This window comes from Vibrio sp. 1580, assembly GCF_033340055.1.
Window position 1 is genome coordinate 1 of sequence record NZ_JAWOVT010000011.1, and the last position, 57,671, is coordinate 57,671.

Sequence of the window (57,671 nt, forward strand, 5' to 3'; positions counted from 1 at the left end):
GTACGGATTTCTCCATAAGCCTTAAGGAATAATGGTGGCCCCTCGCAGACTTGAACTGCGGACCAATCGATTATGAGTCGACTGCTCTAACCACTGAGCTAAGGGGCCTTAATAGGACAACGATTATAGGGGAAGCGTTGCAAGGTGTCTAGATACCAACTAGGGCAATTGCGCTTAGTTTTTATCCACTTAGAACAGTAGATAATAAAAAAGGTGACCTAAAGTCACCTTTTTTGATTTCTAAAAGCTTGTATGCGCTGCGATTATTCGTCTAGGAAGCTGCGCAGAGTCTCTGAGCGGCTTGGGTGACGAAGTTTACGTAGTGCTTTTGCTTCGATCTGACGGATACGCTCACGAGTAACGTCGAACTGCTTACCAACTTCTTCTAGAGTATGGTCAGTGTTCATGTCAATACCAAAACGCATACGAAGTACTTTCGCTTCACGTGGCGTTAGACCTGCAAGCACGTCTTTTGTTGCCACCTTAAGGCTAGTTGCAGTTGCAGAATCTAGCGGAAGTTCTAGCGTTGTATCTTCGATAAAATCACCTAGATGCGAATCTTCGTCGTCACCGATTGGTGTCTCCATTGAGATAGGCTCTTTAGCGATTTTTAGAACTTTACGAATCTTGTCTTCTGGCATTTGCATGCGCTCTGCCAGTTCTTCCGGTAGTGGCTCGCGACCCATCTCTTGCAACATTTGACGAGAAATACGGTTTAGCTTGTTGATCGTTTCGATCATGTGTACCGGGATACGAATCGTACGTGCTTGGTCCGCGATTGAACGAGTGATTGCCTGACGGATCCACCACGTTGCGTAAGTCGAGAACTTGTAACCACGACGATATTCGAACTTATCTACCGCTTTCATCAGACCGATGTTACCTTCCTGGATCAGATCCAAGAACTGTAGGCCACGGTTGGTGTATTTCTTCGCGATAGAAATTACAAGACGCAAGTTCGCTTCAACCATCTCTTTCTTCGCACGGCGAGCTTTTGCTTCACCGATAGACATACGACGGCTGATGTCTTTAATGTTCTGTACGTTTAGAGAAGTCTCTTCTTCAATCATTTTTAGTTTAGCGATTGAACGACGGATTTCTTCTTCGTTACGTTTGATCTTTTCAGCGTATGGCTTGTCTGAAGCAAGAACTTCATCCAGCCAAGCTTCACTTGATTCATTACCAGTGAACAGCGCGATGAATGATTTCTTCGGCATTTTGCCGTATTCAACCACAGACTTCATGATCAGACGCTCTTGAGTACGAACGCGATCCATAGCAGTACGCAGTTCATTCACTAGGTGATCAAACTGTTTAGGCGTTAGACGAAACTCGCGGAATACGTCTAGCATCATTTCATTAGCAACGGTTGCTTTCGGGCTGTTATAGCCGTACTCGTTGATTGCTAATTGAAGATTTTGATAGGTGCTGCGTAGTTGGTTGAATTTCTCTAGCGCTAATTCAGGATCGATACCTACATCTTCTTCAGAATCATCTGAATCGTCATCGCTATCTTCGTCGTCATCAACGTCTTCATCGTCTTCTTCTTCTAACTGAGATTCAGTCAGTTCAGAACCGATGTGTGTTGCCGTTGGTGCAGCGGTGTCGTCAGCATCTGGATCTACAAAACCTGAAATTAGGTCTGTAAGACGTAGTTCTTCAGCTTGAACTTTGTCAAATTGCTCAAGAATGTACGGAATTGTGCCTGGGTATTCAGCAACAGACGATTGAACTTGGTTAATACCTTCTTCAATACGTTTTGCGATGTCGATTTCGCCTTCGCGAGTTAGAAGTTCGACAGTACCCATCTCACGCATGTACATACGTACTGGGTCTGTTGTACGACCAATCTCACTCTCTACGCTAGAAAGTGCAGCGGCTGCAGCTTCGGCTGCATCTTCATCGGTAATATTTGTGTCATCGTTCAGTGCTAAATCATCAGCATCAGGAGCAGTTTCTACTACCTTAATGCCCATGTCGTTGATCATCTGAATGATGTCTTCTACCTGTTCTGAATCTACGATTTCAGCAGGTAGGTGGTCATTTACTTCGGCGTAGGTCAGATAGCCTTGTTCCTTGCCTTTAATAACAAGTGACTTTAGCTGTGACTGCGGATTGTGATCCATAGACGGTATCCAACTTCGTAATCTGGTGAAGGAATCAGTATGCGAAATGCAAACCACTTACTATAACAAATTAAATCGTTGCTGACTAATTAAACAGGGTTACGCTTTTAAATCTAGCATAAGTGCTAGCAGCTCCCTTTTCTCTTCGGCTGATAAACCGACACTTCTTGCTTTGGCCTGCAGGTTTTCAATTTGTTTTTCTACGCACTGGGCAATAATTTTATCCAGTGAGTCTAAAAAGATTTCTTCTTGGTTGTCCTCATCGAGTGGAATGTCCCAACTCGCGAGACGAGACAGAAGGGTCTCATTTTGGCTGTTTCGCCAGTGCTCTAATAATTGGCCTGTGTTGATATGGGGATGCGCTTGGCATTTATCAAGTACATCAACAAATAAACTTAGACCAGGAATGGGCAAATCTCTAACGCTAGTTAGATCTGGCACCATACTTACGTATTGTGGGTTTTGAATCAGTAACGCGATCACTTCTCGCATCGGCGTTCGCTTGATTTCTTTATGAGGTTGAGGCCTTTTATCCTCTTTACCTTGTTTTGAAATTAGCTGCTGTAGTTGGCGTTCATCAACCAAACCCAAACGGCGGCCAAGCAATTCTCTCAAGTATAGTCTTAAAGTGCCGCCAGGGACTTTATCAATGAGAGGAACCGCAAGAGTACTCAGTTTTGCCATGCCTTCTTTCGTGCTCATATCGACCTGCTGAGTCAATGAGCTGAACATGAATTCAGACAAGGGCATCGCATTAGACACTTGCTGCTCAAATGCTTGTTTTCCGTTTTGTCGGATATAAGAGTCGGGATCTTCTCCATCCGGCAAAAACATGAATTTTAACTGGCGACCATCCGTTAGGTAAGGCAATGCATTTTCCATGGCACGCCACGCGGCTTCACGGCCTGCGCGGTCACCGTCATAACAACACACGACGGTGCTTGTTTGCCTGAATAACACTTGCAAGTGATCGCCCGTTGTCGAGGTTCCCAATGAGGCAACGGAATAATCTACGCCATATTGAGCAAGCGCGACAACATCCATATAGCCTTCAACCACTAAAATTTGTGGTGGCTCACGGTACGCTTGTAGTACTTCATATAGGCCATACAACTCTTTACCTTTATGAAATATCGGGGTTTCGGGTGAGTTGAGATATTTTGGTGTCCCATCACCTAATACTCGACCACCAAAGCCTATTACTCGACCGCGTCTGTCTCGAATAGGAAACATCACTCGACCACGGAATCGGTCGTAGCGGTTGCCTTTATCGTTTTCAATCAACATGCCGCCTGTGACGAGCATGTCTTGGTTTTCTTTATTCTGGCCAAAGTTCTTACGAACTAAATCCCATTCATCAGCCACATAGCCGATGCCAAACTTCTGGACGATTTCACCAGACAGGCCACGATCTTTTAGATACTCAATCGCCACCTTACTTGCTGGCTGTTTGAGTTGGTTACGATAAAATTGAGCAATGCTGCCCATTAAGTCGTATAGGTTACGTTTTTCACTGCTGCTTGCTTGTGGGCCTGACTGAAACGAACCATTACCGCCGCTACGTTGTTCTCGAGGAACATCTAAACCCAAGTATGAAGCGAGTTCTTCAATGGCTTCGACGAATTCTAGTCGGTCGAATTCCATCAAAAAATCGATGGCATTTCCGTGCGCGCCACAACCAAAACAATGGTAGAACTGCTTTTCTTGACTGACACTGAATGAGGGTGTCTTTTCGTTGTGGAAAGGGCAGCATGCGCCGTAGTTTTTGCCTTTTTTCTTAAGTTTCACACGTGCGTCGATGATATCGACAATATCAAGTCGAGCTAGAAGGTCATCGATAAAACTGCGAGGGATGTGTCCAGCCATAAAACCTAACAAAAAAAGAAGATGATGAGTGGAGTGAATGCCTTAAAAGAATGAGCGTATTGCCCATTGATTTCATTCCATCCATCCAGATACAAACAAGCCGTGCGCTCCAAAGGATAGCACGGCTTGCTGCAATTGGGTGGGGTACCTTAAGCCAATTTAGCGCGAACTAAACCGCTTACTTTACCCATATCTGCACGCCCTTGAATTTGCGGTTTCAGAACGCCCATTACTTTGCCCATGTCTTGCATGCCAGCTGCGCCAGATTCAGCAATCGCGTTCTCGATGAGAGCCGCTACTTCTTCGTCTGTCAGTGGTTGAGGCATAAAGTCCTCAAGAACGGTAATTTCTGCTTGTTCCGCATCAGCAAGATCTTGACGACCCGCTGCTTCAAATTGCGCTACAGAATCGCGACGTTGTTTAACCATCTTGGTCAATACTGCAAGAATGTCGTCATCGTTCAGAGTAATCTGTTCGTCAACTTCACGTTGCTTGATTGCTGATAGGGCTAAACGAATAGTACCAAGGCGCAATTTGTCCTTGGCTTTCATCGCTAATTTTTGCTCTTCTTTGAGTTGATCAATCAGAGCCATAACTAAATTCCTTTTGGAGCTCAGTTATTAGTACAGGCGAACGCGACGAGCGTTTTCGCGAGCTAGCTTCTTAGCGTGACGCTTTTGAGCTGCTGCTTTAGCGCGTTTGCGAACTGTAGTTGGTTTTTCGTAGTGCTCACGACGACGCACTTCAGAAAGGATACCTGCTTTTTCGCAAGAGCGCTTAAAACGACGTAGAGCAACGTCGAACGGTTCGTTTTCACGTACTTTAACTACTGGCATATGCCTTTCACCTCAGGGGTTATTCGTTAACGCTGGTATTCAACAGACCAAATCACAATTGTTAGGTCTCTTACCAGCTTGATCAAAAATGGTGCGGAATTTTAATCCGATCACAACTACTTTGTAAAGCCTTTTGTCGATTATTGTCTGTACAAAATTTGTTTGCAGCACCAAGGCGAGGTAATATGACGCCCAAATTTCCTCTATACAGAAAGCATACTGAGAAAACCATGCGCATTATTGGTATTGAAACCTCTTGTGACGAGACTGGCATCGCAATTTATGACGATGAAAACGGTCTCTTGTCACACAAGCTATACAGCCAAGTAAAACTGCACGCAGATTACGGCGGTGTGGTGCCTGAGTTGGCTTCACGTGACCACGTAAAGAAAACCATTCCTCTTATTAAAGAGGCACTAAAAGAAGCGAACTTAACTTCAAAAGACATCGATGGTGTCGCGTATACCGCGGGGCCTGGTCTTGTTGGGGCGCTATTAGTGGGTGCGACTATCGGTCGCAGTATTGCTTATGCTTGGGGAGTGCCAGCGGTACCTGTTCATCATATGGAAGGTCACCTATTGGCCCCAATGTTGGAAGATAACCCTCCACCGTTCCCGTTTGTGGCGGTATTAGTATCGGGCGGTCACTCTATGATGGTGGAGGTGAGAGGCATCGGTGAGTACAAAATTCTAGGTGAGTCGATTGATGATGCGGCGGGCGAAGCGTTTGATAAAACAGCGAAGCTAATGGGTTTGGATTACCCAGGCGGTCCACTATTATCTAAACTGGCGGAAAAAGGTACACCGGGCCGCTTTAAGTTCCCGCGCCCAATGACGAATGTGCCAGGTTTGGACATGAGTTTCTCTGGTCTAAAAACCTTTACGGCTAACACGATTGCTGCAAACGGTGATGACGAGCAAACTCGCGCGGACATCGCATTGGCATTTGAAGAGGCTGTGTGTGCTACGTTGGCTATTAAATGTAAGCGCGCGCTTGAGCAAACAGGCATGAAACGCATTGTTATTGCTGGTGGTGTGAGTGCTAACCGTCGTTTGCGAGCTGAGTTAGAGAAGTTAGCGAAGAAAGTTGGCGGCGAAGTTTACTACCCACGTACTGAGTTCTGTACAGATAACGGTGCGATGATCGCTTACGCAGGCATGCAGCGCTTGAAGAATGGCGAAGTGGCTGATATGTCAGTAGAGGCTCGTCCACGTTGGCCAATTGATCAACTAACACCTGTTGCTTAATCAAATTTATGCGGTAGGTTTGAAACCGGTTCTGTGTAATAAAGGTCTCTGCTCCTCAGAGGCCTTTATTTTTAATTATTCAATGAACCGCCTCGTTTTACATTCTGACTGATGCGATCAGTTCGTGATTGTTTCAGTGCTAGGATGACGTGGAAGAATAAGAAATGGATATAACAATGAATAAGTTTGAAATTGAAGGTCAGCAACTTGCTTATCTAGATAAAGGTGAGGGCCCTGTGCTTCTATTTGGTCATAGTTACCTTTGGGATAGCCAAATGTGGGCGCCACAAGTTGAGGTTTTAAGCCAGTCATTCCGTTGTATTGTGCCAGATCTTTGGGCACATGGTGAATCGGACGCTGCACCTGCATCGACACAGTCATTGGCCGACTATGCACAACATATGTTGGCATTGATGGATCATTTAGATATCGAAGAGCTCTCGATAGTGGGCTTATCTGTTGGCGGCATGTGGGGAGCAGAGCTAACGGCTCAAGCGCCGCAACGTGTTAAGTCACTGGTATTGATGGATACCTTCATTGGCTGGGAGCCAGAAGTTACGTATAAGAAGTATTTTGCAATGCTTGATACCATCAGCCAAGTCCAAGCAGTGCCTGCGCTAATTATTGAAGCCGTTGTGCCGCTGTTCTTTGCCAACAACGTCAATCAGGATAACCCTGAACTTGTCGCTTCATTCAAACGCAGTTTAGAAGAGCTGAACGGTGAGCGTGCGGTGGAAGTAGCTCGCATAGGGCGTATGGTGTTTGGTCGCCGGGATGTGATTGAGGATTCGGAAAAATTTGCTCTGCCGACGTTAATTGCAGTGGGCTGTGAAGATAAACCACGTCCAGTTTTTGAATCTTATTTAATGAAAGACTGCATCACAGGCAGTGAGTTGGTGGAGATTCCCCAAGCGGGACATATCAGTTGTTTAGAACAACCTGAGTTCGTCAACCAGATGTTGTTGAACTTCCTGAATCGAGTTCATGCGTAACCAATGCATCCTTCTTTAAACGAAAAGCTCGGCATTAAGCCGAGTTTTTTTGTGTCAGTTTTTTCTCGCCGATTTTTGGCTCGTCGCCAGACAAAAGCCGCCGAATATTTTGATGATGCTTAAATACGATTAAGCAGCACAGCATAGCAACAGGTAACGTGTATTGCGGTTTAAACATCCAAGTATAAAACGGAGTGACCAAAACCGTGACGAGAGCCGCTAAGGATGAATAGCGGAATAGCGCGGCTACTGACAGCCAAGTTAACATTACCAATCCTGTTAAGTCCAAACCAATCGGAGCGATAGCGCCAAGCGCGGTTGCGACACCTTTTCCGCCTTTAAAGTGGAAAAAAATGGGGTACATGTGGCCAAGACAGGCAGCAATGGCGATGACGCCAAGAATGATAGGGTCGATACCAAGAAAGTATCCGCCCCACACGGGGATAGTGCCTTTGAGCATATCGCACAACAAGACTGAAACAGCGGCTCCTCGTCCGCCAATACGCAATACGTTCGTTGCTCCAGGATTGTTAGATCCCACACTGCGTGGGTCTGGCAGTTTTAAGAGTCGACAGATCAAAACCGCACTGGAAACCGAACCTAATAAATAGGCGGCCATTGTCATTATCAGTGCCAGTGCGTCCATAGAAGTCCTTGATGGATTGGAATTTAATGCTCGGTTCCCGCGTAGTTGCTATCATACCCCGAATTTACATAATGCAGAAATCCTCACTGTGATAGAGCTTGCATTATGTGATTTCTTGTATATAAAGATGCTTTCGCAGTTTATACCTAAGTAACATTGTGATGACCAAAGTAAATGTTACTTAGGTATAGAATACTACGATCAAATTACCCCTCACGGGTATCCGACCTCTGTAATAGAAGGACATAAGATGGCTCTGGATAAAGTTTTTATTGAACAGTTAGAAGTTATCACCACCATTGGCGTGTACGACTGGGAACAACAAATCAAACAAAAGTTGGTTCTAGATATTGAAATGGCGCACGATAATAAGCCTGCGGGCAAAAGTGATGATGTGCAAGATGCACTGGATTATTCGCAGGTGAGTGAGGCGGTACTTAACCACATTGAAAATGGTCGTTTCTTATTGGTCGAGCGCGTGGCTGAAGAAGTAGCAGAGCTTATCATGCAGCGTTTCTCTGTGCCTTGGGTGAAAATCCGCCTAGCGAAGCCTGGCGCCGTGCCGCAAGCACGTGCTGTTGGTGTGGTGATTGAGCGAGGCCGAGCATGATCACCACTTATATCGGTGTTGGGACGAACGTAGAAAGAGAGCAACATGTGCTTGCTGCGTATCAGGAGCTGCAACGGCTTGGAGAAAATCTCCTCGTATCACCGATATATGAATGCGAACCTATTGGTTTTAGCAGCAAGAATTTCTACAACTTTGTCGTTGCAATGCGTACCGAGTTGTCATTAGAAGAGTTGAGCCATCAACTACGCGAGATTGAATTTAAGTGGGGACGCGAAGAAAACGCGCAAAAGTATCAGGATCGAACACTGGATCTCGATATAGTGTTGTTCGGTGAGCGCGTCTCCAAGAAAAAACCTGAGCTACCTCGCAGTGATATCTACAAATATCCTTTTGTCACAAAGCCGCTGTATGATCTCGAACCGCAATTAGTGATCCCAGGCGATGGACGCACAGTCGCAGACATTTGGCATGCTATGCAGCCAGTCGATTCGCTCAAACCCGTTTCCTTTCATTTTTAATTTGAGTTGTTTACATGAGTTATTTTGAAGCCTTTATTTTGGCTCTGATTCAGGGGCTGACAGAGTTTTTGCCTATCTCAAGCTCTGCCCATTTGATCCTGCCTTCCGCTATTTTAGGATGGGAAGATCAAGGTCTGGCCTTTGATGTTGCTGTTCACGTCGGTACATTAATGGCTGTCGTGATCTATTTTCGTCATGAAGTAATCACTTTGTTTCAAGCGTTATTTGCTTCGATCTTTAAAGGAGATCGCAGTAAAGAAGCTAAATTGGCTTGGATGATCGTGATTGCGACGATTCCAGCTTGTGTGTTCGGCTTATTGATGAAAGACATCATTGAAGTGTATCTACGTAGCGCTTACGTTATCGCGACTACTACGATCGTATTTGGCCTGTTGCTATGGTGGGTAGACAAAAACGCTAAACTCGTTGCCGATGAATACCAAACGGGTTGGAAGAAAGCTGTATTTATCGGTATTGCTCAAGCCTTAGCGATGATTCCTGGAACTTCACGTTCAGGGGCGACCATCACAGCAGCGCTTTACCTTGGCTTTACTCGAGAAGCGGCTGCGCGCTTTTCATTTTTAATGTCGATCCCAATCATTACATTAGCTGGTAGCTACTTAGGCATGAAGTTAGTGACCAGTGGTGAACCTGTCCATGTTGGTTTCTTAATGACTGGCATTATCACATCGTTTATCAGTGCGTACATCTGTATCCACTTCTTCTTGAAGATGATTTCACGCATGGGCATGACACCGTTTGTGATTTACCGTCTGATTTTGGGCATCGGTTTGTTCGCTTTTCTATTAAGTTCATAATTGATGTTAACGAAAAACGCCCGCGAAATCCGCGGGCGTTTTTGTTTGTTCGTTACTTCTTAAGTGCTGCTTTCACTGCTTCAATACGTCGTTTTTCTTGCTCGTCACGAATCGCAGGGCCTTTAAAGCCCTCTTTGATTATGATTTGAACGTCAACTGCCGCTGCTGCTTGGTAGGCTTGCCTAAAAATATCCGCCTGTGGATATGGTTGCGTTTCCAGTCCTTTACGACCAGCGTGATCCGCTTGGCAGCAAAGCAAGATATCTTGCAGACGTTCGGACTTACGCCACACATCGAGCTTATTGAGTATTTTAATTATGGTTTGTGGTTTAAGTTCAGCCGCGCGATGAATATTGGAGTGCTGTTCGCACACCATCAAGGCTAAATCACGAAACTCATTTGGTACCCGGACACGTTCGCACAGCTTTTTGATCAGTTTTAATCCTGTATGGCAATGCATTTTGTGGCTTGGCCATTCGCTCTCTGGCGTCACGCCCTTACCCAAGTCATGCACTTGGGCGGCAAACCTGACGGGGAGTGAGTTACTCAATTTTGCGGCTTGCTCTGCCACCATCAAAGTATGGATGCCAGTATCAATTTCTGGATGCCACTTCTCAGGTTGAGGTACGCCAAATAGTGCATCAATTTCAGGTAACACCACGGTTAATGCACCACAGTCTCGTAGAACCGATAAGAAAATATCAGGGCGAGGAGTAGAGAGAGATTTATGCCATTCTTGCCAAACACGCTCGGGAGTCAGTGTGCTCAGCTCTCCGGACTCTGCCATGTGACGCATTAACCGCATGGTTTCGTCGGCAACCGTAAAGTTTAGATCAGCAAGCTTCGCTGCGAAGCGAGCGACACGTAAAACGCGTAGAGGGTCTTCAATAAAGGCGTCTGATACATGGCGTAGCAGTTTATCGTTGAGATCTTGCTGGCCACCATATGGGTCATGGATCGTGCCATCACTCTCCATTGCCATCGCGTTAATGGTTAAATCACGACGTATCAAATCTTCTTCTAAGGTGACGTTTTGATCGAAGAAACATTCAAAACCAGTGTAACCAGAACCTGACTTTCTCTCTGTTCGTGCAAGGGCATATTCTTCTTTACTTTTGGGATGCAGAAATACAGGAAAGTCTTTACCAACGGCGGTGTATCCTTGGGACAGCATCATCTCGGGCGTCGCGCCTACGACCACCCAGTCGTTGTCATAACTATCAATTCCGAGCAATTTATCTCGAACTGCGCCACCTACTAAATAAACTTGCACGAATTACCTCTTAATTTATGGATATGCCGTTGGACATTGTAGCAAGCAATGGTACTTTTCTTTACTCCTAAGAATAGAAGAAGAGCGTTTATACCATGTCTGACTATTCCCAGGTGGTTTTTTAGCTGGAGAGCCTAATGTATAAGGACTTTTTTGGGTTTGTCGAACAACCATTTTCGATTGTTCCAAACTCACGTTATTTGTATTTAAGCCAACGTCACAAAGAGGCAATCACACATCTCCAAGCTGGGCTAGGCGATGGCGGTGGCTTTGCTATGCTTACTGGCGAAGTAGGTACAGGCAAAACGACCGTCGCAAAAGCGATGCTGGCGAATTTGGGTGATAACACCAAAGCGGGTCTTATTCTCAATCCCACGTTTTCGAGTAGAGACTTGCTCGAAGCCATTTGCGATGAGTTCAAAATCACCTATCCGCCAGATGCAAACCTCAAACAGCTAAACCAGGTTATCCATCAATATTTGCTGCGTAATTATCGTTCAGGCTGGCAGACATTGCTGGTCATTGATGAGGCTCAACACCTTGCTGCCGACGTTCTAGAGCAGTTGCGCTTGTTGACCAACTTGGAAACCGATACCAGAAAATTGCTCAAAGTGTTGTTGGTCGGGCAGCCTGAATTGCAGCGGTTATTACAAACAACACAACTACGCCAACTTGCCCAGCGTATTACCGGGCGTTATCACCTGTTGCCGTTGGATGAAAAAGAGACAGAAGATTACATCGCATTTCGACTACATACAGCAGGTGGCGACCAGCAACTGTTTAATCGTGCTTCTTGTAAACTTATAGCCAAATACAGTCACGGTATACCGCGGCTCATCAACCTTATCTGTGACAAATCCCTCAACATTAGTTATCACCAGGGTAATGTGGTGGTGGATAAGCAAACCGTTCAGCAGGCCTGTGAAGAGGTGATGCAGTTTCAGGCAGATATTTATCAGCAAGATAAAAAAGAGCGCCGGACTTTCCGTTGGCCTGCTTGGGGCTCTGTCACGGTAGGCCTTATTGCTGCATTAAGTACGGGGTGGGCGGTCGTGAATTATATGCCAGCTCAAGCGACGTCAGTGTTGACACAAGTGACGGAGCCAAGAGTAGAGCCAACACCAACCGTCGTAAGCCAACAGTTAACGGATGAGCAGCGTGATTTATTGTTAACACAAAAACAGTCGAACCTCGCTGTAAATGATTTGTATCGTTTGTGGGGGTATCAAGCATCGGTTCGCGATAATCTTTGTTTGTCAGAACCGCAGTCGACTATGCGTTGTGAGCGTAAAATGGCGACTTGGCCGCTGTTGATGCAACAAAATCGCCCTGTGATCTTGGAGTTGAATTATCAAGGTGATGTTGGGTATGTCATTCTATATGCCGTCGGTAATGACCAAGCTGAAGTGCTCAATGGCAAGCAGCGTCTGCGTCTGCCAGTTTCGTGGCTAAAGCCGTTGTGGCAGGGCAATATTATCGAACTGCGGCATGCTCCGCTGAATGAAACATTACGTTTAGACATGGAAGGCCCTGCGATTGAAGTATTAGACCGATTATTAGCAGAAGCGGTGAGTGAGCCACTGCTTGAAACGTCTATTTTTGATGGTGCGATGAAAGAGCGAGTCGAGTTATTTCAACGTTGGCAAGGAATTGGTGTCGATGGTATTGCAGGTAAGCGAACGCTAGACCGACTTCAGCAAAATGTTCAGCCAGATGCGCCTCAACTGGCGAGAATAGAGAAGGAGGACGCATAATGTCAGCTGTGAAACATATAGGTCTCTTCTTGCTGCCAATCACTGCTTCTGCTATCGGAGTCGCTTGGTACTTAGATCTCTTTGCACCGAGTGTTGAAGTAGATACAACGTCCCCGATAGAAAAGGTCGAAGTGGTATCACCTTTCAAAGTATTAGACTATCCAGAGAACACCCAGTTGGCCCAATTGCCAAGAGAGTGGCCAAGTGCAGAGCTATCGCGTGATTTTGGTACATTTACCACCCCCGATGAATACACGAGCCATACACCAAGCAGAGATGAAACACGCGACTCAGCATCAAACCAAACGACTTCTGCTGCTGAAGAGGACCTCGGGTTGTCTTTGGATGATCTGGATTTATCCTCATTATCTCCTGATTTAGCTAGGAAGGTCGAAAATGCCTTATCCCGAGATGATGACAATTCTTCATCACAAACGGCACGCGTGAACGATTTAGAGCGCAACGCTCACCAGTGGCAAGGGCGTCTACCTGCGCTTAATTTGCAAACCCATATGTACGCTAGTGATGAAAATCGCCGTTGGGTGAAAATTAACAATATTGAATATCATCAAGGGGATGTCGTTGATGATCAGGTCACTCTAAGAGAAATACAACCGCAAGCGGTGATTGTTGAGTTCCAAGGTGAGCAAATTCGTATACCAGCGTTGTATGAGTGGAAAGGGTAACTCTTGTAGAAACACATCAAGCCAGCGAAATCATATCGCTGGCTTTTTATTTTTCAGAGCATCTTTTGCATCTATTCTGGTGATGATTTTTAGATACTCAAACAAGCAAAATATAGCTTTTCTCAGTCGTTTAAATAGCACCAATATCATTCATCTATTGATAGCGCGATTCCAGTCAACGTTGTGTAAAAAGACACCATCTTCACGAACTTCGGAGTAATGACTTGGTCCACGTTAGACCCCATCACATAATAGGAGTCTAAACAGAGACACATGCGTATTCTGATTTTTTCTTTAAGTATTGTTGCATCGACAAGCTATGCAGCAAAGCCAGACCCATTCCCAGTTACACCAGATGGTCGCGGGCAAGATTTCATGGTCAGTGCGACGAACCCTTACGTAAGCAGTACCGGTTACTCAATATTGAAAGAAGGCGGTAACGCTGTTGATGCTATGGTCGCGATGCAGATGGTGATGTCTGTCGTTGAGCCAGATATGACCGGAATTGGCGGCGGGACTTTCGCGCTGTTTTATCAACATGACGAGAAAAAATTTCTGGCCCTTGATGGTCGAGATGAAGCGCCCTCTAGCGCGAACCCTGAAATGTTTGTTGAGAATGGGGAAGTACTCAGTCGCAACGAAATATTAGGCCCTCGTTCTGTTGCGGTTCCGGGCACGTTGCGGTTGCTTTACACCACTCATGAACAATACGGCAAGTTGCCATGGGCAGAGCTGATTAAGCCGGCAATTACATTGGCGAGCAATGGGTACGCGATGAACAGCTACACCTACGACATCGTAGTAAGAGAGCAAAGCCGACTTGAGCAAGATCCGGAAGTGAAAGCCTTGTATTGGCAAGGGGACGATATTAAACCGACGGGAACCTTGATGAAGAACCCTAAGATGGCTGAGACGCTGAGGAAGATCGCGCAACAAGGCGATAGTTACCTTTATGGTGGTGAGCTTGGTCAGCACATCGTAGAGACGGTTAATAGTCGTATTGACGACCAACACGAGAAGTTGTCTTTAGAAGATTTTAAACATTACCAAGTGAAGCAGCGTGACATCATTGAGAGCGACTACCGTGGGAATAAAATCGTCTCTTTTGGTTACCCAGCTTCGGGCGGTGTGATGGTCGCTCAGAGTCTTGAACTGCTTGCACCCTATGGCATTGCCCATATGGCGAAAACGGATGTGGAACCTTGGCGTCTCATGACTGAAGCGATGCGAATTGCAAAAGCCGATCGTATTGCGTATGCCGGAGATCCGGATTATGTGGAAGCGCCAGTTGAACAGTTGCTGTCTAAAGCCTATCTAGATCAGAGACGTGATTTAATCCCTGATAATGGCACTTCAAAAGAGGATCCACAAGCAGGACAGATAACGCAAACTCAGTATGCGCAATATCAAGGCTTCGAGAGCAAAGATACAGGGCATATTTCTATCGTCGATAGAGATGGAAATGCAATTGCGATGACCAGCACCGTTGGCACGGGAATGGGATCTGGTGTCATGGTTGATGGCGTTATCTTGAATGCACAAATGGCGAACTTCTCACCTCAGCCAACGGTTAACGGCAAGCCTACGCAAAACTCAATTGAAGCGGGCAAGCGTCCACGTTCGGCTATTACGCCATTAATGGTGATGGACAGTGATGATAACTTGCGTTTGGTGGTTGGGTCACCAGGTAGTTCACAAATCCCGGGGTATGTACTCAAAACCGTGGTTGGGGTGCTGGATTGGAATTTATCAGCGCAAGAGGCTATTGACTTACCAAACATCCAGTATGGCACTAAGATAGACCGCACCAAGTCTTATGACCCGACTGGTTTGCTGGTGGAAAAGAAAACGTTCGCAGAAATGTTGGTGCCTGAGTTTATGGAGCTTGGCTACCCAGTGCACGTTATTCCAGTGGTAAGCGGTTTGAATGCAATTGAGCTAAAAGATGGCAAGCTTTATGGCGCAACGGATCGTCGTCGAGCCTCTAGTTCAATGGGGGAGTAGTACTCACTTCTGTCAAACGAAGCAAACTAAAAAGCCAGTCAATATCGACTGGCTTTTGCGTTCTTTTTAAAGATAAAAGCGTAAGGGTTTATGCCCAACCCGCAGGAGAGCGCTTTCTACGAGGCATGACATGCGGAAGAATCAAACCAAATAGTAAACCTAAACCTGCAACACCGCCGCCATAAGTGAAGTACTTAAGCAGCATGTCATCTTTTTGTGTATCCAGTTTTGCGCGTAGCTCGCGGTTTTCTGTTTCAACAGAAGTAAGCTGATCGCTGATCTCAGAGTATTTATTTTCTAGATCTGAAATTTGTTGGTTACGTGTTTCGAGAGAGGTAACAAGACCGGCTTTCTCTGCATCAGAAGTTTGACGAGCATTAGCAAGCTGCTCTTTTACTTCGGCTAGCTCTTTCTCAATACGAGGAAGGCGAATTGCCATGCTCTCTTGGTTTGTCACAAACTTGCTTTGTACCCAACCAGTGCGACCACGGTCATCACGAACTTGCGTATAGCCAGTATCTCGGTTGGTTTTAATCAGTTGTACTTTAGAACCGGCGTTAACACTACCAATAATACGGTAGGTGTTATTTGGACCTGAGTGCATAAAAGTGAAGAGGTCATCAGAAATATAACGGTCTGCTGCTAGGGCCGCTGGCGCTGCTAGCAAAGTAAACAAAACCGTGATGATTAGTTTTTTCACAGTAAATCCCTTAACGATTTTTCTTGGAGACAGCGTTGGCACCGAATGATTGGGGCCGGAAATAGACGAATAGTATGCAGTTTCAAACCTCGGTGCAACAAAGAAGGGAGGCAAAGCCTCCCTTTCTGTGCGTTTGAGTCAATAATGACAAAGCGCTTACATTCTATTGACGAGTGTCTTAAGCGAACATCGCTTGAAGTCCGTAGAAGAATACTACGGCCAATAACGCACCCGCTGGTAGTGTAACGATCCATGATGCCACGATGTTACGAACTACGCCTAGGTTCAGTGCTGCGATACCACGAGCAAAGCCAACACCGAGAACCGCACCAACCAATGTTTGAGTGGTTGAAATTGGCAGGCCTGTACCAGACGCTAGAACTACCGTACATGCTGTTGCTAGCTGTGCTGCAAAACCGCGGCTAGGCGTTAGCTCAGTGATGCCAGTACCAACGGTTGCCATTACTTTGTGACCCAGTGTTGCAAGACCGACCACGATACCAATACCGCCAAGAGGTAGAATCCACCAAGCGATGGTGCTTTTCGTGCTGATTTCGCCCATGTGTTCAACAGTCGATACGACAGCAGACAGTGGACCAATGGCGTTTGCAACGTCGTTTGAACCGTGTGCAAATGCCATCGCACAAGCGGTGATAACCATCAGAACGCTGAAGATACCTTCCACGCCAGAAAAGCTGCGGTCTTCTTCGCGATTAGCGAATTTTTTCTGGATGTATACGTAGCCGCCAATCATCACAAGTGCTGAAACTGCTGCTGCCCACATCCAAGCTTCACCATTGGTCAGGTGAAGACCAACGTGTTTTAGACCTTTTTTGATGGTTACAAGAGCAATCACCATTGTTGTGATGAACATGTAAACAGGTACAAAACGTTTCGCGTTAAACAGAGGGTTCTCTGTATCAAAAATCAGGCGTTGTGCGCTGACAAAGATAACGTAAGCAAAGAAACCTGAAATCACTGGCGTAATAATCCAGCTACCAACAATGCCTTGAACGCTGCCCCAGTCAACCGCTTCAGTACCTACTGATACGCATGCAAAACCAATGATTGCACCGATGATTGAGTGAGTCGTTGATACTGGCCAGCCCATGTAAGAAGCAAGAAGCAGCCAAGTACCTGCTGCTAAAAGCGCAGACATCATGCCGTAGACAAGAACATCTGGTTGACTGGCAAATAAAGAAGTTTCGATTACACCTTTACGGATAGTGTCGGTTACTTCACCGCCTGCAAGGTAAGCACCTGCAAATTCGAAGATCATCGCAATGATGATAGCTTGTTTTACAGTTAGCGCTTTTGAACCTACAGATGTACCCATCGCATTAGCAACGTCGTTCGCGCCAATACCAATCGCCATCATGAAACCAAAAATCGCTGCAACAATAATCAGGACAGTGCCGTAGTTCGCAAGGATATCCATCGTAATACCTAGTTGTTTTATAACAAGCGGAACAAAATTTTACGCGCGCCAAACCATAAGACGATGAAAATAGTCATCGTCCCTATGACACGTGTTAATTATGCTCTTCGTTATGTCGTTAACTTTATGTTTTAAGATCGAGATAGCATGACTTCCAAACGAGCACCTACGCGCTGCGCTTGGTCGGCAATACCACCTACCCATTCAAGAATCTTGTATAGGAACATGACATCGATAGGGTTCATGTCAGCTTCAATCACCATCAACTGTTGGCGAAGTTCAATCTGCATGGCATCGGTATCATCTTCGATAACGTCTAATTGATGAATCATTTCAGCGACGAGCGTCACTTCACGGCCTTTGAAGCCGGTTTCTAGCAATTCATCAAGTTCATTGATTACCTTTTGCGCCTGATCGGCAGCATCAAGACAACGTTGAACGTAAGCGAGGAAGTTTGGTTGGAGAGCCTCAGGGATGACAAGTTGACGACCATATACACGGCCAGCAATGTCTTTTGCCAGGTTTGCAAGTTTGTCCTGTTGAGTCAAAAGCTCAAGCATGTCAGTACGGTCGACTGGCATGAACAAACCGCGAGGCAGTTTTAGACGGATTTCACGTTTCAGCACATCCGCTTCTTTCTCTAGGTGAGAAATTTGTGCACGGATTTCTGCTGCTTTTTCCCAATCACCCTTTGAAGATACTTCAAAGAATTTCACCAAGTGTGAACAACATTCGTTGACACACACAACGTGGCGTTGCAAAGGCTTAATTGGGGACTTTGCAAATAACCCCATAATTGTATTTACTGGCATGGTCATTCAACCTAATAACTATAACCTTAAAAAAACATACACCATTTCTGAGTGCTTGGCGAAATGTTGAGCGATGGCTATAAAGGCGCGCATGGTAACGCATTAAATCGCTCATTAAAACTGTTTTAGATCATCATTCCGGCGATATTTCTCTCTTGCCGTGTGAGAAATTACGCAATATCCTGTTTCTATCTGCTTTGAAAGGTATAGCTATGGAAACCGAAATAGAACTGAAGTTTTTTGTTTCTCCTGAATTTTCAGAAACTTTAAAAGAAAAAATTTCTGAGACAAAAGTACTTCAGCATAGTTGTCGTGACTTGGGTAACACCTATTTTGATACTGCCGATAAATGGCTCAGAAAGCACGACATTGGTTTAAGAATTCGCCGTTTTGATGATGTATTCGTCCAAACCGTAAAGACAGCAGGACGCGTCGTCGCAGGCTTACATCAAAGACCAGAATACAATGCTGAGCACACTAGCGACGAGCCTAATCTGTCGCTTCATCCTCTAGATATTTGGCCTCCAGGTAAAGATGCAGAAACGCTGCAATCCGAGCTTATGCCATTATTCTCGACCAACTTCACACGTGAACAATGGCTGATTGGCATGCCCGATGGCAGTCAGATTGAAGTTGCTTTTGACCAAGGCTTAGTTGTAGCCAAAGGTGAAGACGAAGAAGAGAAGCAAGAGCCAATTTGCGAAGTTGAACTGGAACTTAAGTCTGGCCAAACCGAAGCTTTATTCACACTGGCACGCAGCTTTTGCGAGCAAGGTGGTATGCGCTTGGGTAACTTGAGCAAAGCGGCGAAAGGTTATCGACTTGCAAGCGGTTATGCGGGTGATGAAGTAAAATCATTGGCACTTGTGGACAGTAGTCCGACGGATACCGTTGAATTTTGCTTGATCAACTCTTTAGAGCACGCTTTGTCTCATTGGCATTATCACGAGCAAATTTATGCTGAGCGTGACAGCGTGGAAGCACTGCGTGAAATCAGTAATGCCATTCGTTTCATTCGTCAAACATTGACCATTTTTGGCGGGATTGTCCCTCGTCGCGCGAGTGCGATTCTGCGCCAAGAGCTTAAATGGTTGGAAGAAGAACTGAGTTGGTTAGATGAGCATGCACACCTTGAAGAGCTTTTAGATGACAAAGGCAATGTGCTGCGTAAGTTGGATGCGCGTAAGTTCTTAGTATCTGAGCTGACTCAGCAGTTACAAGAGTTGCCAAGCCGTGAAGAAGTGCTAGGGTTGCTCAATTCCGCGCGTTACACAGGGTTACTGCTGGATCTAAGCCGCTGGATCTTAGCACGCGGTTGGCAGCCATTTCTTGATGAAAAAGCACGTGAAAAAATGGCAAGTAACATCATGCCGTTTTCAGTTACTCAGCTCGATCGCACTTGGGCTGAGCTAATGGAAGCTTTCCCAGCAGAGCGCGATTTGACGGCGCAAGAGTACGTTGATCAGCGTTATCGCTTATTGCGTAACCTCTATACTGGTATTGGTTTCGCGAGTTTGTATAACTCGGATGAGCGTAACAGCTTCCGTTTACCATGGGCGGATCTGGTGCATGGTATCGATGATCTGCTAATGCTGAACCACTTGCTCCCGTTGGTTGATATGCTGGAAGACGCAGAAAAAGAGCAGTTAGAACGCTGGTTGCACCGTCAAGAGCGCTCAATTTTGCATGCAATGGATCAAACCCGAGCGATCAGTATGGAAGTACAGCCTTATTGGCGTGAATGATCGTTCTGGTGGTAACGACAAAAAAATAGGACCGCATGGTCCTATTTTTTTGTCTCTGTTTTACGTTGTTGTAGCTCTTTTTCCATGAAATCGAGTCGTTCTAGTATTTGCGCTTGTTGGGTTAGGAGCTGCTCGAGCATACGTTCTTTATTGATTGAACTGTGTGTCTGTTGTTTCGTTGGGGCAGTAAGGATAGAGGTGATAAGACCCGAGATCATACCAAAGATACCCACCCCGCAAACAATGATGATGACAGCCAAAAACTTTCCTATGGAGGTCACAGGATAATGATCGCCGTAACCAACCGTTGAGATCGTTACAAATACCCACCACAAAGCATCGGCGCCAGTGCGAATATTCGCTTCTGGGTTTTTCGCTTCGATAAACAGCATTGCACTAGAACCGAGCGTTATGAGGATAACCATCAATAGCAGTATAGAGGCGACCGTAGTTTCGCGGCGGTTTTCTTTGAGCTGATGCAAAATGAACTTTGACGAACGCAGTACTAATACCACTCGCATAATATGAAAAATACGAGCAAAGCGCAGGGGCTCTATCAATGGGATGCTCGCCACGAAATCTATCCAATGACGTTTAAGGAATAACCAGCGATCTGTGGACCGGATCAAATCAATGGTGAGCTGTAGTAGAAAAATACTACAGATTATGAAATCCAGACCGATAAGAACTTGACGGGTTTCGTGATCGATCGGGAAAAACAACAAGCCAGAGATCACAAATAGTGCCATAAAAGACAATATTAGTGACAACAGGCCCATCGGTCGTGTGCTGTCTTTGATATCATTGTTTTTCATACGAAGCTCAAAATAAATCGCGTAACCACGCAAAGCGCGAACATAACTATAAGTAATATAAAGATTATAGATAAAGACTATATAAGACTCGGTGGAGAACTGACAATGGAAAAGCTGGCATTTAAGCCATGGGAAAGGGTCATATCCGACATTCGACTGGTGCCTAAAATGGTCATGTTGATGGTCTTCAGTACTGTCCTGATCGTGGCAAAACAACTGTGGGACGCAAACACTTTTTACGACTCACTTTTAGCGGCGACACAAAACGCGCAAGTTGCCCAACAGCATTATGAAGCATATTTAACGCAAGTTGCTTGGCAAACCGCCTTATTGATTGTGGTTTTTGTCGTGCTCTTATTAGCGGCGGCTAGAGTGATGTTGCGTCAAACACAGTATCTGAGCGACGCGATCAAACTGATGGCGAGCAAGAACCTCTCTGTTCCATTTGGTATGGATTGTAAAGATGAATACGGAGACGTGGCACGTGAATTAGAAAAGACACGTCGACAATTGCACGATGTTATTCAAATGCAAATTAATGCGTCTGATGAATTATCAACGCTCACCGAAGTCATGACGCTGAGCATGTCGGAAACGAAGGAATCGGCGCAAGAAGAGTTTAACGAAATTGATCAACTTGCTACGGCGATGAGTGAAATGTCGTCGACGGTCCAAACGGTTGCGGAACATGCCCAGACGGCATCTTCTCTAACAGAGCAAGCTTCCGCACAAGCAATTTCTGGTCAGCAGTTCTTGCAAAGTACAATGGCGAAAATGAGTGAACTTTCGTCGGATATCGCTTCATCGGCACAAGCGGTTAACCAAGTTGAAGAACGTGTTGAAGCCATTGGTAGCGTTGTAGGGACGATTCAAGGCATTTCTGAACAAACCAACCTGCTTGCACTGAATGCGGCGATTGAAGCGGCGCGAGCTGGCGAGGCTGGGCGGGGTTTTGCTGTGGTTGCAGATGAAGTTCGTAACCTTGCCCAACGTACACAACAAGCGACGGTAGAAATTCAAGAGATGATCGCACAGCTGCAAACCAGTGCTGAATCTGCGGTAGAACTCATGGAAAAAAGCGTTGTAGAAGCGGCAGATGGAAACGAGCTGGTTTCTAATGCTGGATCTGAGCTCGATGGTATTGTTGGGCAAGTGACGCAAATCAATGACATGAACTTCCAGATCGCGACGGCGTCTGGTCAGCAAAGCAGTGTTGCAGAAGAGATGAGCCAAAACCTCACCAATGTACGTGAGTTGGTTGAAGCCTCAGTTGTTGTTGTTACCGAGCTGCTAGAAACCTCTGAAATGATGCAAAATAATGCAGGTGAGCTAGACAAGAAGATCAAATCTTTCCAAGTTTAATATTCGATCCCGAACTTTTGATAAAACGCCCACAAACCTTTTGTGGGCGTTTTTATTTGCTTTCAGTCTGGTATAAAGAATGAGTTACCGTGCTTTTCAAACAAGGAAGAAAAATGCAGCTGCCTTCGCCACTGATTTCTATCGCTGAATCTGCCGTACAAAACGCCCAAGACGCAGGTTATTTTCCCCTTTGGCCCGACGAGGTTGCGCAGCAATTTCGTTATGTGGCGGGCTTAAGCCAGTTTATAACTGAAGCCATTCATCGCGATGAAGTCCTAGCCCGTGAGTTGCCAAGTATGTTAGCGCAGCCAAGTCGTCAGGAGTCTTACCGCTCACGCCTTGCTGAACTGTTGGAACAATGTCCTGATGAGATGTCTGGTCATCGCGTATTGCGTCAGTTTCGCAATCGAGAAATGGTGTACATTGCGTGGAAGGATTTCACGCATGCATGGTCTCTAGAGACGTCTTTAAGCCACTTATCTGAGTTGGCAGAAGCGATGATTTTTGAAACCTATCAATGGCAATATCAAGTGTGTTGTCAGGAGTGGGGCACGCCAACAAGTGAGGACGGTGAAGTGCAGCCGATGTTAATTATCGGCATGGGGAAACTGGGTGGTGGCGAGCTAAACTTTTCTTCCGATATTGATCTAATTTTCACGTATCCAGAGAATGGCGAAACCCAAGGCGCACGCCGCAGCATTGCCAATGCCCAGTTCTTTACTCGTCTTGGTCAACGCATCATCAAAGCGCTCGACCAACAAACCTTCGATGGTTTTTGCTACCGCGTCGACATGCGACTTCGCCCATTTGGAGAAAGTGGCCCCTTGGTAATGAGCTATGCCGCACTTGAAGATTATTACCAAGAGCAGGGGCGAGATTGGGAACGTTACGCGATGATCAAAGCTCGGGTGATGGGATGTGAGATGTACCCGCAGTATCAAGAGCTACGCCAAATGCTGCGCCCTTTTGTTTTTCGTCGTTATATTGATTTCAGTGCGATTCAATCTTTGCGTCGAATGAAGTCGATGATCAGTAGCGAGGTTCGCCGCCGAGGGTTGAATAACAACATTAAGCTAGGTGCGGGTGGCATTCGAGAAATTGAATTTATCGCTCAAGTTTTTCAATTGATTCGAGGTGGTCGAGAACCTTCTTTACGTAATCGAGGGCTGTTGGAAACGCTGGAAGGCATTGAAGAACTGGCATTGCTTACTCCACAAGAAGTCAGCGATCTAGAAGCCGCATACAAGTACTTGCGTCAATTAGAAAACTTGTTGCAAGCAATGGCGGATAAGCAAACCCAGACGCTGCCTGATTGCGAAACCGAACGCTTAAAGCTCGCCACCGCGATGAAAATGAGCTGTTGGGAGCAATTGATTGAGCAAACCCAGCAGCATATGGCAAATGTTCACCAAGTTTTTGAATCACTAATTGGTGATGATGAAGAAGACGAGGGGACTACCGTTGCTCGTCATTTTCATGAGCTATGGGATATGGCCGACAAACAAGATGTTCTTGAGCATATCTTGCAGCAGGATATTCAGATTGAAGACTTTGCTTCATGCGCGAAAACCATCATCAACTTTAAAACCGATCTGGCCAAAAAAACGTTAGGCCCACGTGGACGCGAAGTGCTCAATCGTTTGATGCCGAAAGTGTTTGATGCGGTCTTTGCCCATCCTGATGCACAGTTTGGTTTATCTCGTGTACTTCACTTGCTACACAACATCTGCACTCGCACGACTTACTTGGAATTATTGGATGAGCATCCAGCGGCTCTGGTGCAGCTCGTACGTTTGTGTACCGCAAGCCCAATGATTTCAGAGCAGCTGTCTCGTTATCCTATCTTGCTTGATGAGTTGATCGACCCTGCGCAGCTGTACAATCCCATTCCATTAGACAGTTACCGTACAGAGCTACGTGATTATTTGGCGCGTATTCCTGAGGATGATATGGAACAGCAAATGGAAGCGTTGCGTCAGTTTAAGCAAATTTGTATTTTGCGTATTGCAGCGGCAGATATTGCTGGCGCATTGCCAGTGATGAAAGTGAGTGACCATTTAACTTATTTAGCGGAAGCTATCGTTGATGCGGTGATCAGTCAGGCTTGGTTGCAAGTGTCTGAAAAGTACGGCGAGCCAACGCATGTGAAAGATCGTGAAGGTAAAGGCTTTGCTGTAATTGGCTATGGTAAAGTCGGAGGGTGGGAGCTCGGCTATAACTCCGATTTGGATATTGTCTTCATGCATGACTGCCCCGTCAATGTCTACACTGACGGCAAGAAAGAGATTGATGGTCGTCAGTTCTACCTTCGTTTAGCACAGCGTATCATTCATATTTTCTCCACTCGCACCGCTTCCGGTATTTTATACGAGGTCGATACCCGATTGCGTCCGTCCGGTGCATCGGGTTTGTTGGTTAGCCCAACAGACGCGTTCGACGACTACCAACATCAAGACGCGTGGACATGGGAACATCAAGCACTTGTCCGCGCGCGCATGATTTATGGTGATGAACCACTGGCAATTGCATTTCACAATACGCGGCATGATGTGTTGTGCAAAGCACGCGATCAAGCTGAACTGAAAAAAGACGTTGTCGAAATGAGAGAAAAAATGCGCGGTCATCTTGGGGGGAAAAAGCCAGGCCGCTTTATGCTCAAGCAAGATGTAGGTGGGATTACCGATATCGAATTTCTCGCTCAGTACCTAGTGCTCAACTATAGTCACGATAAGCCGAAATTGACGCGTTGGTGTGATAATGTGCGCATCTTTGAAACGCTCATTGCGCAAGATGTTATGGACGAAGACCAAGCAATGCAGTTGATACGTGCTTACACGACAATGCGAAACGAAATACACCGCCGAAATCTACTTAATTTAGACGCTGATGTGGTGGAAGATAAGTTTGTTGCCGAAAGGGAGTGGGTAAAACAGGCTTGGAATCAGTGGTTCAGTTAAGACCATATATTTAGCCTCGATAAGGGCTGTGATAAACTCACTTCGATTTAATTTTTGGAGACCAACAATGAAACCAATTCTACCTGATTACAACAGCGCTGGTGTGCTCATCATCGGTGATGTCATGCTAGATCGTTACTGGTATGGCCCAACCGGACGCATTTCTCCTGAAGCGCCGGTTCCTGTTGTAAAAGTAGAAAACAATGAAGAGCGTCCTGGTGGTGCTGCGAACGTTGCGATGAACATCGCATCACTAGGTGGCCATGCTCACATTGTTGGTCTAACTGGGGAAGATGAGCCTGCAAAAGTGCTGACGGAGACGCTGAGCTCACTCAATGTGAAGTGCGATTTCGTTGCACTGCCTGATTACCCAACGATTACGAAGCTTCGCGTAATGAGCCGTGGACAACAGCTTATTCGTCTCGACTTCGAAGACAAGTTTGAAAACACAGATTCTGCGCCAGTGTTATCTCGAATGGATGCCGCACTACCAAACGTTAAAGCCGTGATTATGTCTGACTACGCAAAAGGCTCGTTAGAGCATGTTCAGGCATACATCCAAAAAGCGCGCGCAGCAAATATTCCGGTTTTCATTGACCCGAAAGGTGCGGATTTTGAACGCTACCGTGGCGCAACACTTCTTACGCCAAACATGAAAGAGTTCGAAGACGTTGTAGGTAAAGTGAAATCTGACCAAGAGCTAGTAGAGAAAGCACTGGCTTTGGTTGAAGAGTTTGAATTTGAAGCGCTTTTGGTGACACGCAGCGAAAACGGAATGACCTTGATTCGTCGTGGCCAGGAACCGTTCCACCTTCCAACTCAAGCGAAAGAAGTGTACGACGTGACAGGTGCGGGCGACACGGTTATCTCTGTATTGGCAGCGTCTGTTGCCGCAGGCAAATCATTTGAAGAAGCGTGCGCTTTAGCGAACGCAGCGGCAGGTGTTGTGGTTGGTAAACTAGGCACGTCAACGCTTTCTGAGATTGAATTAGCAGAAGCGGTACATGGCAGCCAAGACACGGATTACGGTGTGATTTCAGAAAAAGCATTGATCGAAGCGGTGAAAAAAGCACGTGCTCGTGGCGAGAAAGTCGTTATGACAAATGGCTGCTTTGATATTCTACACGCTGGGCATGTGTCTTACTTAAACCATGCTGCTGAACTGGGCGATCGCCTAATCGTTGCGGTAAATACCGATGAGTCAGTAAAACGCCTTAAAGGCCCTGGTCGTCCGGTAAACCCAACCGATCGCCGCATGGCGGTGTTGGCAGGTTTGGGCGCTGTGGATTGGGTTGTACCATTTAGTGAAGATACGCCGCAGCGTTTGATCTCAGAAGTTCTACCAAGCTTGCTAGTAAAAGGCGGTGACTACAAACCAGAAGAGATTGCTGGTGGTAAAGAAGTCATTGCGGCGGGTGGTGAAGTTCGTGTATTGAACTTTGAAGATGGCTGCTCGACCAGTGAAATCATTAATGCAATCAAAGGCGGTAAGGGCTAAGCCTGCTGTTTGTTAGCATTGAAATGCTATTTGCTCATAAAGGTCGCTAAGTGCGGCCTTTTTGATACTTTTAGTTCAGAGGCACTTTCAGGCTCTGAACTACAAGTAATAAAAAACGCCAGCTGATAACTCAACTGGCGTTTTTTATTTATTAAGACCTGAAGTATTCAATTCGCGGTTATTTTGCCGCTTTCAAACCTGCATCAACGTCTAAGATGTCTTGTTCGCTTAGCGTACCAACTGCTTGGCGTAGCTGAAGAACACTTAAAATGTAGTCGTAACGAGCGTTCGATAGGTTTTTGTTCGCATCGTATAGACGACGAGTCGCGTCCAGTACATCAACGATAGTACGAGTACCTACATCAAAGCCAGCTTCTGTTGCTTCTAGTGCAGAGCGTGCAGAAATAACCGCTTGCTCATACGCACGTAATGCGCCGATAGAGGCGTTAATGTTGTTGTTTTGTGCGCGAACATCTTTTACTACGCTACGGTACTGTGCTTCAAGATCTTCGCTTGCTGCCACGTACGCGTATTCAGCTTGTTTGGTTTGAGAGGTTACGTTACCACCTGTGTATAGCGGTACAGCAAGGTTCACACCAATATTGAAGTTGTCTGTCGTGTTGTCACGAGAGCTATGAGAAGTATCACCGTAGTTGTAACCACCGTCTAGAGAGAGCGTTGGTAGGTGGCCAGAGCTTGCTAGTGAAATATTGTCACGCGCAATGTCTTGAAGAATACGTGATGATAGCAAGGTCAGGTTTTTGGTTTTTGCTTCATCAATGAGCGATTCAGCTGGTACGGTCGATGGGCTAGCAGTGAAGCGGCCAGTGTCCAAAATGTTGAGATCTTTGTGCTCTTGGCCTGTAATTTCACGCAGTGACTCGTAGCTATTAGTTAGCGCGTTTTCTGCCAACACTTCGTCCGCTAGCACTTGGTCGTACTGAGCTTGTGCGTCATGCACGTCAGTGATTGCAGACAAACCTACTTCAAAACGCTGTTTAGTTTGCTCAAGTTGACGGCCAACCGCGGCTTTTTCTGCACGTACGAAAACAAGATTATCTTGTGCGCGTAGAACTTCAAAATACGCTTGTGACACGCGAAGAATCAGTGCCTGTTGCGTCGCTGCGTAAGTTGCGTCTGCTTGGCGAGCACTTTTCTCAGCAGTATCTAGAGAGATCCAAGATGCGCGGTTGTAAAGTGCTTGTGAAAAGCTAACGCCAGCGGTTAGCGCGTTGCCATCGTTTGATACGTCACTAATTAGATTTGAATCGTATTCAGTATCACCACGAGTTAAATTGTAACCCGCAGTAAGGTTGATCTGTGGTAATAGAGCACTACGGCTTGAGGTGATTGCTTCGAAAGCTTGGTCACGTTGTGCTGCTACACTGAGCAATTGTGGATCATTTTGTTTTGCCAAGTCGTAGATTTCAGCCAAAGAGTCTGCGAACGCAGACGTACTCATGCTACCTAGCGCTGCACTGATAAATAGTGGAAGCAATTTTTTCATTTTCTATTCCCGCGGTCCATAGATTGGTTAATTCTCAGTAGTTTAACTCAATTTGCACGATATTTACTCTAAAGTTTGCACTTTTTTACACGTAATTATCCACTTGTGCAATAAATTTTTAGCAAAGACTTAAATTAATTTGTAACTATTATACAAAAAGTTGAGCCAAGTCCTTTGAGCAAGCGAATAACAATGAGTAAACTACAGGATTCACTCAGAGAGGTGTTGAATGCAACAGCGTGACAAACAACAACAAGATTTTACTTCGCGAGATGTAAAAGTCATCTCGAAAGAAACCTTATTTGAAGGTTTTTTCAAAATGGTGAAATACCGCTTTCAGCATAGGCTATTTGCTGGTGGTTGGAGTGGAGTTGTCGAACGAGAAATGTTCGAGCGTGGTCACGCAGCAGCGATGCTTCCTTATGATCCAAAGACGGACCAGGTCGTAATCATTGAACAGATTCGTATTGGCGCGTTGGAACATGAACACCCTTGGCAGCTAGAAATTGTCGCCGGTATGATTGACCGCGATGAATCTGCTGAAGCCGTAATTCGTCGAGAGGCTGTCGAAGAAGCGGGGATTCAGGTGGGGCGCGTTGTACCTGTTACTTCCTATTATCCTTCGGCTGGTGGTTGCTCGGAAAAGCTAGACGTCTTTGTTGGTGAAGTGGATGCGTCTAAAGCGCACGGCATTCATGGTTTAGACTATGAGAATGAAGATATCCGCGTTCATGTCATGAGTCGTGAAACGGCGTATCAATGGGTGAAGGACGGAAAATTTGAAAATGGTGCGTCGATTATTGCGTTGCAATGGCTGCAATTACACCATCAAGAGTTAAAGTCAGAATGGGGACTATCCCAAACGGTGGAGAGTGAGTAATGGCACAATTGGCTGAAAAACAACAATATCATGTTGATTTAGCTGGTCTTATGAGAACGTATGAGACCAACTACGCTAAGTTGAACGCCTTATTGCCTGCTTCTGCCGAAGTTGGGGATGTACGTTGCTACCAAGCGGCGAACATGGTTTACCAATTGACCGTGAATGAAATCACAAAATACACCACAGTTGTTGAGATATGTCAGAGTGATGAAACGCCAGTGTTTCCTTTACCGACGATGTCTGTCAGGCTTTATCATGATGCGAGAGTAGCCGAAGTATGCTCAAGCGGAGAGTTCTCTCGCATAAAAGCTAAGTATGATTATCCCAATGACCAACTGATGCAGAAAGATGAAAAGCATCAATTAAACACATTCCTCGGTGAATGGCTGACGTTTTGTTTACGAAGTGGTATCAGTAGAACACCACTTGCCTTCAATTGATCGTCACGTCACTAAAGGAAAATAACAAATAACGATATAGTGGACGAATCAGGTTTTCATTTTGCAATCATCTAGTGACAGCATCAAACTTTTACAAATTACGGATACTCATCTGTTTGCTGCCGATGAGGGAAGTTTGCTAAGCGTAAAAACAGTCGATAGCTTCAATGCTGTTGTTGCTGATGTTTTACGCCGCAACGTGGCGTTTGATTACATCTTGGCGACGGGGGATATTTCCCAAGACCATAGTGCAGAATCTTATCAGCGCTTTGCCAACGGCATTGAACCGCTAGAGAAAGACTGTTTTTGGCTACCTGGTAATCATGATTACAAGCCTAATATGGGCAGTGTTTTGCCTTCGCCACAAATCAAAGCCGCAGAGCATGTGTTGCTTGGCGAGCATTGGCAGTTAATTCTTTTAGACTCGCAAGTGGTTGGCGTTCCTCATGGGCGCTTGAGCGATCAGCAATTAACGCTACTCGAAGAAAAGCTAGCCGAACACCCAGAAAGACACACACTTGTTTTGTTGCATCATCACCCGTTACTGGTGGGAAGCGCGTGGCTTGATCAACATACTTTAAAAGATGCCGAAGCGTTTTGGCAGGTTGTCGAGCGTTTTGATAACGTGAAAGGCATTCTCTGTGGTCATGTTCATCAAGATATGAATGTGCTTCACAAGGGCATTCGAGTGATGGCAACACCCTCAACTTGTGTTCAGTTTAAGCCTAACTCGGATGATTTTGCCCTTGATACCACTTCGCCTGGTTGGCGGGAGCTGCAACTACACGCTTGTGGCGATATTACGACCCAAGTAGGTCGGCTTCCCGATGGCCAGTTCCAACCAGACTTCTCTTCTAACGGCTACTAACGCGCCCGAGCTCTCTGTTTGGGCTCGCTTTTTTGTGCGAGATATCTATGAGTAAACCTTCACTTCTTCTCTATATCCATGGCTTTAATAGCTCTCCACTCTCCATGAAAGCGAATGTGATGAGAGCCTACTGCGAGCAACATAGGCCTGATATTAAGGTGATTGTTCCCCAGTTACCTTGTTATCCTCAGCAAGCGGCGAAAATGTTGTTGGATATTCTCGAGCAATATAAAGACGACTATAAAATTGGTCTAGTGGGCAGCTCATTAGGCGGTTTTATGTCAACGTGGCTAAATGACAAGTTTGGGTTTAAAGCGGTAGTGGTCAACCCCGCAGTCAAGCCTTATGAGTTGCTAGTAGATTATTTGGGTAAGCAAACTAACCCATATACGCATGAAACCTATACACTTGAAGCTTGTCATATTGACGAGTTAAAAGCTCTTGATGTACAAAGCATCGCGTCGCCACATTCTTTTTGGTTATTGCAACAAACAGAAGATGAGGTTTTAGACTATCGACAAGCGGTAGATAAGTTTGCAGACGCTAAGCAAACAGTAGAACAAGGCGGTGATCACAGTTTTGTAGGCTTTGAGCGTTATCCTGCACAGATTATCGAATTTCTAGAACTGTAATTCGAAAGCGATTGGAAAAGGCTCATAGTTTTTATTGATATATCCAACCGTTTCTTGACATGGGCGGTATGCTTTCCGACTATGTTTTGCCAAAAGATCTTAAGGGTCGAGGACCCTGGCTACTTTGTTATGCATCATGTTTATAAACTCTTAATGATGTGAACAGGGTGGCTTTTTCGTTTCCTGAGTATGGGTACGCCCATTGGTGATACTCAGGCAACAAGTAAACTTTGAGAATAATTCCGTATTATGACTGAACAATATAATGCTGGTGCCATTGAAGTACTGAATGGCTTAGAGCCAGTACGTCGCCGACCAGGGATGTATACGGATACAGCGCGCCCAAACCATTTGGGCCAAGAAGTTATCGACAACAGTGTCGATGAAGCGCTAGCCGGACATGCCTCAAAAGTACAAGTCATCCTACATGCTGACCAATCACTCGAAGTGATCGATGATGGTCGAGGCATGCCTGTTGATATCCACCCAGAAGAGAAAGTATCAGGCGTAGAGCTAATTCTATGTAAGCTACATGCGGGTGGTAAGTTCTCTAACAAAAACTACCAATTCTCTGGTGGTTTGCACGGGGTAGGTATATCTGTAGTAAACGCGTTGTCAAAACGCGTTGAAGTAACAGTTCGTCGTGATGGTCAAGTGTATGAAATTGCATTTGAACACGGCGAGAAAGTGTCTGATCTAACCGTAACTGGCACATGTGGTCGTCGCAATCGCGGTACCAGCGTACATTTCTGGCCTGATGCGAAGTACTTCGATTCGGCTAACTTCTCTGTGACGCGCCTAGTCAACAACCTGCGCGCAAAAGCGGTTTTGTGTCCGGGCTTAGAAATCACATTAACCGACAAAGTTAATGGCAAAGACTATAAGTGGTACTACGAAGACGGTCTTAAAGACTATCTTGCGGAAGGTGTAAAAGGCTATCCAGTTATTCCTGAAGAACCATTTACTGGTGAGTTCTTGGCGGATACTGAAGCGGCAAACTGGGCGGTAATTTGGCAGCCAGAAGGCGGTGAAATGATCACCGAAAGCTACGTTAACCTAATCCCAACCGCTCAAGGTGGTACGCACGTTAATGGTTTACGCCAAGGCTTGTTGGAAGCGATGCGCGAATTCTGTGAGTTCCGTAATCTATTACCTCGTGGTGTGAAGCTAACGGGTGATGACGTTTTCGACCGCTGTTCTTACGTGCTGTCGGTTAAAATTCAAGATCCACAATTTGCAGGCCAGACCAAGGAACGTCTCTCTTCTCGTCAAACCGCGGCATTTGTCTCTGGCGTTGTAAAAGATGCGTTCAGTCTTTGGTTGAACGAAAAGCCTCAGCTCGCAGAGCAATTGGCAGAAGTCTGTATCGCTAACGCGCATCGTCGTATGCGAGCGGCGAAAAAAGTCGTACGTAAGAAAGTGGCTTCTGGCCCGGCACTGCCAGGTAAGTTGACCGACTGTTCTGCACAGGACTTAAGTCGCACGGAAATCTTCTTTGTGGAGGGTGACTCTGCGGGTGGCTCGGCAAAACAGGCACGTGACCGTGAATTCCAAGCCGTGATGCCACTACGTGGTAAGATCTTGAACACGTGGGAAGTCTCTGCCGATCAAGTTCTTGCGTCTCAAGAAGTACACGATATCTCAGTTGCTTTGGGTATTGACCCAGATAGCGACAACCTCGAGAGTCTTCGTTACGGTAAGATCTGTATCCTTGCCGATGCGGACTCGGATGGTCTTCACATCGCAACGCTGCTTTGTGCTCTATTTACTCGTCACTTCCGCGCACTAGTGGAAGCGGGTCATATCTATGTGGCGATGCCGCCTCTGTATCGAATCGACTGCGGGAAAGAAGTGTTCTACGCCCTCGATGATGATGAAAAAGATGGCATTTTAGAGCGCTTGTCGAAGAAGAAAGCCAAAATCAACGTGCAACGATTCAAAGGTCTGGGTGAGATGAACCCACTTCAGTTGCGTGAAACCACCATGGATCCGAACACGCGTCGCTTAGTGCAGTTAACCATTGACGACTCTACGGCGACCATGGAAATGATGGACATGCTGCTAGGTAAAAAGCGTGCAGATGACCGTCGTTCTTGGCTACAAAACAACGGCGACTTGGCAGAGGTGTAACGGATGTCTACAGAAATTACCTACGATGGCGTCGAACAATTGCCAATGCGCAAGTTCACTGAAGACGCTTATCTGAACTACTCGATGTACGTAATCATGGACCGCGCCTTGCCATACATTGGTGATGGCTTAAAGCCGGTTCAACGACGCATCATTTATGCGATGTCAGAGCTTGGTCTCTCTGCATCAGCAAAATACAAAAAATCTGCACGTACCGTTGGTGACGTGCTAGGTAAATACCATCCGCACGGTGATTCAGCGTGTTACGAAGCGATGGTATTGATGGCTCAGCCATTCTCTTACCGCTATCCATTAGTGGATGGTCAAGGTAACTGGGGTGCGCCAGATGATCCGAAATCATTTGCGGCAATGCGTTATACCGAAGCAAAACTGTCTAAGTTTGCTGAAGTATTGCTTGGCGAACTTGGTCAGGGCACGGTTGAATGGCAACCTAACTTTGATGGCACAATGAAAGAGCCACAAATGTTGCCAGCACGTCTGCCTCATATCCTGCTTAACGGTGTAACCGGCATTGCCGTTGGTATGGCAACAGACATCCCACCGCACAACGTTCGTGAAATCGCAGATGCGACTATTCATTTGATCGACAACCCGAAAGCAGAACTGCCGGACGTGATGCAGTATGTCAAAGGTCCGGATTACCCAACAGAAGCAGAAATTATCTCGCCGCAAGCGGATATCGAGAAGATTTACCGCAACGGTCGTGGCAGCATCAAAATGCGCGCGGTTTGGCATAAAGAAGGTTCTGATATTGTTATCACTTCTTTGCCTCACCAAGTATCGGGTGCCAAACTGCTTGAGCAAATCGCTAACCAGATGCGTGCGAAGAAGCTGCCAATGGTTGACGATCTTCGTGACGAATCGGATCACGAGAACCCAACGCGTATCGTTGTGGTGCCTAAGTCAAACCGTGTCGATTGTGACTTGTTGATGAACCACTTGTTCGCATCAACGGATCTTGAGCGCAGTTACCGCGTTAACTTGAACATGATTGGTTTGGATAACCGTCCTCAAGTTAAAGGTCTGGTGCAAATTCTATCTGAGTGGATCGAGTTCCGTCGTACGACTGTGCGTCGTCGTTTACAACACCGTCTAGACAAAGTAATGGCTCGTCTACACATCTTGGAAGGTTTGTTAGTTGCTTACCTCAACCTAGATGAAGTGATTGAGATCATCCGTACTGAAGACGATCCAAAAGCGGTGCTGATGGAACGCTTTGGTATTACCGATATCCAAGCGGATGCAATTTTAGATACCAAACTTCGTCATCTAGCGAAACTAGAAGAGATGAAGATCCGTGGTGAGCAAGACGAGCTAGAGAAAGAGCGTGAGAAGCTAGAACAGCTACTCGGTTCTGAGCGTCGTCTGAACACACTACTGAAAAAAGAAATCAAAGCAGACGCAGAGAAATACGGTGATGACCGTCGCTCTCCAATGGTTGAGCGTGCAGAAGCAAAAGCGCTGACTGAACGTGACCTCGTACCAAGTGAGCCAATCACGGTTGTGCTTTCTGAGAAAGGTTGGATTCGTCACGCGAAAGGCCATGACGTGGATGCCGAAGGCTTAAACTATAAGTCGGGTGATAAGTATTTAGCGCATGCTCGAGGTAAGAGTAATCAGCCTGCGGTATTCCTAGGTAGTGACGGTCGAAGTTACTCTCTGGAATCGCACTCACTGCCTTCTGCTCGTAGTCAAGGTGAGCCGATTACCGGTCGCTTGAATATTACGGCTGGTAGCAGTATTCGCCAAGTCATCATGAGTGAAGAAGAGCAGCTGTGGCTGGTGGGCTCAGATGCAGGTTACGGCTTTGTATGTAAAGGCGCGGACTTGCTGTCTAAAAACCGCAGTGGTAAAGCGCTCGTCACTTTACCTGCCAACTCTGAGATCATGACGCCAAAAGAGATTGAAGATTTAGACTCTGATGAAATCTTAGCAATCACTAACCAAGGTCGCATGCTGCTGTTCCCAATCAAAGACTTGCCACAACTGGCGAAAGGTAAAGGGAATAAGATCATCAACATTCCTGCTGCTAAAGCGAAAGAGCGAGAAGAAGTACTATCTCACTTAATGTCTTTACCAAAAGGTGCATCGTTAACGCTGTACGCGGGTAAGCGAAAGTTGGGTCTTAAACCGTCTGATCTTGATAACTTCCGTGGCGAACGTGGTCGCCGAGGTGGGTTATTACCGAGAGGTTTGCAGCGAGTCACTCGCATTGAAGTTGAGCTAGATGATTCCGATACGACGGAAACACCGAGCGATAGCGAGTAACGCACAAATAAAAATCCCAGCCAATGGCTGGGATTTTTTATGCTTCTTGCTTGTCTTCGGCAATGGTGACTTTCAAGGTCATCTCTTTTCCTTTGCGAATGATACCGACGTCCACGGTGGTGCCAGGACGTAAATCGGTGACGATATCCATAACGCTCTGACGCCCTTGCACTTTATTGCCATCAATGCTGATAATGATGTCCTGCTTTTGGAAGCCTGCCGCATTGGCTGGACCATTTGGATCAATACCAAGTACGACAATACCACCTATGTGTTCATTTCCAAGTAGGCGAGCAGTGACCGCATTAATGTCTTGGCCGTCGATTCCAATATAACCACGAATCACGCGGCCATCAGCGATGATTTTCTGCATGATCTTACTCGCTAGCGGCGCAGGGATCGCAAAAGAAATACCGTAAGTTTCTAAGTCTGTCGCTTGCTGAAAAGAGGCGGTGTTAATGCCGACGAGCTCGCCTTGTGTGTTCACTAGGGCTCCACCAGAGTTACCTTCATTGATGGCGGCATCGGTTTGAATGAATGCTTGACGACCGTCGCTAATAGATGAACGACCTGTGGCAGAAATAATGCCGAACGTTGTGGTTTGTCCAAGGTTGTATGGGTTACCGATGGCTAGTACTACGTCGCCCACTTGTGGTTTGTAATTAGAGTTCAGAGGGATTACGGGCAAATTCGAACCTTCGACACGCAGCACGGCTATATCAGTACGTTTGTCTGTCCCTACGAGCTGAGCCGCTGCGGCTCTGCCGTCTTGTAATGCCACAACAATTTGATCAGCTTGAGCAACCACATGATAGTTAGTAATGATGTAGCCTTTCTCACTAACAATGACACCTGACCCCAGGCCTTGAGTCGAGAGTTTACTGCGATCATTCTCAACATACTTACGACTGTAGATGTTTACCACTGCAGGCGCTGCTCTTCGGACCGCTTGATTAAACGTCAACTCGACTGATGCGATATTAACAGGTTGAGGATCAAGCGCGGCAGGAATTACGTTGTTGCGCAAAGATGGAACCGCCAGTAATACCACTGCGGCAGTAGCCAAGCCTAAAAAGACAGAACGTAATAAAAAGCTGAGCATATCCTCTCCATGCGTGAGCGCCAAAATGGCATCGAAGATGAAGAATAGCATTACATTGAAAAATAACAAAAGGGCAGCACGTCATCGCGCTGCCCTTTTCATTAGTTATTGAGCGATAAGGAAAAGTGATCGAGCCTTATCACTCAGCATTATGCATCGAAAACCTTATTTTCTATCACTTTGAAAGTGGTTAACGAATGACAAGATAAATAGTACGTTCACCACGTTGAATATTAAGAGCCAGTACACCTTTGTGTTTCTCTACGATTGTACGAAGCTCGGCAAGGTTTTTCACTCGTTGACGGTTCACTCCGATAATAATGTCACCTTGTTGTAATTGATATTGAGCAGCCGGAGAGTTATCTGCAACGCTCGATACTTTAACACCTTGGATTACATCACTTGGTGTTGTATTGCTTAACTCCGCACCTTTGAGTCCCTCATGTAATGTCTCCGCTTTAGCTTTCATATTCGTAGATTCGCCAAGCGTTACATTAAAGGTTTTATTCTTACCATCTCGAACCACACCTAATGTGATTTCTTTACCTGCGCCCAGTGTTGCCACTTTTGCGCGGAGCTCTGAGAAAGTATTAATCGCTTTGCCGTTCACCGATACAATTACGTCACCGGCTTTTAACCCTGCTTTATCGGCTGCGCTGTCCGGTACGACTTGACCAATAAAGGCCCCTTTACTTGACTCGTAACCCAATGCATCAGCTAGCTCAGAGGTTACTTCGCCACCTTGCACACCCAACATGCCGCGTTTGACTTCACCAAACTCTAGAATTTGATCAGTGAGGTTTTTCATCATGTTTGATGGAATCGCAAAGCCAATACCCACATTACCGCCATTAGGGCCTAAAATCGCAGTATTAATACCGATCAGCTCACCATTAAGGTTGACCAATGCACCACCAGAGTTACCGCTGTTAATTGCGGCATCGGTTTGGATGAAGTTTTCGAAGTTTTCAACGTTTAAGCCACTACGACCAAGGGCTGAAACAATACCCGAAGTCACAGTTTGACCGAGTCCAAATGGGTTACCAATCGCAACCGTAAAGTCACCGACACGCAGTTTGTCGGAATCCGCGACTTTAATCTGCGTTAAGTTTTTCGCTTTCTCTAATTTAAGTAACGCAACATCGGCCATTTCATCACCGCCAACGAGAGTAGCGTCATACTCGCGCCCGTCAAAGAGGCGAACTCGAATCTCATCTGCCCCCTTGATCACGTGGTAGTTAGTGACAATATGGCCTTTCTTCGCATCAATAATGACACCAGACCCTAAACCTCTGAACGGGCGCTCTCGCCTTTGTTCCATAGGAAAGTCTGGGCCAAAGAAAAATTGAAATTGCTCGGGAATGCGGCTGGTTTGTACTTGTTTACCTTCTACAGCAATACTCACAACAGCTGGGGTCACCTTCTCAAGCATTGGTGCCAAGCTAGGTAACTGTTGGCCATCCACATTCAAAGGTAATGCGGCAGTGGCTTGAACTGGGGCAATAATCGAACCCAAACTCAGAGATAGAACGGTGAGCGCAAGCAGTGGTTTTTTCATCCAATAACTCCTCTTGAAACATGTCTGCCAAAAAGAAATATCCGAACGGTTAGTTCACTTTGTTAATAACTAATATAGGGTCTAGTTCGGACAATCAAAAGGGGAGGCAGTGCACACCCAAGTTAGAGCGAAGGTGAGGGGAAAAAGTTCAAAAAAGGGCCGATACAAATGTATCGGCCCTAGATAGAAGTAAGAGAGGATTATGATGCTTTTGCGGTTACCGCTTCGGGAGCATTAATGATTTCTTTCTCTTGATCCTTCAAAAGACCGGTGGCGCCATTAGCGTAGTCTTTTGGTTGTTCGTTAAACTCTGGTTGATCTTCTGCAATGGTTTCAGATGACATTGCCGTTTTCTTATCAAACGGGTTGTCTTGTTCTGGTAAGTTTGGCAAAAGCTCAGAAGAGGTCTTGGCCATATGTTGGTATAGCTTGGTGTAATCTTTACCTAGGGTGTCCAACATTTCTGCGGTTTGTGCAAAGTGATCGACGAGCTCTTGACGTTGTTGCTCTAATTCAAACTTGGCCGCTTCAAGTTCTTTCTGCACAGACTTTTGTTTCTTGTATTCAGGGGTGGTTAGTCTACTAATGACTACGCCTACGATTGTACCGACCAGCAAACCCACAATGGCATAAATCCAAGGCATAACTGCTCCTTATAGTTGTTTTAACAAGTCTTTTACTACTTAGTTACACGCGGTGCTCGTCCATGTTACTATGGCTTGAACAGCCGATAAAGAAAAATAGCAGTATGTCTTCGGGGACTGATAACTACTTCTCTCTATTCTCAAAGTTGACCCCGAGGTAACCCTTTTCTCTATACCTCTATACGACTTAATACGATGACACCACTACAACAATATCAAAAAGACATAGCAGAACACGGGTTTCAGCGTGATGAAGCTCAGTATCAAGCGGTCGTTGCATTAGACAAGCTTTACCATGCTATCGTTGAATTTCAGTCAGCGCCTGTTCCTCAGCTTTCCAAATGGCAAAAGCTAATGGGGAAAAAAATCGACAAGCCTGAACCACCAAAAGGTCTTTACTTTTGGGGTGGGGTAGGTCGCGGTAAAACCTACCTTATGGATGCATTTTTTGATGCTTTACCGACCCAAAGAAAAATGCGCGTCCACTTCCATCGATTTATGTATCGAGTACATGATGAGTTGAAGCTGTTAGGTGATGTCGAAAATCCTCTATCAAAAGTGGCGGATAAATTTAAAGAAGAAGCCGATGTGGTTTGCTTTGATGAATTTTTTGTTTCCGACATTACTGATGCGATGATCCTTGCAACGCTACTTCAAGAAATGTTCAAGCGGCAGATGATCCTAGTCGCGACTTCAAACATCGAGCCGCAGAACTTATATCGTAACGGTTTGCAAAGAGCGCGCTTTTTGCCCGCGATCGATATGATTTTGGCACGTTGTGAAGTGTTGAATGTCGATAGTGGCGTTGATTATCGCTTAAGAACGTTAGAACAGGCTGAAATATACCATTACCCGCTTGATGAGCAGGCTAGCATAAACCTTAACAAATATTATCAGCAGCTGACTGGAGAGCGTCAGTTTGTTGCTCATCAAATCGAAGTTAACCACCGTCAACTAGCGGTGATTGAAGCAAGCGACGGGGTGCTGCATGCGTCGTTTGCTCAGTTGTGTCAAACTGCTCGCAGTCAAAATGACTACATTGAATTGTCTCGTATTTACCACACGGTATTACTGGCAGATGTTCAACAAATGAACCGAAAAATCGATGATGCGGCGAGACGCTTTATCGCGCTGGTCGATGAGTTTTACGAGCGCAATGTTAAGTTGATTATTTCTGCTGAAGTGCCAATGGCCGACTTATATACTGACGGGCAGTTAGAGTTCGAATTTAAGCGCTGTTTGTCTCGGCTTACTGAGATGCAAAGTCATGAGTATCTCGCGCGTGAACATTTGGCCTAGATCCAATGGGTTCTTAAAAAAGTGAAGAAAAAATTAGTGATTTGGCGCAAAAAAAGGTGATTTTTTCTTCGCTCTTCTCTATAATCCTGCGACCCACCGTTACTGCAGACCTGATTATCGAAGTTATTTCGAAATTGAAGGTCGAGAGTACCAACGACTCGAAGGGGTGATGACTGGGCTCTTAGACAGTGTGGGAGCACTATTGGGTGTTCCTTTAAAGTTTAAAATTTAATTAACGGGTTATTGTTAGCATGAAAACTTTCGTTGCTAAACCAGAAACTGTAAAACGCGACTGGTACGTTGTAGACGCTGAAGGTAAAACTCTTGGCCGTCTAGCAAGTGAAATTGCATCTCGCCTACGTGGCAAACATAAAGCTGAATACACTCCTCACGTTGACACTGGTGATTACATCATCGTTATCAACGCTGAGAAAGTTGCTGTAACTGGTAACAAAGCTAAGAACAAAGTGTACTACCGTCACTCTGAATTCCCAGGTGGTCTAAAATCTATCACTTTTGAAAAGTTGATCGATCGTAAACCTGAGATGGCTCTTGAGCTTGCAGTTAAAGGCATGCTTCCACGTGGTCCTCTAGGCCGTGCTATGTACCGTAAGCTAAAAGTTTACGCGGGCGCTGAGCACAACCATGTTGCTCAACAACCACAAGTACTAGACATCTAATTGGGGATTTCGAAAATGGCAGAGAATCAATACTACGGCACTGGCCGTCGCAAAAGCTCAGCTGCACGTGTTTTCATTAAACCAGGCAGCGGTAACATTGTAGTAAACAAGCGTAACCTTGACGAATACTTCGGTCGTCCAACAGCACGTATGGTTGTACAACAACCTCTAGAGCTAGTTGAACTAACTGAAAAGCTAGACCTTTACGTAACAGTTAAAGGCGGCGGTATTTCTGGTCAAGCTGGTGCTATCCGTCACGGTATCACTCGCGCGCTTATGGAATACGATGAGTCTCTACGTCCTGCTCTACGCGCAGCTGGCTACGTTACTCGTGACGCTCGTTGCGTTGAACGTAAGAAAGTTGGTCTACGTAAAGCACGTCGTCGTCCACAGTTCTCTAAGCGTTAATTTCCTCTTATCGGGAATTATGCTTTCAGAGTTACTCTGGAAACTGTGTACCAAAAGCTCGGCTCTATGCCGGGCTTTTTTGTATTTAAAGCAACGAACAGCCTTCACTTATCATCACACTCCGAGCAGGCCTTCTTATTCGTCCTCTTCGTCGAAAGGTTGCCAGTGCCGTTTTATATCTGTGCCTTATTTAATCGCGACTCACCACGCTTTCTCTTGCGATGCAGCATAGATGTATTCATCAGCAAGAATGTCTTTGTATCTTATTCTTCCTGTAACATGTTTTAAAATGACTTACGCTCCTTTTTGAGCATTCTGCGTGCTACAAAATTGAAAATATAAACACAGTAAGCTGAACGCGTAATACGAAATATTTCTCTGTGTAATTAACTGAAAACTACCAAGATAAAAGGTTTTATCTGCTTTCAGCGGGGCTTCTATGTGGTGCTTTCTTGTTACAAATCACATCAATTTTTTATAATTCTGCCGCTTTTGTGACGACGCGAGCGATTTGCCTCACAAATGTTACAAAAAGGTAGCTTTATCTTGTCAAAAAGTAGGGTTTTCTTTATCATTTCCCTCCAATAAATAGAACTAAATTCATTATTTGTTAGCCATGCTCTTATAAGCGGAATAATAACGATCCAAAGGGAGCAAATGGGAGAATGTTTGGATGAGCAACGCGCCTTTAAATAACGGTCGCAGGCGTTTTCTAACCGCTACAACGGCAGTTGTTGGTGGGTTAGGGGCAGTCGCCGTCGCCGTGCCTTTTATCAAATCATGGAATCCGAGTGCTAAAGCCAAAGCGGCGGGCGCACCGGTGGAAGTGGATATAAGTAAAATTGAACCAGGTCAGCTGGTTCGTGTTGAGTGGCAGGGAAAACCTGTATGGATTGTTCGCCGCACTCAAAGCGTTCTGGATAACTTAAAATCGATCGGTGATAAGCTTCGCGATCCACAATCTGAAATGGAGCAGCAGCCTGAGTACGCTCAGAATGAGTTTCGTTCGATTAAGGAAGAGTTTTTCGTCGCAGTTGGTTTCTGTACCCACTTAGGTTGTTCACCAACCTATCTACCTGACTCTTTCTCAGAGCAGGTGCAGGGCGTAAGATCTGGCTTCTTCTGTCCTTGTCATGGTTCTAAGTTCGACATGGCTGGTCGAGTGTTCCAAGGAGTACCTGCTCCGTTGAACCTTGTCGTTCCTAAGCACATGTATTTGAGCGATACCAAGCTCATTGTGGGTGTTGATGAGGGAGATGCATAATGCAAGCAATGTTAGATTGGGTTGAAAAGCGTATTCCTGCAATGAATGCTTATAAAAAGCATTTGTCTGAATACCCAATGCCTAAGAACTTCAACTTTTGGTACCTTTTCGGTTCTCTGGCGATGCTGGTTCTTGTTAACCAAATCCTAACGGGTATTTGGCTAACGATGAACTATGTTCCTTCAGGTGACGGTGCATTTGCGTCTATCGAATACATTATGCGTGATGTAGAGTACGGTTGGCTTCTGCGTTACATGCATTCCACTGGCGCGTCAGCGTTTTTCGTTGTTGTGTATCTTCACATGTTCCGTGGTTTGATCTACGGTTCATACCAAAAACCTCGTGAACTATTGTGGATCTTCGGTATGTTGATCTTTCTTGTTCTCATGGCTGAAGCGTTCATGGGTTACCTACTTCCATGGGGTCAGATGTCATACTGGGGTGCACAGGTAATCATTTCCCTGTTTGGTGCTATTCCTGTTATCGGTGATGACCTAACGCTTTGGATTCGTGGTGACTACATCATCTCTGGTGCAACGCTAAACCGTTTCTTCGCACTACACGTTATTGCCCTGCCTATTGTTTTGCTTCTTCTTGTTGTTCTGCACGTATTGGCGCTGCACGAAGTAGGCTCAAACAACCCGGATGGTATCGAAACTAAGCTGCCAAAAGGCTCAATGGGCGACGATTACAAAACGCAATTCAAGTTCCACGATTACTATACGAAGAAATATGACATCATTGATTCGATTCCTTTCCATCCGTACGGCACGGTTAAGGACTTGGTCGGTGTCGCTGGTTTCTTGTTCTTCTTCTGTTACGTGCTGTTCTTTAACCCAGAAATGGGTGGGTACTTCCTTGAGCCGCCTAACTTTGAAGCTGCAAACCCACTGAAGACACCAGAGCATATTGCTCCGGTATGGTACTTCACGCCGTTCTACGCAATCTTACGTGCGGTTCCAGACAAACTATTAGGTGTTATCCTAATGGGCGCGTCAATTGCAGTGCTGTTTGTTCTACCTTGGTTGGATCGTTGTAAAGTTCGTTCATACCGTTACCGTAGCAAACTTCATCTATTGAATATTGTACAGTTCACTATCGCCTTTATCGCTCTGGGTATTTTAGGTGCGTTACCTGCGACACCAACGTACACACTACTATCTCAGATCTTTAGCTTGTGTTACTTCATGTTCTTTGTGTTGCTGTTCTTCTACAGCAAAAATGAAGCAACCAAACCATTACCAGAGAGGGTGACATTCAAATGAAGAAGTGGATTGTAATTCTATTTGCTATGTTGCCATCACTAGCGATGGCAGCTGGGGCCAATGTTCCGCTGGATAAAGCGAATGTTGACCTTACGGATAAAGCTTCGCTACAAAACGGCGCGAAGTTGTTCATGAACTACTGTTTTGCTTGTCACTCTACGCAATACCAGCGTTACGAGCGTGTAGCAACAGACTTGGAAATTCCAACAGACTTAATGAAAGAAAACCTGATTTTCAATCCTGAAGCGAAAATCGGTGATCTAATGGTCAATGCTATGCCACCGAAGCAAGCGGCAAACTGGTTTGGTGCTCCACCACCAGATCTTACGTTGGTTGCACGAGTTCGTGGTGCTGATTGGTTATACACTTACTTACGCTCTTTCTATGTTGATCCATCTCGTCCATTCGGCGTGAACAACATCGTCTTCCCGAGTGTTGGTATGCCGCATGTACTTGAAGAGCTACAGGGCATCCCGACGCCGATTTACGATACGAAAATCGTAGATGGCGAAGAAGTACAAGTTGTTGTTGGTACTGAAACCGATGGCACGGGTGAGCTGAGTGAAGGCGAATATGACAAAGCGGTTGGCGATCTCGTTAACTTCTTAGTTTATTCAGGTGACCCAGTGCAGCTTGAGCGTCATGCTTTAGGCTGGTGGGTAATGGGCTTCTTAGTGCTTCTAACCATCGTTGTTGTGATGCTCAAGAAAGAGTATTGGCGCGATGTGCATTAATTGTGCTAAAATACCGTGCTAATTCCCAATTTTAATTGATGTACAATGGAGGCTTAGCCTCCATTGTTTTTATTTGTAAGTGTACTGGAGGGCTCCATGGCTGTAGCTGCCAATAAACGTTCTGTGATGACTCTTTTCTCAAGTGCATCAGATTTGTATAGCCATCAGGTTCGCATTGTACTAGCTGAAAAAGGCGTAAGTGTTGAAGTTGAGCTTGTTGACGAAGCAAACCTTCCTGCTGAGCTTGTTGAGCTAAACCCATATAAATCAGTGCCAACTCTTGTTGACCGTGAGCTAGCTCTTTACGATTCAAAAATCATCATGGAGTACTTGGACGAGCGTTTCCCTCATCCACCTCTAATGCCGGTTTACCCTGTTGCTCGTGGCAACAGCCGCTTGATGATGTACCGTATCGAACGCAACTGGTATTCACTCGCTGAAAAAGTGATGAAAGGTAATGCGGAAGAATCAGAAAAAGCACGCACAAAGCTGCGTAATGATCTTCTGACGTTAGCGCCAATTTTTGCTGAATATGAGTACTTCATGAGCGAAGAATTCAGCTTGATCGATTGTTACCTAGCTCCACTATTGTGGCGTTTGCCTCAACTTGGTATCGATCTTGTTGGCCCTGGTTCAAAAGAAATCAAGGTATACATGAACCGCGTATTTGAACGTGATTCGTTCCTTGCTTCTTTGACTGAAGCTGAACGTGAAATGCGCCTAGTTCGCTAAGCGATTTAAAACACGTTATGGATATTGCAAAAATGACTGCTCGCCGCCCGTATATGCTTCGCGCATTTTACGACTGGTTAGTAGACAATGACTTGACTCCTCACTTGGTTGTGGATGCAACAATGCTAGGGGTGCGTGTCCCGGTTGAATTTATTCAAGATGGTCAAATTATTTTGAATATTGCGCCACGTGCAGTGGGTAATCTTGAGTTAGGTAATGATGCGATTACCTTCCATGCTCGCTTTAGCGGTCGTCCGCACTCAGTGATCGTGCCTGTGTATGCTGTTCAAGCTATTTATGCACGTGAGAATGGTGCTGGTACTATGTTTGAACCAGAAGAAGCGTACACTCACATCGAAGAAGAAGCGATGACCGAGGCATCGTTCACAACGGTTAGCGATGAGCCTTCTGAGTTAGTTTCTGATTCAGATGCCGAAGAGGACGATGCTCCTCGACCAAAAGGCAAACCAAGCTTAAGAGTGATTAAATAATAAAAAAGCAGCGTTACGCTGCTTTTTTCTTTTTAACTTGTTGAAGATGATTTCAAGCCAGACTTTGGAAATTACTCACTAATCGTAAAGACTTCGACGTTCTTTTCACTTTCTGTACTTGCCTCACTTTCTATTGTTTGTACACCGTCACTCGGTAAGTCTACTTCAACAGGCTCCATTTCGCCGTATTGGAACCCTTTAATGACTTGTTTTACGCCTGAGATATTACGCGCGATTTCTGTCGCTCGATCGCCTTGCTCTGGCGTGACATAACCAAACAGAAAAACGTCGCCATCTTCGGTGATCACTTTAACCTTAACACCATTAAGCTCAGAATCAGTAAGCAAAGCTGACTTTACTTTGGTTGTGATCCAGCTGTCATTGCTAATCTGGGTAACAGTGAGTGGCTCTTTTTGTTTGATTTGATTGTGTATGACTTTTACACCACTAACTTCTCGAGCCCTTCGCTCTAAAGTAAGGATAAGGTCTTGTGTCGGAGCTTGTCCCATAAGGACTACAGTCCCATTATATGAACTGGCAACGACACGAACTTCACCTTTAAACGGTGCTTTATTGCCGATCGCCGCAACTTCGAATTCGATGTTATTGTCCTGCCAGATTTGTTTTGTCGTGCGTGTGTCCGTGACAATATTCGCTGTGGTTGCTGCACCTGCGATAAACAAACCTGCGCAACCACTTAAACTCAATGCTGTTAATAAGATAACAAGGCTACGTATCATAATTCTGACTCTCAGTCTTGGTTACTCTTCGTGAGCAGGGAAAAGCACTTGGTCAATAAGATCACAAAGGCAATGGAGTGTTACCATATGTACTTCGTGAATACGTGCAGTGCGGTGTGATGGAATACGAATTTCGACGTCGTTCTCACCGAGCAGTCCTGCCATCTCTCCGCCATCTTTTCCTGTTAGCGCGATAATCGTCATGTCTCGAGTTACGGCTGCTTCCATCGCTTTGATAATATTTTTACTGTTACCGCTAGTCGACATGGCAAGCAAAATGTCGCCTGGTTGACCAAACGCTCGTACCTGTTTTGAGAAGATTTCCTGGTAGTGGTAATCGTTGGCCACTGCGGTTAGGGTGGTATTATCGGCGGTTAAGGCCATTGCTGGTAGGCTAGGGCGCTCAGTTTCAAAACGGTTTAAAAGACAAGAAACAAATTGTTGAGCGTTTGAAGCACTGCCGCCATTACCACAACATAAAATTTTATTGCCATTAAGCAGGCTCGACACCATCGCTTGAGCTGCATGAGTAATGGCATCAGGCAGCGCCTCTGCTGCTGCGATTTGAATTTGAATACTTTCTGTAAAGCTGTCTTTAATGCTGTCTAGCATCGCTTATCCTTCAGAGATTGCGTTTTCTATCCAGTTGATATCTCGCCCATTATCATGAATGGCGATGACATCAAATCGATAATCGATATTGTGTTTTAAGCGCTTTTGTTGGCTAAGCCAAACTTGTGCGGTTTTGACTAGCTTGCGCATTTTAGCGTGCGTCACCATTTCTGCTGCCGAGCCAAAGTGATTGTTCTTACGGTATTTGACTTCAACAAACACAATAGTTTCACCTTGTTGGAAGATTAAATCAATCTCACCGACCTTAGTCAGAAAATTTTGTTCAATAAAGTTTAAGCCCTGGCGTTGTAAATACTGCTTCGCCAGAGCTTCATATTGATTTCCGATTTGGCGCTTACTAAAGAGCCCCACGCTCAGCCCAGCTTAGCTCACGCTGTACAACACAATTATTGTCGATACTTAAAATACCGGTTTGGCCGCCAACTGAGTAGCCCGGAACGACCTTCATTTGTGGCAGTTCCCCAATCAATTTATACGCATCCATACCCAGTGCTTTCAAACGTTTTTCCATGTTAGATTGCTCTGACCACAGCTCGTTCATTTCAGCGGTCACGCTAGGGTCTGGGTCAATCAGTAATGGGATATCGCTGTAGATGATGCCTGTTAGATCTTCGTAAGTCGCGCCGCCACTGTTGCTACGCGAGCTAGAGAAAATTTGAGGAGCTTTGGCGTCTGGGTTAATCGCTACCTCAATAAATGGCTTGATCAAAGTCAGTTCCGTGCTTCTAGCAACAATATAAACCGCATCGACATCACGACGGCTACGTGGCTGTGTTTCAAGCTTGATACGCATTAGTGATTGCATCTGAGCAATACGTTGTTTGCTTTCTTGCAGACCAAATACTTCATTGATGTCTTTTTGAAGTTGGCGCTTGTCGCCAAAATAACTTGCTGCGACTTTATTAGAGCTGTACTTGCGCCATTCTTTGTTGAACGCTTCAGTTACGCGCTCACCAAAGCTGCCCTTTGGTGCCAGGATCAGAGGGAAGTTATAGCCTTCGCTGAACAAGTGTTTCGCTGCTTGTGCGGCTTCTTGTTCTGGTGATAATGCCAAGTAGCAAATATTGCTATCTGGTTGCACATCTTCGGGAATATTTAGCGCAAGGGCTGGAATCGTAGGACCATTTTCTGAGCCATCCATGGTTGTGTGCAATAGCTCAACGTTTTCTTTTTCTAGGGGACCAACAACAAAGTCGATGTTTTCATTGATCAAACGTTGTTTAATTTGGTCGGCGTTATACGCATTAGTGTCTATTACCGTGAGGGTAGCGCTTGGATCACGGTTACGATCATTCATCATCGCAAACACAAAACCATCACGAATTAATTGCGCTTGTGGCGAGAATTTACCAGTAAGCGGCAGTAACAAAGCGGTGTTGTTTGGTTTAACGATGTCTAGAGAGAGAATGTTTTGAATCTCTTCTGGTGTGTAGATAGCGGCTGGGTGCGATGGGTTCTCGTTTAACCAGCGTTCTAGGGTATTTTTTAGTTGAGATAAGTTGCCCGACAACGTTTTCGCATAAATAGCGAGTTGTAGCCAACCATCCAAAACATCTTCATTTGGCTCTGTTTCTAATGAGGTCAGTTCGTACTCGGAATAGCTGCCAAAGTTCATCCAAATACGGCTAGAAATCTCTCTCTGCTCCGCGGACGATGCATATTGGCCAAATGCAACCAGTTGGCGGTTTGCCTCAAACGCTTGGTTAAGACCTTGATAAGCGTCGGCACGCATCAAGTAATAGTCTTTCCATTGCTCATTTGGTAACTTCCACCAAGGTTTAAAATTCAACAATTGCAGCAACTGAGAGTAATTACCCTGTTTTTGCTGTATGGTCGCACGCGCTAGTTGCCACTCTGCTTGCTGAACTTCGGTTAACTGTTGACGAGCCAGGCGCTTGATCAACATTTCTGCTTGATCAAACTGGTTTGTTTGAATCGCGGCTTTGGTTGCCATGATCAACCAGTCATTTTGTAAACTGCCTTCCGTGCTATCAGCTTGGATCATATAGTTCTGAACAGACTGAGTAGGCTCAAGTGTTACATCAACGCCATCAGGCTGTCTTGGACCTGAAGAACAGGCGGCGAGCGTAATTGCTAGTGCAACAGGAGTAAGTATGCGTGGTACACTGAGTCTCTTATGGTTAATCATTGCCGTGAGTTCTCTATAATTTTGTACAAAATTGTCTCTATATTAATCGTTGAAGTGATGGTAAACAAATGACAGATAAAAATAAGTTGCCGAATGAGGGGCCAACTCTCTATATCGTACCGACTCCAATCGGAAATTTAGCGGATATCACCCAACGTGCTATCGAAATTCTGTCGACTGTGGACATCATTGCCGCTGAGGATACTCGACATACGGGCAAATTACTGTCTCACTTCAATATTCAAACCAAAACTTTTGCTCTACATGACCACAATGAGCAGCAAAAAGCACAAGTTTTGGTAGAAAAGCTGCTTTCCGGTCAGTCTATCGCATTAGTTTCTGACGCTGGTACGCCACTTATCAGCGACCCAGGATACCATTTGGTGACAAAATGTCGTCAAGCGGGCGTTAGAGTTGTGCCTCTTCCAGGTGCCTGTGCGGTCATTACGGCGTTAAGTGCCTCTGGCTTGCCATCTGATCGCTTTAGCTTCGAAGGTTTTTTACCACCGAAAAGCAAAGGTCGTAAGGATAAATTCCTAGAGATTGCTTCGGTAGAGCGTACGTGTATTTTTTACGAGTCACCGCACCGTATTTTAGACTCTCTACAAGACATGTTAGACGTTCTTGGCCCAGATAGAGAAGTTGTGTTGGCAAGAGAGCTAACAAAAACCTTTGAAACCATTCAAGGCATGCCGTTAGGTGAGCTGATTAAATGGGTGAAAAGTGACGATAACCAACAGCGTGGTGAAATGGTATTGTTGGTACATGGCCATCGTGAAACAACAGACGACTCACTACCTGAAGATGCTTTACGCACGTTAGGGATTTTGACCAAAGAGCTGCCTTTGAAAAAAGCAGCTGCTTTGGTGGCAGAAATACATAACTTGAAGAAGAATGCGCTATATAAATGGGGCTTAGAAAACTTAGACTAAGTGCCGCTAGCGAGATAAATGGTCAATGAGGGCTGATGTTTAGGAATCGGCCTTTTTATTATCTATTTTTGGCGCGCTGACTAAAAAGTCATCACTTAGTGCATTCATTTCATCATATCTGTGATCTAACTAGACTCTGAAGTGAGAACTCTATACAATCCGCCCTCGGAGCTGACTGGGTAGTCGCTGCTTTGTTGATGTCCTTCGGGAGACTGACGTCGAAGTCCCTTTGGGAGACTGACGTTGACGTCCTTCGGGAGACTGACAAAGGGGAGGAAAGTCCGGGCTTCATAGAGCAAGGTGCCAGGTAACGCCTGGGGGGCGCAAGCCTACGACAAGTGCAGCAGAGAGAAGACCGCCGATGGCCCGTAAGGGTACAGGTAAGGGTGAAAGGGTGCGGTAAGAGCGCACCGGACGACTAGCAATAGTTCGTAGCAGGGTAAACTCCACCTGAAGCAAGACCAAATAGGCCTCCACATTGCGTTGCTCGCGTAAGGAGGCGGGTAGGTTGCTCGAGCCAGTGAGTGATTGCTGGCCTAGACGAATGGCTACCGCCGCGCAAGCGGAACAGAACCCGGCTTATGTGTCGGCTCCACCTATTCGAGACCCATCTCTACTTCGGTAGTGATGGGTTTTTTGCATTTAATTGACGCAAACTATGTCATTACCAATAAACTTGGCGTAAATCACGTCTAACTTTAGACTTGTGGTGGCGATGATGTAGGAAATCAGTACACTAAAGAATCGCTTCAAGATCATTCAACGAGAAAGCTATGACCGAAACCTTCCAACATATTTCCGTGTTATTAAATGAATCCATTGATGGCTTAGCTATCAAACCAGACGGCGTCTATATTGATGGAACATTTGGCCGTGGCGGTCACAGCCGGACAATTCTATCTAAACTCGGTGAAAATGGCCGACTGTACAGTATCGACCGTGACCCTCAAGCGATCGCTGAGGCAGGCAAAATCAATGACCCTCGCTTCACCATTATTCATGGTCCATTTTCTGGTATTGCTGAGTATGCTGAAGAGTATGGGCTAGTTGGAAAAGTGGATGGTGTTCTTCTGGATTTAGGCGTTTCTTCTCCTCAGTTAGACGACGCAGAGCGTGGCTTTAGCTTTATGAAAGATGGTCCGCTAGATATGCGTATGGACCCGACATCAGGTATTCCAGTATCTCAATGGTTGATGGAAGCAGACCTCGATGATATCACTTGGGTCATTCGCGAGTTCGGGGAAGATAAACATGCGCGCCGTATTGCAAAAGCGATTGTTGCCTACCGTGAAGATGAAGAAAATGAGCCAATGGTTCGCACTGGTCAGCTGGCAAAATTGATTTCAGATGCCGCACCGAAAAGTTTTAAAGAGAAAAAACACCCTGCGACTCGTGCTTTCCAGGCTTTTCGTATTTACATCAACAGTGAGTTAGAAGAAATTGATACGGCACTTAAAGGCGCGGCGAGCATTCTTGCTCCTGAAGGCCGTTTATCTGTGATTAGCTTCCACTCTCTGGAAGACCGTATGGTCAAACGTTTTATCCGTAAAGAGAGCAAAGGGCCTGAAGTGCCACACGGTATTCCAATGACGGAAGAGCAAATTCGTGCTCTTGGTAGTGCGAATATGAAAGCGGTGAGCAAAGCGATTAAACCAAGCAAACAAGAAATTGAAATGAACCCTCGTTCGCGCAGCTCTGTGTTAAGAATTGCAGAAAAGCTTTAATTATTATGACGAAATCCACTCCTAATCTTGCTAAGTTGATTGCAACGGATCTCCTCACTGTTGGTCGCTGGCCATTACTGTTGTTGCTATTGATCGTGGCATCGGCAATGGGAGTGGTATTTGCTACCCACCATGCGCGTCAAGCGATCACCGAGAAAGACCATACGTTGGTTGAACGAGAACGATTAGATAGCGAATGGCGTAACTTAATGTTGGAAGAAACTGCCCTCGCGGAACACAGTCGTGTTCAAGACCTTGCCAAAAAAGAACTTGAAATGAAACGACCTGATGGCGATAAAGAAGTGGTTGTCACGCTCAAATGATTAGAAAAAAATCCAACACGAAACAAGCCAATAAGCGTAAACCTGTAGCAAAAGAGAAAGCGGCTACGGGGGATAAGAAAACCGATAACAAAGCAGTGAAAGTGGCGGTCGAAGAATCTTTCTTGATTCGTTGGCGCTTCCATCTATTACTGTTTTTTGTTTTTTGTGCATTTGCCCTTTTGGTGGCACGCGTAGCCTACATCCAAATCATTGAGCCAGATAACCTGATTAAACAAGGTGACCTACGTTCGGTTCGTGTTAAATCCATTCCTTCTGCTCGCGGTATTATTTCGGATCGAAATGGTGAGCCGCTTGCTGTCAGTGTACCGGTTGAGGCGGTTTGGGCAGATCCTGCCACGATATTTAAAGAAAATGCGTTAAGCCAGACCAAAAGTTGGCATGCATTAGCGGATGTTCTTGGTATTGACCGACAAGGGTTAATAGACAAAATCAAGCGCAATGAAAAACGCCGCTTTATCTACTTGCAGCGCCAGGTCAGTCCGGCCATGGCGAACTATATTCGTGAGCTAAAGCTGCCAGGTGTTGGCCTTAAGTCGGAATCTCGTCGTTATTATCCTGCAGGTGAGGTTAGTGCTCACTTAGTCGGTGTAACAGGCATTGACGGGCATGGCCTAGAAGGTGTGGAGCGTAGCTACGATGAATGGCTCACTGGCGCGGCGGGTAAGAAAACTATTCGTAAAGACCGTTATGGTCGTGTTGTGGAAAACATTGCTTGGCAAGACAAGCAAGAAGGTAAATCACTTCAGTTAACCATCGATCAGCGCCTACAGGCGATTGCGTATCGTGCGATTAAGCAAGCCGTTGCGGACCACCGCGCCACTTCAGGTTCCGTTGTCATGTTGGATGTAAAAACGGGCGCCGTATTGGCCATGGTTAATGCTCCTTCTTACAACCCTAACAATCGTAGCGATTGGCAAAGCTATCAAATGCGTAACCGAGTGATCACAGACTCAATGGAGCCCGGTTCGACCATTAAGCCTTTCGTTATTTTAGCCGCCTTAGAAAATGGGATAGCTGATAAAGATACCATCGTAGATACCGGTAATGGTGTCCTACGTTTAGGTGGTAGTCGAGTCAGAGATGTCTCTCGCGTAGGCAAAGCGAGCTTGACCACGATCCTTAAAAAGTCGAGTAATATCGGTGTGACGAAGCTAGCAATGCAAATGCCGGTAGAGGCGCTTCTTGGGCTGTACAGTTCAGTGGGTTTTGGTGAGCTTTCTGGCCTAAACCTAGTCGGGGAAGTGACGGGTATTTTTCCTACACGAACTCGTTGGTCGCCAATTGAGCGCGCCACGATTGCGTTTGGTTATGGTCTATCAATTACACCAATCCAGCTAGCCCATGCTTATGCGACGCTTGGAAACCTTGGCAAATACGAGCCTATTCATATTATCGAAAGCAATGATCATGACATGTCACGCCAAGTGGTGAGTGCGAAGTATGCGCGTCAAGTATTAGACATGTTGGAAACCGTAACTCAAAAAGGGGGCTCGGCTCGCAGAGCGGCAGTTCCTGGTTATCGAGTGGGAGCGAAAACAGGTACATCACGTAAAGCTTCTGCCGGTGGGTACAGCGACGAGTACATCACCTACACGGCTGGGCTTGCTCCGGTTAGCGATCCGCGAATTGCTTTAGTAGTGATCGTAAACGAGCCTCAAGGTGATGACTACTATGGTGGTTCGGTAGCGTCTCCTGTCTTCTCTGAAATCATGAAAGGCGCGCTACAAATACTCAATGTTGCACCTGACGAAAACAAATTCCAACAGTAAGCCCTGTGGTTTACTGAGCAAACAAAATTAAGAAAACCTGAGCCAAAGCTCGGAGAACAAATATGACTAAAGCCATCAGTATGGACGTGCTGCTTTCCCCTTGGGTGGATTGCCCTAGCTTATCGTCCGTTCTTGTTTCTGAATTGGAGCTCGACAGCCGAAGAGTTCAACCTGGAACCACGTTTGTAGCAGTGATTGGCCATGTTGTGGATGGGCGTAAATTCATTGCCTCTGCAATTGAGCAAGGTGCAAATGCAGCCCTGGCGCAAGCCTGCGATGTCAAAACACATGGTACGGTGGAAATCATTGATGATGTTCCCGTCATTTACATTGATAGGTTGGACCAACGTTTATCCGCGATTGCTGGAAAGCTTTATGCTTACCCTGATATGGATTTGATTGGTGTCACCGGCACCAACGGCAAAACCACTATTACCCAGTTAATAGCGCAATGGCTAGAACTGCTTGACCATAAAGCGGCGGTAATGGGAACAACAGGAAATGGCTTCCTCAATAACTTGCAACAAGCTGCGAATACAACGGGGAATGCCGTTGAAATTCAGAAAACGCTCTCCTCTCTCGCAAATCAACAAGCCACATACACCGCGCTAGAAGTATCTTCTCATGGCCTGACGCAAGGTCGTGTCAAAGCATTATCATTTGCGGCGGGCGTGTTTACTAACTTAAGTCGTGACCACTTAGATTATCATGGCACGATGGAAGCGTATGCCAATGCAAAGCTTGGGTTGTTCACGCAACACCAATGTGAACGTGCCATTATCAATGTTGATGATGAAGTCGGTCATCAATGGGCGTCGCAGTTAAGTAATGCGATCGCTGTCTCGCTCAAGCCGTACACTGAATTTGAAAGCGCAATTTGGGCGACGGAAGTCAGTTACGCGGAGTCAGGGATTACTATTAAGTTCGATGGTAAATTTGGCTCAGGTGAATTGCACGCGCCTTTGATTGGTGAGTTTAATGCAACCAACTTAATGCTCGCTTTTGCGACCTTATTAAGCTTAGGTAAAGAGAAACAAGCGTTACTCGAAACCGCAGGTCAACTGCAACCTGTACTCGGCCGAATGGAGTTGTTCCAAACTGAGGATCGTGCCAAAGTCGTGGTCGATTATGCCCATACTCCTGATGCTTTAGAAAAAGCGCTGCAAGCTTTACGAGTTCATTGTGAAGGCCAGCTGTGGGCTATTTTTGGCTGCGGTGGCGATCGCGATGCAGGTAAGCGCCCAATGATGGCGGAAATTGCAGAGCGTCTAGGTGACAGAGTGGTGTTGACTGACGATAACCCACGCAGCGAAGATCCGGTTCAGATTGTGAAAGACATGTTAGCTGGGCTGTCAAAACCTGCTGAAGCGATTGTTCAGCATGACCGCTTCAAAGCACTGTCTTATGCCATTGAAAATGCTTCGCCAAACGACATTATCTTGTTAGCAGGGAAGGGCCATGAAGATTATCAGATTCGTAATGGCGAAACGATTCATTACTCCGACCGCGAGTCCGCAATGCAACTTTTAGGATTGACCTCATGATCAAAGTAACGTTATCTCAAATTGCAGACATCACTCGTGGCGAGCGATTCGGCGACGATCTACTTATCGACGCGGTTTCTACTGATACACGAACGATTGATCGTGGGGCTCTATTTGTCGCGTTAGTAGGGGAGCGCTTTGACGCGCACAACTTTTGCCAACAAGCGGTAGATGCAGGTGCCGGTGCTTTACTCGTAGAAAAACGCTTAGATGTGAATGTGCCGCAAATTGTGGTGTCGGATACCAAACTTGCATTGGGTGAGTTTGCTTCTTGGGTGCATCAAGCATGCAAAACACCTACCGTTGCCATCACCGGAAGTTGCGGTAAAACTACCGTAAAAGAAATGGTTGCGAGTATCCTGCAATTGAAAGGCAAAGTGTTATTCACGGCGGGTAACTTCAATAATGATATTGGTGTTCCGTTGACATTATTGCGCTCACAGCAGGATGATGATTATGCCGTGATTGAGCTTGGTGCTAACCATATAGGTGAAATTGCTTACACGACTCAGTTAGTAAAACCAGATATCGCGTTAGTGAACAATGTAGCCGCCGCTCACCTTGAAGGCTTTGGTTCTATCGATGGCGTGAAACAAGCCAAAGGTGAAATCTACCAAGGCCTTTCAGCTGGTGGTATTGCGATTGTTAACCTAGACAGCAATGGTGAAGCCAAGTGGGATGAAGTGTTAGCAGATAAGAAAGTCATTACTTTTTCACAAAGTAATACTGATGCAGACTTCTTCGCTTCTAACATCGTATTGAACGCCGCAGGTGAAGCAAGCTTTGACTTACATATCGCAGCAAGCTCACAAGAAATTGAACTGTCTCTGGGTATTATAGGTCAACACAACGTTGCGAATGCGATCGCTGCTTCTATTATTGCGTTACAAATGGGAGCCACATTAGAAGAGGTTCGTGCTGGCCTTAAACATTTGAACAAAGTGAAAGGTCGCGTCGAGGTTGAAGCGCTGAGCGAAAAGATAAAATTGATTGACGACAGCTACAACGCGAGCGTGCCAGCCATGAAAGCGGCAGTTGATTTATTGGCCGCTTTCCCAGGTCAACGCTGGCTGATTTTAGGTAATATGGCGGAATTGGGCGAGGAAAGTCTTGCACTTCATCGTCAAGTCGGGGAACATGCTGCCCCACAAAAATTTGAACATGTTCTCACATATGGTGCAGACGCCAAGGTGATCAGTGATCTTTGCCAAGGCATTCATTTTGAGACGCACCAAGAGATGATTGAATACATCAAGCAGCATCTAGACCAAGCCGTTCCTGAAAACCATACGATATTGGTGAAAGGAGCGAATGGTGCACGTATGTTTGAAGTCGCTGCTGCTTTGAAGGAGTATTATTAATGATTATTTGGCTTGCCGAGCTGCTACAGCCATACCTGTCTTTTTTCCGATTGTTTGAATACTTGTCTTTTCGAGCAATCCTAAGCGTATTAACCGCTCTAGGTCTGTCATTATGGATGGGACCAATCATGATCAAGCGTTTGCAAATGCTGCAAATTGGTCAGGTAGTGCGTAACGAAGGTCCTGAATCTCACTTTAGTAAGCGTGGTACCCCAACAATGGGCGGTATCATGATCTTAGCGGCCATCTCAATCACGATTTTGCTATGGACAGACTTATCCAACCCTTACGTATGGGCGGTACTGGCAGTCTTACTTGGCTACGGTGCGGTCGGATTTGTTGATGATTATCGTAAAGTGGTACGCAAAAATACCGATGGCTTGATCGCGCGTTGGAAGTACTTCTGGCAGTCGTTGATCGCGTTTGTCGTCGCTTTCGCATTGTATGCTTACGGTAAAGACACAGCAGCAACTCAGCTAGTGGTGCCATTCTTTAAAGACATCATGCCGCAACTTGGTTTGATGTATATCATTCTGACTTACTTTGTCATTGTAGGTACAAGTAACGCGGTTAACCTGACTGATGGTCTAGACGGTTTGGCAATCATGCCAACGGTTCTTGTTGCAGCAGGCTTCGCGGTTATTGCATGGGCGACCGGTAACGTTAACTTCTCTGAATACCTTCATATACCATACTTACCACATGCATCTGAGTTAGTTGTCGTATGTACAGCAATCGTAGGTGCAGGCCTTGGTTTCTTGTGGTTTAACACTTACCCAGCACAAGTGTTCATGGGCGATGTAGGTTCACTAGCGCTTGGCGGTGCATTGGGCACCATTGCTGTTCTAGTTCGTCAAGAGTTGGTGTTAGTGATCATGGGTGGCG

At 45.8% G+C, this 57,671-nt stretch carries 51 protein-coding genes, 1 tRNA gene and 1 other RNA gene (1 of these 53 running past the window's edge); 34 read left to right on the forward strand and 19 right to left on the reverse strand.

What is annotated here, in order from left to right:
• Positions 1 to 32 precede the first annotated feature (32 nt).
• The 5 genes from R7093_RS17210 to rpsU all read right to left on the reverse strand — a co-directional run bounded on the left by R7093_RS17210 (position 33) and on the right by rpsU (position 4,828).
• Positions 33 to 108 (reverse strand) — tRNA-Ile (locus R7093_RS17210).
• Positions 109 to 263: 155 nt separating this feature from the next.
• On the reverse strand, positions 264 to 2,126 hold the full coding sequence (rpoD, locus tag R7093_RS17215; RefSeq protein ID WP_005395986.1) for an RNA polymerase sigma factor RpoD: 1,863 nt from the start codon (positions 2,124 to 2,126) through the stop codon (positions 264 to 266).
• A gap of 99 nt (positions 2,127 to 2,225) precedes the next feature.
• Complete coding sequence (gene dnaG / locus R7093_RS17220; protein ID WP_005379719.1) at positions 2,226 to 3,992, reverse strand: DNA primase; 1,767 nt, start codon at positions 3,990 to 3,992, stop codon at positions 2,226 to 2,228.
• A gap of 149 nt (positions 3,993 to 4,141) precedes the next feature.
• A complete protein-coding gene (locus R7093_RS17225; protein WP_005379720.1) occupies positions 4,142 to 4,585 on the reverse strand; it encodes a GatB/YqeY domain-containing protein in 444 nt (147 codons plus the stop codon).
• A gap of 27 nt (positions 4,586 to 4,612) precedes the next feature.
• Positions 4,613 to 4,828 carry a 30S ribosomal protein S21 gene (gene rpsU, locus R7093_RS17230; protein ID WP_001145625.1) on the reverse strand — a complete coding sequence of 72 codons (216 nt, stop codon included), beginning with the start codon at positions 4,826 to 4,828 and terminating at the stop codon, positions 4,613 to 4,615.
• Positions 4,829 to 5,058: 230 nt separating this feature from the next.
• Between rpsU and tsaD the strand changes: the two genes are divergently transcribed.
• Both tsaD and R7093_RS17240 read left to right on the forward strand, forming a co-directional pair.
• Entirely contained in the window at positions 5,059 to 6,075 is a 1,017-nt protein-coding gene (tsaD, locus tag R7093_RS17235; RefSeq protein ID WP_005379854.1) for a tRNA (adenosine(37)-N6)-threonylcarbamoyltransferase complex transferase subunit TsaD, read from the forward strand.
• Between the two features lie 176 nt (positions 6,076 to 6,251).
• The gene (locus tag R7093_RS17240; protein ID WP_205461423.1) at positions 6,252 to 7,067 is read left to right on the forward strand and encodes an alpha/beta fold hydrolase; all 816 of its coding nucleotides are present in this window, start codon (positions 6,252 to 6,254) and stop codon (positions 7,065 to 7,067) included.
• A 34-nt stretch (positions 7,068 to 7,101) separates the two neighbouring features.
• On the opposite strand, the gene plsY is transcribed toward R7093_RS17240, so the two are convergent.
• A complete protein-coding gene (gene plsY, locus R7093_RS17245) occupies positions 7,102 to 7,713 on the reverse strand; it encodes a glycerol-3-phosphate 1-O-acyltransferase PlsY (protein WP_005379857.1) in 612 nt (203 codons plus the stop codon).
• A gap of 250 nt (positions 7,714 to 7,963) precedes the next feature.
• On the opposite strand from plsY, the gene folB reads away from it, so the two are divergent.
• The 3 genes from folB to R7093_RS17260 are packed head-to-tail and all read left to right on the forward strand — an operon-like array spanning position 7,964 to position 9,620.
• Complete coding sequence (gene folB, locus R7093_RS17250; protein WP_005387458.1) at positions 7,964 to 8,323, forward strand: bifunctional dihydroneopterin aldolase/7,8-dihydroneopterin epimerase; 360 nt, start codon at positions 7,964 to 7,966, stop codon at positions 8,321 to 8,323.
• The gene (gene folK / locus R7093_RS17255) at positions 8,320 to 8,802 is read left to right on the forward strand and encodes a 2-amino-4-hydroxy-6-hydroxymethyldihydropteridine diphosphokinase (RefSeq protein ID WP_005387457.1); all 483 of its coding nucleotides are present in this window, start codon (positions 8,320 to 8,322) and stop codon (positions 8,800 to 8,802) included. Before folB ends, folK begins: the two co-directional genes overlap by 4 nt.
• A gap of 14 nt (positions 8,803 to 8,816) precedes the next feature.
• On the forward strand, positions 8,817 to 9,620 hold the full coding sequence (locus R7093_RS17260) for an undecaprenyl-diphosphate phosphatase (RefSeq protein WP_033906080.1): 804 nt from the start codon (positions 8,817 to 8,819) through the stop codon (positions 9,618 to 9,620).
• Between the two features lie 52 nt (positions 9,621 to 9,672).
• Here the strand turns inward: R7093_RS17260 and R7093_RS17265 are convergent, their stop codons facing one another.
• Positions 9,673 to 10,893, reverse strand: coding sequence for a multifunctional CCA addition/repair protein (locus tag R7093_RS17265; protein ID WP_053306866.1), 1,221 nt, complete (start codon positions 10,891 to 10,893; stop codon positions 9,673 to 9,675).
• Between the two features lie 137 nt (positions 10,894 to 11,030).
• On the opposite strand from R7093_RS17265, the gene R7093_RS17270 reads away from it, so the two are divergent.
• From R7093_RS17270 to ggt, 3 genes are all read left to right on the forward strand, one after another.
• Positions 11,031 to 12,647 (forward strand): ExeA family protein, encoded by a 1,617-nt coding sequence (locus R7093_RS17270; RefSeq protein ID WP_025768392.1) that lies wholly within the window; start codon positions 11,031 to 11,033, stop codon positions 12,645 to 12,647.
• Positions 12,647 to 13,333 carry a general secretion pathway protein GspB gene (locus tag R7093_RS17275; protein ID WP_318146757.1) on the forward strand — a complete coding sequence of 229 codons (687 nt, stop codon included), beginning with the start codon at positions 12,647 to 12,649 and terminating at the stop codon, positions 13,331 to 13,333. The genes R7093_RS17270 and R7093_RS17275 overlap by 1 nt, the downstream gene beginning before the upstream one ends.
• Positions 13,334 to 13,606: 273 nt before the next feature.
• Positions 13,607 to 15,337, forward strand: coding sequence for a gamma-glutamyltransferase (gene ggt / locus R7093_RS17280; protein ID WP_047101976.1), 1,731 nt, complete (start codon positions 13,607 to 13,609; stop codon positions 15,335 to 15,337).
• Between the two features lie 88 nt (positions 15,338 to 15,425).
• Here the strand turns inward: ggt and R7093_RS17285 are convergent, their stop codons facing one another.
• The 3 genes from R7093_RS17285 to R7093_RS17295 all read right to left on the reverse strand — a co-directional run bounded on the left by R7093_RS17285 (position 15,426) and on the right by R7093_RS17295 (position 18,287).
• Complete coding sequence (locus tag R7093_RS17285) at positions 15,426 to 16,037, reverse strand: TIGR04211 family SH3 domain-containing protein (RefSeq protein ID WP_005379900.1); 612 nt, start codon at positions 16,035 to 16,037, stop codon at positions 15,426 to 15,428.
• A gap of 178 nt (positions 16,038 to 16,215) precedes the next feature.
• Positions 16,216 to 17,475 (reverse strand): inorganic phosphate transporter, encoded by a 1,260-nt coding sequence (locus R7093_RS17290; RefSeq protein WP_005379898.1) that lies wholly within the window; start codon positions 17,473 to 17,475, stop codon positions 16,216 to 16,218.
• A gap of 131 nt (positions 17,476 to 17,606) precedes the next feature.
• On the reverse strand, positions 17,607 to 18,287 hold the full coding sequence (locus tag R7093_RS17295) for a TIGR00153 family protein (RefSeq protein WP_005379896.1): 681 nt from the start codon (positions 18,285 to 18,287) through the stop codon (positions 17,607 to 17,609).
• A gap of 212 nt (positions 18,288 to 18,499) precedes the next feature.
• On the opposite strand from R7093_RS17295, the gene R7093_RS17300 reads away from it, so the two are divergent.
• Positions 18,500 to 20,032, forward strand: coding sequence for an inorganic triphosphatase (locus tag R7093_RS17300; RefSeq protein WP_047101978.1), 1,533 nt, complete (start codon positions 18,500 to 18,502; stop codon positions 20,030 to 20,032).
• A 41-nt stretch (positions 20,033 to 20,073) separates the two neighbouring features.
• Here R7093_RS17300 and R7093_RS17305 read toward each other — a convergent pair whose 3' ends face one another.
• Complete coding sequence (locus R7093_RS17305) at positions 20,074 to 20,847, reverse strand: potassium channel family protein (RefSeq protein ID WP_025768395.1); 774 nt, start codon at positions 20,845 to 20,847, stop codon at positions 20,074 to 20,076.
• A 105-nt stretch (positions 20,848 to 20,952) separates the two neighbouring features.
• Between R7093_RS17305 and R7093_RS17310 the strand changes: the two genes are divergently transcribed.
• The 3 genes from R7093_RS17310 (at position 20,953) to hldE (ending at position 26,664) form a co-directional block, all read left to right on the forward strand.
• A complete protein-coding gene (locus R7093_RS17310; protein ID WP_005379890.1) occupies positions 20,953 to 22,209 on the forward strand; it encodes a methyl-accepting chemotaxis protein in 1,257 nt (418 codons plus the stop codon).
• Between the two features lie 113 nt (positions 22,210 to 22,322).
• On the forward strand, positions 22,323 to 25,166 hold the full coding sequence (glnE, locus tag R7093_RS17315; protein ID WP_047101981.1) for a bifunctional [glutamate--ammonia ligase]-adenylyl-L-tyrosine phosphorylase/[glutamate--ammonia-ligase] adenylyltransferase: 2,844 nt from the start codon (positions 22,323 to 22,325) through the stop codon (positions 25,164 to 25,166).
• A gap of 67 nt (positions 25,167 to 25,233) precedes the next feature.
• Complete coding sequence (gene hldE / locus R7093_RS17320; protein WP_017633601.1) at positions 25,234 to 26,664, forward strand: bifunctional D-glycero-beta-D-manno-heptose-7-phosphate kinase/D-glycero-beta-D-manno-heptose 1-phosphate adenylyltransferase HldE; 1,431 nt, start codon at positions 25,234 to 25,236, stop codon at positions 26,662 to 26,664.
• 178 nt (positions 26,665 to 26,842) lie between these two features.
• Here hldE and tolC read toward each other — a convergent pair whose 3' ends face one another.
• Entirely contained in the window at positions 26,843 to 28,171 is a 1,329-nt protein-coding gene (gene tolC, locus R7093_RS17325) for an outer membrane channel protein TolC (RefSeq protein ID WP_005379884.1), read from the reverse strand.
• A 229-nt stretch (positions 28,172 to 28,400) separates the two neighbouring features.
• Here tolC and nudF point away from each other — a divergent pair, with 229 nt between their 5' ends.
• From nudF to parC, 6 genes are all read left to right on the forward strand, one after another.
• A complete protein-coding gene (nudF, locus tag R7093_RS17330; protein WP_017633602.1) occupies positions 28,401 to 29,051 on the forward strand; it encodes an ADP-ribose diphosphatase in 651 nt (216 codons plus the stop codon).
• A complete protein-coding gene (locus tag R7093_RS17335; protein ID WP_017633603.1) occupies positions 29,051 to 29,494 on the forward strand; it encodes a DUF1249 family protein in 444 nt (147 codons plus the stop codon). The genes nudF and R7093_RS17335 overlap by 1 nt, the downstream gene beginning before the upstream one ends.
• A gap of 61 nt (positions 29,495 to 29,555) precedes the next feature.
• The gene (gene cpdA / locus R7093_RS17340) at positions 29,556 to 30,362 is read left to right on the forward strand and encodes a 3',5'-cyclic-AMP phosphodiesterase (RefSeq protein WP_005387419.1); all 807 of its coding nucleotides are present in this window, start codon (positions 29,556 to 29,558) and stop codon (positions 30,360 to 30,362) included.
• 47 nt (positions 30,363 to 30,409) lie between these two features.
• Positions 30,410 to 30,994 (forward strand): esterase YqiA, encoded by a 585-nt coding sequence (gene yqiA / locus R7093_RS17345; RefSeq protein WP_161440773.1) that lies wholly within the window; start codon positions 30,410 to 30,412, stop codon positions 30,992 to 30,994.
• Positions 30,995 to 31,243: 249 nt separating this feature from the next.
• Positions 31,244 to 33,124: a DNA topoisomerase IV subunit B gene (gene parE, locus R7093_RS17350; RefSeq protein WP_005387417.1), complete on the forward strand. Its 1,881-nt coding sequence runs from the start codon at positions 31,244 to 31,246 to the stop codon at positions 33,122 to 33,124.
• Positions 33,125 to 33,127: 3 nt separating this feature from the next.
• The gene (parC, locus tag R7093_RS17355) at positions 33,128 to 35,413 is read left to right on the forward strand and encodes a DNA topoisomerase IV subunit A (protein ID WP_005379870.1); all 2,286 of its coding nucleotides are present in this window, start codon (positions 33,128 to 33,130) and stop codon (positions 35,411 to 35,413) included.
• A 37-nt stretch (positions 35,414 to 35,450) separates the two neighbouring features.
• Here parC and degS read toward each other — a convergent pair whose 3' ends face one another.
• The 3 genes from degS to zapG form a co-directional block, all read right to left on the reverse strand.
• Entirely contained in the window at positions 35,451 to 36,515 is a 1,065-nt protein-coding gene (degS, locus tag R7093_RS17360; RefSeq protein ID WP_017633606.1) for an outer membrane-stress sensor serine endopeptidase DegS, read from the reverse strand.
• Between the two features lie 190 nt (positions 36,516 to 36,705).
• Positions 36,706 to 38,073, reverse strand: a complete 1,368-nt coding sequence (locus R7093_RS17365; protein ID WP_017820244.1) for a Do family serine endopeptidase — start codon at positions 38,071 to 38,073, stop codon at positions 36,706 to 36,708.
• A 200-nt stretch (positions 38,074 to 38,273) separates the two neighbouring features.
• Positions 38,274 to 38,717 carry a Z-ring associated protein ZapG gene (zapG, locus tag R7093_RS17370; RefSeq protein ID WP_005379861.1) on the reverse strand — a complete coding sequence of 148 codons (444 nt, stop codon included), beginning with the start codon at positions 38,715 to 38,717 and terminating at the stop codon, positions 38,274 to 38,276.
• 195 nt (positions 38,718 to 38,912) lie between these two features.
• Here zapG and zapE point away from each other — a divergent pair, with 195 nt between their 5' ends.
• From zapE to sspB, 8 genes are all read left to right on the forward strand, one after another.
• Positions 38,913 to 40,016 carry a cell division protein ZapE gene (gene zapE, locus R7093_RS17375; protein ID WP_005387411.1) on the forward strand — a complete coding sequence of 368 codons (1,104 nt, stop codon included), beginning with the start codon at positions 38,913 to 38,915 and terminating at the stop codon, positions 40,014 to 40,016.
• A 251-nt stretch (positions 40,017 to 40,267) separates the two neighbouring features.
• The gene (gene rplM / locus R7093_RS17380) at positions 40,268 to 40,696 is read left to right on the forward strand and encodes a 50S ribosomal protein L13 (RefSeq protein WP_005372872.1); all 429 of its coding nucleotides are present in this window, start codon (positions 40,268 to 40,270) and stop codon (positions 40,694 to 40,696) included.
• A gap of 15 nt (positions 40,697 to 40,711) precedes the next feature.
• Entirely contained in the window at positions 40,712 to 41,104 is a 393-nt protein-coding gene (rpsI, locus tag R7093_RS17385) for a 30S ribosomal protein S9 (RefSeq protein WP_005372876.1), read from the forward strand.
• A gap of 673 nt (positions 41,105 to 41,777) precedes the next feature.
• Positions 41,778 to 42,368 carry a ubiquinol-cytochrome c reductase iron-sulfur subunit gene (petA, locus tag R7093_RS17390; RefSeq protein ID WP_005372877.1) on the forward strand — a complete coding sequence of 197 codons (591 nt, stop codon included), beginning with the start codon at positions 41,778 to 41,780 and terminating at the stop codon, positions 42,366 to 42,368.
• On the forward strand, positions 42,368 to 43,633 hold the full coding sequence (locus R7093_RS17395) for a cytochrome b (RefSeq protein ID WP_005372880.1): 1,266 nt from the start codon (positions 42,368 to 42,370) through the stop codon (positions 43,631 to 43,633). The genes petA and R7093_RS17395 overlap by 1 nt, the downstream gene beginning before the upstream one ends.
• Complete coding sequence (locus R7093_RS17400) at positions 43,630 to 44,367, forward strand: cytochrome c1 (protein WP_005372881.1); 738 nt, start codon at positions 43,630 to 43,632, stop codon at positions 44,365 to 44,367. Before R7093_RS17395 ends, R7093_RS17400 begins: the two co-directional genes overlap by 4 nt.
• Positions 44,368 to 44,463: 96 nt before the next feature.
• A complete protein-coding gene (gene sspA, locus R7093_RS17405) occupies positions 44,464 to 45,099 on the forward strand; it encodes a stringent starvation protein SspA (protein WP_005372897.1) in 636 nt (211 codons plus the stop codon).
• Between the two features lie 17 nt (positions 45,100 to 45,116).
• Positions 45,117 to 45,590: a ClpXP protease specificity-enhancing factor gene (sspB, locus tag R7093_RS17410; protein WP_047101990.1), complete on the forward strand. Its 474-nt coding sequence runs from the start codon at positions 45,117 to 45,119 to the stop codon at positions 45,588 to 45,590.
• 71 nt (positions 45,591 to 45,661) lie between these two features.
• Here sspB and R7093_RS17415 read toward each other — a convergent pair whose 3' ends face one another.
• From R7093_RS17415 to R7093_RS17430, 4 genes are read right to left on the reverse strand one after another with little or no spacing between them, the layout of a single operon-like run.
• A complete protein-coding gene (locus R7093_RS17415) occupies positions 45,662 to 46,330 on the reverse strand; it encodes a BON domain-containing protein (protein WP_047101992.1) in 669 nt (222 codons plus the stop codon).
• Between the two features lie 21 nt (positions 46,331 to 46,351).
• A complete protein-coding gene (locus tag R7093_RS17420; RefSeq protein WP_005372901.1) occupies positions 46,352 to 46,942 on the reverse strand; it encodes a phosphoheptose isomerase in 591 nt (196 codons plus the stop codon).
• Between the two features lie 3 nt (positions 46,943 to 46,945).
• Positions 46,946 to 47,314, reverse strand: a complete 369-nt coding sequence (locus tag R7093_RS17425) for a YraN family protein (RefSeq protein ID WP_005372903.1) — start codon at positions 47,312 to 47,314, stop codon at positions 46,946 to 46,948.
• Positions 47,301 to 49,112, reverse strand: a complete 1,812-nt coding sequence (locus R7093_RS17430; RefSeq protein ID WP_318146758.1) for a penicillin-binding protein activator — start codon at positions 49,110 to 49,112, stop codon at positions 47,301 to 47,303. Before R7093_RS17430 ends, R7093_RS17425 begins: the two co-directional genes overlap by 14 nt.
• A gap of 68 nt (positions 49,113 to 49,180) precedes the next feature.
• Here R7093_RS17430 and rsmI point away from each other — a divergent pair, with 68 nt between their 5' ends.
• The 8 genes from rsmI to mraY all read left to right on the forward strand — a co-directional run.
• The gene (rsmI, locus tag R7093_RS17435; protein ID WP_047101994.1) at positions 49,181 to 50,044 is read left to right on the forward strand and encodes a 16S rRNA (cytidine(1402)-2'-O)-methyltransferase; all 864 of its coding nucleotides are present in this window, start codon (positions 49,181 to 49,183) and stop codon (positions 50,042 to 50,044) included.
• Positions 50,045 to 50,211: 167 nt separating this feature from the next.
• Positions 50,212 to 50,642: RNase P RNA component class A (gene rnpB, locus R7093_RS17440), an RNA gene on the forward strand.
• Between the two features lie 175 nt (positions 50,643 to 50,817).
• On the forward strand, positions 50,818 to 51,768 hold the full coding sequence (gene rsmH, locus R7093_RS17445) for a 16S rRNA (cytosine(1402)-N(4))-methyltransferase RsmH (protein WP_017633610.1): 951 nt from the start codon (positions 50,818 to 50,820) through the stop codon (positions 51,766 to 51,768).
• 5 nt (positions 51,769 to 51,773) lie between these two features.
• A complete protein-coding gene (gene ftsL, locus R7093_RS17450) occupies positions 51,774 to 52,091 on the forward strand; it encodes a cell division protein FtsL (protein WP_005372920.1) in 318 nt (105 codons plus the stop codon).
• The gene (locus R7093_RS17455) at positions 52,088 to 53,881 is read left to right on the forward strand and encodes a penicillin-binding transpeptidase domain-containing protein (protein ID WP_086046525.1); all 1,794 of its coding nucleotides are present in this window, start codon (positions 52,088 to 52,090) and stop codon (positions 53,879 to 53,881) included. Before ftsL ends, R7093_RS17455 begins: the two co-directional genes overlap by 4 nt.
• Positions 53,882 to 53,943: 62 nt before the next feature.
• Complete coding sequence (gene murE, locus R7093_RS17460) at positions 53,944 to 55,425, forward strand: UDP-N-acetylmuramoyl-L-alanyl-D-glutamate--2,6-diaminopimelate ligase (protein WP_047101996.1); 1,482 nt, start codon at positions 53,944 to 53,946, stop codon at positions 55,423 to 55,425.
• Positions 55,422 to 56,786 (forward strand): UDP-N-acetylmuramoyl-tripeptide--D-alanyl-D-alanine ligase, encoded by a 1,365-nt coding sequence (locus tag R7093_RS17465; protein ID WP_005387401.1) that lies wholly within the window; start codon positions 55,422 to 55,424, stop codon positions 56,784 to 56,786. Before murE ends, R7093_RS17465 begins: the two co-directional genes overlap by 4 nt.
• Positions 56,786 to 57,671: the 5' portion of a phospho-N-acetylmuramoyl-pentapeptide-transferase gene (mraY, locus tag R7093_RS17470; RefSeq protein ID WP_047101999.1), read on the forward strand. The gene runs 197 nt beyond the window's last position; 886 of the gene's 1,083 nt are visible here — the first part of the coding sequence; the start codon lies at positions 56,786 to 56,788; its stop codon lies off the right edge, out of view. Before R7093_RS17465 ends, mraY begins: the two co-directional genes overlap by 1 nt.

What these genes read in the sequence shown, in the direction of transcription:
- degS (WP_017633606.1), bottom strand. Translation starts at nt 36,515, where the DNA reads ATGCTCAGCTTTTTATTACGTTCTGTCTTTTTAGGCTTGGCTACTGCC.
- R7093_RS17335 (WP_017633603.1), top strand. Translation starts at nt 29,051, where the DNA reads ATGGCACAATTGGCTGAAAAACAACAATATCATGTTGATTTAGCTGGT.
- R7093_RS17275 (WP_318146757.1), top strand. Translation starts at nt 12,647, where the DNA reads ATGTCAGCTGTGAAACATATAGGTCTCTTCTTGCTGCCAATCACTGCT.
- R7093_RS17400 (WP_005372881.1), top strand. Translation starts at nt 43,630, where the DNA reads ATGAAGAAGTGGATTGTAATTCTATTTGCTATGTTGCCATCACTAGCG.
- plsY (WP_005379857.1), bottom strand. Translation starts at nt 7,713, where the DNA reads ATGGACGCACTGGCACTGATAATGACAATGGCCGCCTATTTATTAGGT.
- nudF (WP_017633602.1), top strand. Translation starts at nt 28,401, where the DNA reads ATGCAACAGCGTGACAAACAACAACAAGATTTTACTTCGCGAGATGTA.
- R7093_RS17395 (WP_005372880.1), top strand. Translation starts at nt 42,368, where the DNA reads ATGCAAGCAATGTTAGATTGGGTTGAAAAGCGTATTCCTGCAATGAAT.
- R7093_RS17310 (WP_005379890.1), top strand. Translation starts at nt 20,953, where the DNA reads ATGGAAAAGCTGGCATTTAAGCCATGGGAAAGGGTCATATCCGACATT.
- murE (WP_047101996.1), top strand. Translation starts at nt 53,944, where the DNA reads ATGACTAAAGCCATCAGTATGGACGTGCTGCTTTCCCCTTGGGTGGAT.
- rpsU (WP_001145625.1), bottom strand. Translation starts at nt 4,828, where the DNA reads ATGCCAGTAGTTAAAGTACGTGAAAACGAACCGTTCGACGTTGCTCTA.
- R7093_RS17225 (WP_005379720.1), bottom strand. Translation starts at nt 4,585, where the DNA reads ATGGCTCTGATTGATCAACTCAAAGAAGAGCAAAAATTAGCGATGAAA.
- tsaD (WP_005379854.1), top strand. Translation starts at nt 5,059, where the DNA reads ATGCGCATTATTGGTATTGAAACCTCTTGTGACGAGACTGGCATCGCA.
- rsmI (WP_047101994.1), top strand. Translation starts at nt 49,181, where the DNA reads ATGACAGATAAAAATAAGTTGCCGAATGAGGGGCCAACTCTCTATATC.
- R7093_RS17305 (WP_025768395.1), bottom strand. Translation starts at nt 20,847, where the DNA reads ATGAAAAACAATGATATCAAAGACAGCACACGACCGATGGGCCTGTTG.
- R7093_RS17455 (WP_086046525.1), top strand. Translation starts at nt 52,088, where the DNA reads ATGATTAGAAAAAAATCCAACACGAAACAAGCCAATAAGCGTAAACCT.
- R7093_RS17270 (WP_025768392.1), top strand. Translation starts at nt 11,031, where the DNA reads ATGTATAAGGACTTTTTTGGGTTTGTCGAACAACCATTTTCGATTGTT.
- R7093_RS17365 (WP_017820244.1), bottom strand. Translation starts at nt 38,073, where the DNA reads ATGAAAAAACCACTGCTTGCGCTCACCGTTCTATCTCTGAGTTTGGGT.
- parC (WP_005379870.1), top strand. Translation starts at nt 33,128, where the DNA reads ATGTCTACAGAAATTACCTACGATGGCGTCGAACAATTGCCAATGCGC.
- rpoD (WP_005395986.1), bottom strand. Translation starts at nt 2,126, where the DNA reads ATGGATCACAATCCGCAGTCACAGCTAAAGTCACTTGTTATTAAAGGC.
- sspB (WP_047101990.1), top strand. Translation starts at nt 45,117, where the DNA reads ATGGATATTGCAAAAATGACTGCTCGCCGCCCGTATATGCTTCGCGCA.
- hldE (WP_017633601.1), top strand. Translation starts at nt 25,234, where the DNA reads ATGAAACCAATTCTACCTGATTACAACAGCGCTGGTGTGCTCATCATC.
- ftsL (WP_005372920.1), top strand. Translation starts at nt 51,774, where the DNA reads ATGACGAAATCCACTCCTAATCTTGCTAAGTTGATTGCAACGGATCTC.
- R7093_RS17415 (WP_047101992.1), bottom strand. Translation starts at nt 46,330, where the DNA reads ATGATACGTAGCCTTGTTATCTTATTAACAGCATTGAGTTTAAGTGGT.
- R7093_RS17295 (WP_005379896.1), bottom strand. Translation starts at nt 18,287, where the DNA reads ATGCCAGTAAATACAATTATGGGGTTATTTGCAAAGTCCCCAATTAAG.
- zapG (WP_005379861.1), bottom strand. Translation starts at nt 38,717, where the DNA reads ATGCCTTGGATTTATGCCATTGTGGGTTTGCTGGTCGGTACAATCGTA.
- tolC (WP_005379884.1), bottom strand. Translation starts at nt 28,171, where the DNA reads ATGAAAAAATTGCTTCCACTATTTATCAGTGCAGCGCTAGGTAGCATG.
- yqiA (WP_161440773.1), top strand. Translation starts at nt 30,410, where the DNA reads ATGAGTAAACCTTCACTTCTTCTCTATATCCATGGCTTTAATAGCTCT.
- folK (WP_005387457.1), top strand. Translation starts at nt 8,320, where the DNA reads ATGATCACCACTTATATCGGTGTTGGGACGAACGTAGAAAGAGAGCAA.
- R7093_RS17240 (WP_205461423.1), top strand. Translation starts at nt 6,252, where the DNA reads ATGAATAAGTTTGAAATTGAAGGTCAGCAACTTGCTTATCTAGATAAA.
- R7093_RS17420 (WP_005372901.1), bottom strand. Translation starts at nt 46,942, where the DNA reads ATGCTAGACAGCATTAAAGACAGCTTTACAGAAAGTATTCAAATTCAA.
- rpsI (WP_005372876.1), top strand. Translation starts at nt 40,712, where the DNA reads ATGGCAGAGAATCAATACTACGGCACTGGCCGTCGCAAAAGCTCAGCT.
- R7093_RS17260 (WP_033906080.1), top strand. Translation starts at nt 8,817, where the DNA reads ATGAGTTATTTTGAAGCCTTTATTTTGGCTCTGATTCAGGGGCTGACA.
- sspA (WP_005372897.1), top strand. Translation starts at nt 44,464, where the DNA reads ATGGCTGTAGCTGCCAATAAACGTTCTGTGATGACTCTTTTCTCAAGT.
- R7093_RS17465 (WP_005387401.1), top strand. Translation starts at nt 55,422, where the DNA reads ATGATCAAAGTAACGTTATCTCAAATTGCAGACATCACTCGTGGCGAG.
- folB (WP_005387458.1), top strand. Translation starts at nt 7,964, where the DNA reads ATGGCTCTGGATAAAGTTTTTATTGAACAGTTAGAAGTTATCACCACC.
- R7093_RS17300 (WP_047101978.1), top strand. Translation starts at nt 18,500, where the DNA reads ATGGAAACCGAAATAGAACTGAAGTTTTTTGTTTCTCCTGAATTTTCA.
- dnaG (WP_005379719.1), bottom strand. Translation starts at nt 3,992, where the DNA reads ATGGCTGGACACATCCCTCGCAGTTTTATCGATGACCTTCTAGCTCGA.
- parE (WP_005387417.1), top strand. Translation starts at nt 31,244, where the DNA reads ATGACTGAACAATATAATGCTGGTGCCATTGAAGTACTGAATGGCTTA.
- R7093_RS17430 (WP_318146758.1), bottom strand. Translation starts at nt 49,112, where the DNA reads ATGATTAACCATAAGAGACTCAGTGTACCACGCATACTTACTCCTGTT.
- R7093_RS17290 (WP_005379898.1), bottom strand. Translation starts at nt 17,475, where the DNA reads ATGGATATCCTTGCGAACTACGGCACTGTCCTGATTATTGTTGCAGCG.
- petA (WP_005372877.1), top strand. Translation starts at nt 41,778, where the DNA reads ATGAGCAACGCGCCTTTAAATAACGGTCGCAGGCGTTTTCTAACCGCT.
- ggt (WP_047101976.1), top strand. Translation starts at nt 13,607, where the DNA reads ATGCGTATTCTGATTTTTTCTTTAAGTATTGTTGCATCGACAAGCTAT.
- zapE (WP_005387411.1), top strand. Translation starts at nt 38,913, where the DNA reads ATGACACCACTACAACAATATCAAAAAGACATAGCAGAACACGGGTTT.
- rplM (WP_005372872.1), top strand. Translation starts at nt 40,268, where the DNA reads ATGAAAACTTTCGTTGCTAAACCAGAAACTGTAAAACGCGACTGGTAC.
- rsmH (WP_017633610.1), top strand. Translation starts at nt 50,818, where the DNA reads ATGACCGAAACCTTCCAACATATTTCCGTGTTATTAAATGAATCCATT.
- glnE (WP_047101981.1), top strand. Translation starts at nt 22,323, where the DNA reads ATGCAGCTGCCTTCGCCACTGATTTCTATCGCTGAATCTGCCGTACAA.